Source organism: Ereboglobus sp. PH5-5 (assembly GCF_029504805.1).
Lineage (GTDB): Bacteria > Verrucomicrobiota > Verrucomicrobiia > Opitutales > Opitutaceae > Ereboglobus.
Genome location: NZ_JAQFIT010000010.1, coordinates 57672 through 115102, shown reverse-complemented (window position 1 = coordinate 115102; position 57431 = coordinate 57672). Strand labels below are relative to the sequence as shown.

Annotated in this window: 53 protein-coding genes and 1 tRNA gene (2 of these 54 cut by a window edge); 26 read left to right on the top strand and 28 right to left on the bottom strand. The window is 59.4% G+C overall.

The features are described 5' to 3' along the window. The 8 genes from nifJ to M2103_RS08190 form a co-directional block, all read left to right on the top strand. Positions 1 to 2625: the 3' portion of a pyruvate:ferredoxin (flavodoxin) oxidoreductase gene (gene nifJ, locus M2103_RS08225; protein ID WP_277509884.1), read on the top strand. It extends 1026 nt beyond the left edge of the window; the window shows 2625 of its 3651 coding nt (coding positions 1027-3651); its start codon lies beyond the left edge, outside the window; the stop codon is at positions 2623 to 2625. 250 nt (positions 2626 to 2875) lie between these two features. Then, entirely contained in the window at positions 2876 to 3739 is an 864-nt protein-coding gene (locus tag M2103_RS08220) for a prephenate dehydrogenase/arogenate dehydrogenase family protein (RefSeq protein ID WP_277509883.1), read from the top strand. Next, on the top strand, positions 3736 to 5055 hold the full coding sequence (gene aroA, locus M2103_RS08215; RefSeq protein WP_277509882.1) for a 3-phosphoshikimate 1-carboxyvinyltransferase: 1320 nt from the start codon (positions 3736 to 3738) through the stop codon (positions 5053 to 5055). Before M2103_RS08220 ends, aroA begins: the two co-directional genes overlap by 4 nt. A gap of 167 nt (positions 5056 to 5222) precedes the next feature. Then, complete coding sequence (locus tag M2103_RS08210; protein WP_277509881.1) at positions 5223 to 5873, top strand: (d)CMP kinase; 651 nt, start codon at positions 5223 to 5225, stop codon at positions 5871 to 5873. Positions 5874 to 5988: 115 nt separating this feature from the next. Further along, a complete protein-coding gene (locus M2103_RS08205) occupies positions 5989 to 6648 on the top strand; it encodes a lysophospholipid acyltransferase family protein (protein WP_277509880.1) in 660 nt (219 codons plus the stop codon). A gap of 98 nt (positions 6649 to 6746) precedes the next feature. Next, positions 6747 to 7328, top strand: coding sequence for a hypothetical protein (locus tag M2103_RS08200; protein WP_277509879.1), 582 nt, complete (start codon positions 6747 to 6749; stop codon positions 7326 to 7328). A 151-nt stretch (positions 7329 to 7479) separates the two neighbouring features. After that, on the top strand, positions 7480 to 8058 hold the full coding sequence (locus M2103_RS08195) for a hypothetical protein (protein WP_277509877.1): 579 nt from the start codon (positions 7480 to 7482) through the stop codon (positions 8056 to 8058). Between the two features lie 201 nt (positions 8059 to 8259). Then, entirely contained in the window at positions 8260 to 8856 is a 597-nt protein-coding gene (locus M2103_RS08190) for a hypothetical protein (RefSeq protein ID WP_277509876.1), read from the top strand. Positions 8857 to 8932: 76 nt separating this feature from the next. Here the strand turns inward: M2103_RS08190 and M2103_RS08185 are convergent, their stop codons facing one another. Together M2103_RS08185 and M2103_RS08180 are read right to left on the bottom strand one after the other, a co-directional pair. Beyond that, entirely contained in the window at positions 8933 to 10030 is a 1098-nt protein-coding gene (locus tag M2103_RS08185; RefSeq protein WP_277509875.1) for a Gfo/Idh/MocA family oxidoreductase, read from the bottom strand. An 88-nt stretch (positions 10031 to 10118) separates the two neighbouring features. Beyond that, positions 10119 to 11930: a DUF5696 domain-containing protein gene (locus M2103_RS08180; protein ID WP_277509874.1), complete on the bottom strand. Its 1812-nt coding sequence runs from the start codon at positions 11928 to 11930 to the stop codon at positions 10119 to 10121. Between the two features lie 138 nt (positions 11931 to 12068). Between M2103_RS08180 and M2103_RS08175 the strand changes: the two genes are divergently transcribed. The 3 genes from M2103_RS08175 to M2103_RS08165 all read left to right on the top strand — a co-directional run bounded on the left by M2103_RS08175 (position 12069) and on the right by M2103_RS08165 (position 15090). Further along, positions 12069 to 13595 (top strand): DUF1570 domain-containing protein, encoded by a 1527-nt coding sequence (locus M2103_RS08175; RefSeq protein ID WP_277509873.1) that lies wholly within the window; start codon positions 12069 to 12071, stop codon positions 13593 to 13595. A 90-nt stretch (positions 13596 to 13685) separates the two neighbouring features. Then, positions 13686 to 14393 carry a DUF502 domain-containing protein gene (locus M2103_RS08170; protein WP_277509872.1) on the top strand — a complete coding sequence of 236 codons (708 nt, stop codon included), beginning with the start codon at positions 13686 to 13688 and terminating at the stop codon, positions 14391 to 14393. 70 nt (positions 14394 to 14463) lie between these two features. Continuing rightward, entirely contained in the window at positions 14464 to 15090 is a 627-nt protein-coding gene (locus M2103_RS08165; RefSeq protein WP_277509871.1) for a hypothetical protein, read from the top strand. Positions 15091 to 15161: 71 nt separating this feature from the next. On the opposite strand, the gene M2103_RS08160 is transcribed toward M2103_RS08165, so the two are convergent. The 3 genes from M2103_RS08160 to M2103_RS08150 form a co-directional block, all read right to left on the bottom strand. Continuing rightward, positions 15162 to 16289, bottom strand: a complete 1128-nt coding sequence (locus M2103_RS08160) for a 3-deoxy-7-phosphoheptulonate synthase (protein WP_277509870.1) — start codon at positions 16287 to 16289, stop codon at positions 15162 to 15164. A 147-nt stretch (positions 16290 to 16436) separates the two neighbouring features. After that, positions 16437 to 17822: a DUF1501 domain-containing protein gene (locus M2103_RS08155; RefSeq protein ID WP_277509869.1), complete on the bottom strand. Its 1386-nt coding sequence runs from the start codon at positions 17820 to 17822 to the stop codon at positions 16437 to 16439. A gap of 19 nt (positions 17823 to 17841) precedes the next feature. Beyond that, a complete protein-coding gene (locus M2103_RS08150; protein WP_277509868.1) occupies positions 17842 to 19398 on the bottom strand; it encodes a DUF1553 domain-containing protein in 1557 nt (518 codons plus the stop codon). A 126-nt stretch (positions 19399 to 19524) separates the two neighbouring features. Here M2103_RS08150 and M2103_RS08145 point away from each other — a divergent pair, with 126 nt between their 5' ends. Then, positions 19525 to 20274 carry a four helix bundle suffix domain-containing protein gene (locus M2103_RS08145; protein WP_277509867.1) on the top strand — a complete coding sequence of 250 codons (750 nt, stop codon included), beginning with the start codon at positions 19525 to 19527 and terminating at the stop codon, positions 20272 to 20274. Positions 20275 to 20328: 54 nt separating this feature from the next. Here the strand turns inward: M2103_RS08145 and M2103_RS08140 are convergent, their stop codons facing one another. After that, positions 20329 to 22482 (bottom strand): hypothetical protein, encoded by a 2154-nt coding sequence (locus M2103_RS08140; RefSeq protein ID WP_277509866.1) that lies wholly within the window; start codon positions 22480 to 22482, stop codon positions 20329 to 20331. 38 nt (positions 22483 to 22520) lie between these two features. Then, positions 22521 to 23456 (bottom strand): alpha/beta hydrolase-fold protein, encoded by a 936-nt coding sequence (locus M2103_RS08135; RefSeq protein ID WP_277509865.1) that lies wholly within the window; start codon positions 23454 to 23456, stop codon positions 22521 to 22523. A 157-nt stretch (positions 23457 to 23613) separates the two neighbouring features. On the opposite strand from M2103_RS08135, the gene M2103_RS08130 reads away from it, so the two are divergent. Beyond that, positions 23614 to 24273, top strand: coding sequence for a response regulator transcription factor (locus M2103_RS08130; protein ID WP_277509863.1), 660 nt, complete (start codon positions 23614 to 23616; stop codon positions 24271 to 24273). Beyond that, the gene (locus M2103_RS08125) at positions 24270 to 25649 is read left to right on the top strand and encodes an ATP-binding protein (RefSeq protein WP_277509862.1); all 1380 of its coding nucleotides are present in this window, start codon (positions 24270 to 24272) and stop codon (positions 25647 to 25649) included. The genes M2103_RS08130 and M2103_RS08125 overlap by 4 nt, the downstream gene beginning before the upstream one ends. Positions 25650 to 25660: 11 nt before the next feature. Here the strand turns inward: M2103_RS08125 and M2103_RS08120 are convergent, their stop codons facing one another. From M2103_RS08120 to M2103_RS08085, 8 genes are all read right to left on the bottom strand, one after another. Beyond that, positions 25661 to 26080 (bottom strand): type II toxin-antitoxin system VapC family toxin, encoded by a 420-nt coding sequence (locus M2103_RS08120; protein WP_277509861.1) that lies wholly within the window; start codon positions 26078 to 26080, stop codon positions 25661 to 25663. Next, positions 26080 to 26289, bottom strand: a complete 210-nt coding sequence (locus M2103_RS08115) for an AbrB/MazE/SpoVT family DNA-binding domain-containing protein (RefSeq protein WP_277509860.1) — start codon at positions 26287 to 26289, stop codon at positions 26080 to 26082. The genes M2103_RS08120 and M2103_RS08115 overlap by 1 nt, the downstream gene beginning before the upstream one ends. Before the next feature lie 212 nt (positions 26290 to 26501). Then, the gene (locus M2103_RS08110; RefSeq protein WP_108823882.1) at positions 26502 to 27581 is read right to left on the bottom strand and encodes an ABC transporter ATP-binding protein; all 1080 of its coding nucleotides are present in this window, start codon (positions 27579 to 27581) and stop codon (positions 26502 to 26504) included. A gap of 219 nt (positions 27582 to 27800) precedes the next feature. Next, the gene (locus M2103_RS08105) at positions 27801 to 28688 is read right to left on the bottom strand and encodes an ABC transporter permease (RefSeq protein ID WP_277509858.1); all 888 of its coding nucleotides are present in this window, start codon (positions 28686 to 28688) and stop codon (positions 27801 to 27803) included. A gap of 46 nt (positions 28689 to 28734) precedes the next feature. Beyond that, entirely contained in the window at positions 28735 to 29784 is a 1050-nt protein-coding gene (locus tag M2103_RS08100) for a spermidine/putrescine ABC transporter substrate-binding protein (protein WP_277509857.1), read from the bottom strand. A gap of 60 nt (positions 29785 to 29844) precedes the next feature. Continuing rightward, positions 29845 to 30669 carry an ABC transporter permease gene (locus M2103_RS08095; RefSeq protein WP_277509856.1) on the bottom strand — a complete coding sequence of 275 codons (825 nt, stop codon included), beginning with the start codon at positions 30667 to 30669 and terminating at the stop codon, positions 29845 to 29847. A gap of 313 nt (positions 30670 to 30982) precedes the next feature. Then, a complete protein-coding gene (locus M2103_RS08090) occupies positions 30983 to 31660 on the bottom strand; it encodes an RsmG family class I SAM-dependent methyltransferase (protein WP_277509854.1) in 678 nt (225 codons plus the stop codon). A gap of 155 nt (positions 31661 to 31815) precedes the next feature. After that, the gene (locus M2103_RS08085) at positions 31816 to 32253 is read right to left on the bottom strand and encodes a secondary thiamine-phosphate synthase enzyme YjbQ (RefSeq protein WP_277509853.1); all 438 of its coding nucleotides are present in this window, start codon (positions 32251 to 32253) and stop codon (positions 31816 to 31818) included. A 160-nt stretch (positions 32254 to 32413) separates the two neighbouring features. Between M2103_RS08085 and tig the strand changes: the two genes are divergently transcribed. The 4 genes from tig (at position 32414) to tsf (ending at position 36259) form a co-directional block, all read left to right on the top strand. After that, positions 32414 to 33736 carry a trigger factor gene (tig, locus tag M2103_RS08080; protein ID WP_277509852.1) on the top strand — a complete coding sequence of 441 codons (1323 nt, stop codon included), beginning with the start codon at positions 32414 to 32416 and terminating at the stop codon, positions 33734 to 33736. Positions 33737 to 33855: 119 nt separating this feature from the next. Then, positions 33856 to 34467, top strand: coding sequence for an ATP-dependent Clp protease proteolytic subunit (locus tag M2103_RS08075; protein WP_277509850.1), 612 nt, complete (start codon positions 33856 to 33858; stop codon positions 34465 to 34467). 243 nt (positions 34468 to 34710) lie between these two features. Further along, a complete protein-coding gene (gene rpsB, locus M2103_RS08070; RefSeq protein WP_277509849.1) occupies positions 34711 to 35607 on the top strand; it encodes a 30S ribosomal protein S2 in 897 nt (298 codons plus the stop codon). A gap of 58 nt (positions 35608 to 35665) precedes the next feature. After that, on the top strand, positions 35666 to 36259 hold the full coding sequence (gene tsf, locus M2103_RS08065) for a translation elongation factor Ts (protein WP_277509848.1): 594 nt from the start codon (positions 35666 to 35668) through the stop codon (positions 36257 to 36259). A 68-nt stretch (positions 36260 to 36327) separates the two neighbouring features. Here the strand turns inward: tsf and M2103_RS08060 are convergent, their stop codons facing one another. Next, positions 36328 to 37608 carry a PLP-dependent aminotransferase family protein gene (locus tag M2103_RS08060; RefSeq protein ID WP_277509847.1) on the bottom strand — a complete coding sequence of 427 codons (1281 nt, stop codon included), beginning with the start codon at positions 37606 to 37608 and terminating at the stop codon, positions 36328 to 36330. Positions 37609 to 37930: 322 nt separating this feature from the next. Here M2103_RS08060 and M2103_RS08055 point away from each other — a divergent pair. After that, positions 37931 to 38014: transfer RNA gene (locus M2103_RS08055), tRNA-Leu, on the top strand. A gap of 67 nt (positions 38015 to 38081) precedes the next feature. Here M2103_RS08055 and M2103_RS08050 read toward each other — a convergent pair. From M2103_RS08050 to M2103_RS08025, 6 genes are all read right to left on the bottom strand, one after another. Beyond that, entirely contained in the window at positions 38082 to 38927 is an 846-nt protein-coding gene (locus tag M2103_RS08050) for a TlpA disulfide reductase family protein (RefSeq protein ID WP_277509846.1), read from the bottom strand. Positions 38928 to 39049: 122 nt separating this feature from the next. After that, on the bottom strand, positions 39050 to 39949 hold the full coding sequence (locus tag M2103_RS08045) for a TlpA disulfide reductase family protein (protein WP_277509845.1): 900 nt from the start codon (positions 39947 to 39949) through the stop codon (positions 39050 to 39052). Between the two features lie 55 nt (positions 39950 to 40004). Then, positions 40005 to 40979: a TIM barrel protein gene (locus tag M2103_RS08040; RefSeq protein ID WP_277509844.1), complete on the bottom strand. Its 975-nt coding sequence runs from the start codon at positions 40977 to 40979 to the stop codon at positions 40005 to 40007. A 255-nt stretch (positions 40980 to 41234) separates the two neighbouring features. Beyond that, a complete protein-coding gene (rpsU, locus tag M2103_RS08035) occupies positions 41235 to 41432 on the bottom strand; it encodes a 30S ribosomal protein S21 (protein WP_108823894.1) in 198 nt (65 codons plus the stop codon). A gap of 252 nt (positions 41433 to 41684) precedes the next feature. Then, complete coding sequence (locus M2103_RS08030; RefSeq protein WP_277509841.1) at positions 41685 to 41921, bottom strand: hypothetical protein; 237 nt, start codon at positions 41919 to 41921, stop codon at positions 41685 to 41687. 121 nt (positions 41922 to 42042) lie between these two features. After that, on the bottom strand, positions 42043 to 42294 hold the full coding sequence (locus tag M2103_RS08025) for a hypothetical protein (RefSeq protein ID WP_277509840.1): 252 nt from the start codon (positions 42292 to 42294) through the stop codon (positions 42043 to 42045). A gap of 107 nt (positions 42295 to 42401) precedes the next feature. On the opposite strand from M2103_RS08025, the gene M2103_RS08020 reads away from it, so the two are divergent. Continuing rightward, positions 42402 to 43496 carry a hypothetical protein gene (locus tag M2103_RS08020; RefSeq protein ID WP_277509839.1) on the top strand — a complete coding sequence of 365 codons (1095 nt, stop codon included), beginning with the start codon at positions 42402 to 42404 and terminating at the stop codon, positions 43494 to 43496. Positions 43497 to 43611: 115 nt separating this feature from the next. On the opposite strand, the gene M2103_RS08015 is transcribed toward M2103_RS08020, so the two are convergent. After that, positions 43612 to 44046: a hypothetical protein gene (locus M2103_RS08015; RefSeq protein ID WP_277509838.1), complete on the bottom strand. Its 435-nt coding sequence runs from the start codon at positions 44044 to 44046 to the stop codon at positions 43612 to 43614. 99 nt (positions 44047 to 44145) lie between these two features. Further along, on the bottom strand, positions 44146 to 44610 hold the full coding sequence (locus tag M2103_RS08010; protein WP_277509837.1) for a hypothetical protein: 465 nt from the start codon (positions 44608 to 44610) through the stop codon (positions 44146 to 44148). Between the two features lie 764 nt (positions 44611 to 45374). On the opposite strand from M2103_RS08010, the gene M2103_RS08005 reads away from it, so the two are divergent. The 3 genes from M2103_RS08005 to M2103_RS07995 all read left to right on the top strand — a co-directional run bounded on the left by M2103_RS08005 (position 45375) and on the right by M2103_RS07995 (position 48836). Next, complete coding sequence (locus M2103_RS08005) at positions 45375 to 46529, top strand: AAA family ATPase (RefSeq protein WP_277509836.1); 1155 nt, start codon at positions 45375 to 45377, stop codon at positions 46527 to 46529. Between the two features lie 123 nt (positions 46530 to 46652). Beyond that, positions 46653 to 47933, top strand: coding sequence for an MBL fold metallo-hydrolase (locus tag M2103_RS08000; protein ID WP_277509835.1), 1281 nt, complete (start codon positions 46653 to 46655; stop codon positions 47931 to 47933). Positions 47934 to 47945: 12 nt separating this feature from the next. Then, positions 47946 to 48836: a hypothetical protein gene (locus tag M2103_RS07995; RefSeq protein WP_277509834.1), complete on the top strand. Its 891-nt coding sequence runs from the start codon at positions 47946 to 47948 to the stop codon at positions 48834 to 48836. Positions 48837 to 48985: 149 nt separating this feature from the next. Here M2103_RS07995 and M2103_RS07990 read toward each other — a convergent pair whose 3' ends face one another. Continuing rightward, a complete protein-coding gene (locus tag M2103_RS07990) occupies positions 48986 to 49726 on the bottom strand; it encodes a metallophosphoesterase family protein (RefSeq protein ID WP_277509833.1) in 741 nt (246 codons plus the stop codon). On the opposite strand from M2103_RS07990, the gene M2103_RS07985 reads away from it, so the two are divergent. Further along, on the top strand, positions 49725 to 49850 hold the full coding sequence (locus M2103_RS07985; RefSeq protein ID WP_277509832.1) for a hypothetical protein: 126 nt from the start codon (positions 49725 to 49727) through the stop codon (positions 49848 to 49850). The two genes, M2103_RS07990 and M2103_RS07985, sit on opposite strands and share 2 nt — an antisense overlap. Positions 49851 to 49932: 82 nt before the next feature. Here the strand turns inward: M2103_RS07985 and M2103_RS07980 are convergent, their stop codons facing one another. After that, positions 49933 to 50364, bottom strand: coding sequence for a PIN domain-containing protein (locus M2103_RS07980; RefSeq protein ID WP_277509831.1), 432 nt, complete (start codon positions 50362 to 50364; stop codon positions 49933 to 49935). Then, positions 50364 to 50624, bottom strand: coding sequence for a type II toxin-antitoxin system prevent-host-death family antitoxin (locus M2103_RS07975; protein WP_277509830.1), 261 nt, complete (start codon positions 50622 to 50624; stop codon positions 50364 to 50366). Before M2103_RS07975 ends, M2103_RS07980 begins: the two co-directional genes overlap by 1 nt. A gap of 360 nt (positions 50625 to 50984) precedes the next feature. Between M2103_RS07975 and dnaE the strand changes: the two genes are divergently transcribed. Both dnaE and M2103_RS07965 read left to right on the top strand, forming a co-directional pair. Then, entirely contained in the window at positions 50985 to 54956 is a 3972-nt protein-coding gene (dnaE, locus tag M2103_RS07970; protein WP_277509828.1) for a DNA polymerase III subunit alpha, read from the top strand. A gap of 242 nt (positions 54957 to 55198) precedes the next feature. Next, entirely contained in the window at positions 55199 to 57286 is a 2088-nt protein-coding gene (locus M2103_RS07965; protein WP_277509827.1) for a glycoside hydrolase family 172 protein, read from the top strand. Between the two features lie 111 nt (positions 57287 to 57397). On the opposite strand, the gene M2103_RS07960 is transcribed toward M2103_RS07965, so the two are convergent. Next, positions 57398 to 57431 carry the end of a hypothetical protein gene (locus M2103_RS07960; RefSeq protein ID WP_277509826.1) on the bottom strand. It continues 935 nt past the right edge of the window, so only the last 34 of its 969 coding nucleotides appear in the window; the start codon falls outside the window, past its right edge; its stop codon occupies positions 57398 to 57400.

Below are 57431 nucleotides of genomic sequence, written 5' to 3'. Positions count from 1 at the left end.
CCCGGCGCGTTTGGCGAGCCCCTCTATCTCGACATCGTCGCCGCCGTCCGCCACGGCGAGGAAAACGGCGCGCTCACCGGCCCGCGCATCAAGATCACCGGCGGCCGCTACGGCCTCGGCTCCAAGGAATTCACGCCCCCGATGGTCGCCGCTGTTTACGAGGAAATCGCCAAGGACAAACCGAAACAAACCTTCACCATCGGCATCAACGACGACCTCACCGGCCTCTCGCTCCCCTACGACAACACCCTCGACATCGAAAGCCTCGACGAGACGCTCACCCGCGCCGTCTTCTTCGGCCTCGGCTCCGACGGCACCGTCGGCGCCAACAAAAACTCCATCAAAATCATCGGCGTTGACGCCGGCAAATACGCCCAGGGCTACTTCGTTTACGACTCCAAGAAATCCGGCGGCTTCACCGTCTCGCACCTCCGCTTCGGCGACCGTCCCATCCGCGCGCCCTACCTCATCAAAAACGCCGACTTCGTGGGCTGCCACCAGTTCAACCTCCTCGACCAGCAACCCGTCGTCGATTGCGCCTCCGAGGGCGGCATCCTCCTCATCAACGCCCCCGGCGACACCGAAACCGCCTGGCACCGCCTCTCCGCCGAGACGCAGCGGGAAATCATCGCAAAAAAACTCCGCGTTTACGCGATCGACGCCAGCGCCGTCGCCCGCTCCGCCGGCCTCCCCGCCAACCGCACCAACACCGTCATGCAAGTGTGCTTCTTCAAACTGAGCGAAGTGCTCCCCGTTGACGAAGCCATCGACAACATCAAAAAAGCCGCGATCAAATCCTACTCGAAAAAAGGCCAAGAGATCGTTGACCAAAACCTCCGCGCCATCGACGCCGCCCTCTCCGCGCTCAAGGAAGTCAAGATTCCCGCCGCCGCCGACTCCACCGCGCTCCGCCAGCCCCCCGTGCCCACCGACGCGCCCGACTTCGTGCGCAACGTCACCGGCATGATCCTCGCCGGCCGCGGCGACGACCTGCCCGTCTCCGCCTTCCCTGTTGACGGCACCTGGCCCTCCGCCACCGCCCAATACGAAAAACGCAACATGGCCGCCACGGTTCCCGAATGGGACGCCTCCATCTGCATCCAGTGCAACAAATGCGTGCAAGCCTGCCCGCACGCCGCCATCCGCGCCAAGTTCTTCGACCCCGCGCTCCTCAGCAAGGCGCCCGAGGGCTTCAAGTCCGTGCCCTTCAAATCCACGGAATACAAGGGCAACAACTACGTCCTCCAAGTCGCCGTCGAGGATTGCACCGGCTGCGAACTCTGCGTGCACGTTTGCCCGGTCAAAAACAAGGCCGACCCGAAGAAACGCGCCATCAACATGGTCGAGCAATACCCGATCCGCGAACGCGAACGCGCCAACTTCAAGTTCTTCCTCGACCTGCCCTCGATCGACCGCGCCAGCTTCAAGGCCGACACGCCGAAGAACGTGCAATTCCTCGATCCGCTCTTCGAGTTCTCCGGCGCCTGCGCCGGCTGCGGCGAGACACCCTACATCAAACTCGTCAGCCAGCTCTTCGGTGACCGCGCCGTCATCGCCAACGCCACCGGCTGCTCCTCCATCTACGGCGGCAACCTCCCGACCACGCCCTACACGACAAACAAGGACGGACGCGGCCCCGCATGGGCCAACTCGCTCTTCGAGGACAACGCCGAATTCGGCCTCGGCATGCGCCTCTCGATGGATCGCAGCGCCGACCGCGCCAAGCGCCTCCTCAACGCCCTCGCCGCGCAAGTCGGCCAGCCGCTCGTTGACGCCATCCTCACCGCCGACCAGTCGAACGATCCCGCCATCGCCGCGCTCCGCGCCAAGATTGCGGAACTGAAAACCGCCCTCGCCGGCATCAACGACCCGCAAGCCCGCGAACTCGAAAAAGTCGCCGACTACCTCGTGAAAAAATCCGTCTGGATCTTCGGCGGCGACGGCTGGGCCTACGACATCGGCTACGGCGGCCTCGACCACGTCATCGCCTCGGGCCGCAACGTGAACATCATGGTGCTCGACACAGAAGTCTATTCCAACACGGGAGGCCAGTGCTCGAAATCGACGCCCCTCGGCGCGACCGCGAAGTTCGCCGGCGGCGGCAAGCCCACCGGCAAGAAAGACCTCGCGCTCCTCGCCACCGTTTACGGCAACGTCTACGTGGCCCGCGTGGCCATGGGCGCCCGCGACGCGCAAACGCTCAACGCCATCCGCGAAGCCGAGTCCTACGACGGCCCCTCGCTCATCCTTGCCTACGCGCCCTGCATCTCGCACGGCTTCAAGGCCATGTATGAAGGCTTCGACCGCCAAAAACTCGCCGTGGAAACCGGCTACTGGCCGCTCTTCCGCTACGACCCGCGCCGCGCCGCCGAAGGCAAGAACCCGATGCAACTCGACAGCGCCGCGCCGAAAGGCGAGCTGAGCACGTTTACCCGCGCCGAAAACCGCTACAAACTGGTGGCCCGCTCCGTGTCGCCGGAGCAAGTGGCGGTGTTCGAAGCCGAGGCGCAAAAAGGAGTCAACGACCGCTTCGCCCTCTACCAGCGCCTCGCCGACAACGGCGGCGACGTCAAAGCGGCGGTTGCGCCGACACCCGCCGCGCCATCCGCGCCCGCGCAAAAGTAAGCAAAGGCGCACGATAACGCGTTGCCTGCATCCCGGGAACGCGGGCATCTTGCCCGCAGGATTGGGCGGCGCGTCGCGCCGTCTTGCGGGCAAGATGCCCGCGCTCCCAGGATGTATCCGGCTTGGAAACGAACGTTGCCTTGCTTCCGCCCTTCCGCGATTAAAACCGGTTTCAGCCGTGCCATTAAGAAGTGAAGGAGGTCAGGTTTTCTGACTTCTTAAATCTTAAATCTTAATTCTTAATTCCCCCGTGCTCGACCACCTCGCAATCCTGGCTCCCGGACTCCTCGGCGCATCAGTCGCCAAGGCCGCCCGCGCGCGCAACGCCGCGCGGCACATCACCATCTGGGCGCGCCGCCCCGAAACGCGCGACGCGCTTCGATCCCAACCCTTCGCCGACACCATCGCCGACACGCCCGTCGACGCCGTTCGCGACGCCGACCTCGTCGTCCTCGCCGCGCCCGTTGAAAAAATCATCGAACTCGCCGCGCAAATCGCCCCCGCGCTCAAACCCGGCGCCATCATCACCGATGTTGGCAGCGTCAAGACCCGCATCTGCCGCGAATGCTCCGCCGCCATGCCTCCGCACGCGCTCTTCATCGGCTCGCATCCCATGGCCGGCAGCGCAAAAAGCGGCTGGGAAAACGCCAACGCCAGCCTCTTCGAAAACTGCACCATCTTCGTCATGCAGCCCGAAAACGAGCTGCAAGTCAGCGCGCTCGCCTTCGCACTCAAAGTCGCCTCAGTGTGCGATTTTTGGGACAGCCTCGGCGCCACCCCCGTGATCGTCACGCCCTCGCAGCACGACGAAATTGTCGCGCACATAAGCCACCTTCCTCAAGCGCTCGCCACCACACTCGCCGTGCTCCTCGCGAAAAAAAATCCCGAGTGGCGCGACTACGCCGGCAACGGCCTGCGCGACACCACGCGCATCGCCGCGAGCGACGCCACCATGTGGGTTGAGATCTTTCAACAAAACCGCGACGACATCCTCCGCGCCCTCGACGCCTGCCAGGCCGAGCTCGCCGCCTTCCGCGACGCCCTCGAAAAAGACGACTGGCCGCAACTCCGCGCCCGCCTCGAAGCCGGCAAACAATTCCGCGACGCGTTATGAGCCCGCTTCCCGCGCAACTTCCCGTCGTCCCGATCACGCGCCCCGTCTCCGGCGAAATCACGCTGCCCGGCTCGAAAAGCATCACCAACCGCGCGCTCATACTCTCCGCGCTTTGCGACGCCCCCGTCACGCTCACCGGCGCGCTCTTCAGCGAGGACACCGCGCTCATGATCGCCGCCCTGCGCCAGCTCGGCCTCGAAATTGAAACCGACGAACTCGCCCGCACGATTCGTGTCTCCGGCCAATCCGCGATTCGCAATCCGCAATCCGCATTCACCGACATTCACGTTGGTCTCGCCGGCACCGCCGCCCGCTTCCTCACCGCGCTCTGCGCCGCCGCGCCGCGCGGCGTATATCGCATCGACGGCGTTCCGCAAATGCGCAAGCGCCCCATGCGCGGCCTGCTCGACGCGCTCACCTCGCTCGGCGCCGACATCCGTTTCCTGGGCGAGCCGCACCACTTTCCCGTTGAAATCCACGCGCGCGGCCTGCGCGGCGGCCCGGTCGAAATCGACGCCACGGAAAGCAGCCAGATGCTCTCCGCGCTCCTCATGATTTCGCCGCTCTGCGAAACACCGCCCGACATCCGCCTCTCCGCCCCCGTGCGCCAGCCCTTCGTTGAAATGACGAAAAGAATGATGGCGCAATTCGGATTAAAAAACGCAGCGCAAACCCATGGACTGGAAGCCCGTGCCACCGCCTACGCCATCGAGCCCGACGCCACCGCGGCCAGCTATTTTCTCGCGCTCCCCCTCGTCACCGGCGGCACACTCGCGCTCAATGCCCTTCGCGGCCCCGGCTCCGGCAGTCTGCAAGGCGACACCCGCTTCGCCACCGTCCTCACGGAACTCGGCCTCGGTATCCAAGAAACGGATACAGGCCTGACCGCCACCGCCGCGCGACTGTCCGCCATTCCGCATTCTTACAATTTCAACGAATTTTCCGACACCTTCCTCACCCTCGCCGCGATCGCGCCGCTCCTTCCGCATCCCGTGCGCATCACCGGCATCGCGCACACGCGCAAACAGGAAACAGACCGCGTCGCCGGCATGGCGCGCGAGCTCGCGCGCCTCGGCCAGCACGTCATCGAAACCGAGGACTCGCTCGAAATCCACCCGCGCCCGCTCCTCGCCGGACAAACCATCGACACCTATCACGACCACCGCTTCGCCATGAGCTTCGGCATTCTCGGCTGCCACGACCTCCACGGCGACGGACGCCCCTGGCTCACCATCGACAACCCCGCCTGCTGCGCGAAAACCTTTCCTGATTTTTTCGAGCAACTCGAAAAAATCAGGGAAAAACTGAAAGGCTGAAGGACTGAAGGGCTGAAAGAAAAACAACGCATCAGCAAAAAATCTCAAATCGCGCACACATATCCACATTTTCACACTTCACCTTTCACGCACAAATCCTACAGCCTTGGCAGATTCGCACTTCGTTCGGAACAGCCCTTCAGTTCTTCAGCCTTTCAGTCCTTCACATGTCTCCCTTCATCATTGCCATCGACGGCGGCGCAGCCTCCGGCAAATCGTCCACCGCCCGCGCGCTCAGCGAGCGCTTCAATCTTCTGCATGTTGACACCGGCTCGTTCTACCGCGCCATCGCCGCCGAGCTCCTTCGCCGAAACCTCACCCCCGACGATCTTCCCGCCATCCGCACCGCGCTTCCGGAAATCAGCCTCGACACACAAGTCAACGGACGCACCGCGCACATGAAAATCGGCGGACGCCCCATAGACACCGCCGAAATCCGCACGCCCGAGGTCAACACCACCGTCGCCCGGTTCGCCGCCATTCCCGAAGTCCGCGCCGCGCTTCTCGCCTACCAGCGCGGCCAGGCCGATGTCGCCCGCGCGCACGACCTTCGCGGCCTCGTGATGGAAGGCCGCGACATCGGCTCGGTTATTTTTCCCGACGCGGACCTCCGCTTTTTCCTCGACGCCGACCCGGTCAAACGCGCCGAGCGCCGCCGGAAGGAAGGCCTGATGGACAAAGTCGCCGAGCGCGATGTCCTGGACAACATTCGCCTTCGTGAAAGCGCCAAGGGCGCGATCATGATCGACAGCACAAACCTCGACCTGCCCCAAGTCGTCGGGAAAATCTCCGGCATCGTCGCTGAAAAACTCACATGAACCGCATCAGCCAGCAAGGTAGGGCGAAGCTTCAGGCTGAGCCGCAATCATCCGCAAACCCAAGTCGCTCACGGCTCAGCCGGAGGCTTCGCCCTACCCTCGCAAACGCGCGCGCATGAGCTACGCCTTTCGCCAAATCGAAATGGATCGCTGGTATGGGTTTTTCCTCTACCTCGACGCCGTGTTGATGGACATCGCGTTTCGCGGCGATGTTTACGGCCAGGACAACCTGCCCAAGCGCGGGCCGTATATGATCGCGTGCAACCACGCCAGTTTTCTCGACCCGCCGCTCGTCGGCGCGTTTCTGCCGCACCAAGTGCGCTTCTTCGCGCGCAAGACACTTTGGAAACCCGGCTTCGCGAGCTGGTGGCTCAACGCTGTCGGCACGATTCCCGTTGACCGCGACGGCGGCTCCGACGTGAAGGCGATCAAGGCCGTGCTGCAAACGATGAAGGACAAGAAGGTCGTGATCATGTTTCCCGAGGGCACGCGCTCGCCCGACGGTAGCCTGCAAACCGCCAAGCCCGGCGTCGGCATGTTTGCCTGTCGCACGGGCGTGCCGATCGTGCCCGCGCGCATTTTTGATTCGCACAAAGCCTTCGGCACCGACGGAAAACTCCACCCCTGCACGCCCGTGCCGGTCGTCTATGGCAAACCGCTCGGCCCCGCCGACTACGACGATCCCTCAAAAGGCAAGGAGCGCTACCAGCACGCCAGCGACATCATCATGTCGCGCATCGCCGCGCTCCAGCGCCCCAATCCGCCGGTGATCTGATCCAGACGAAGACATCCGCTTGCCCAACGCAGCGGGTTGCGCCACAAAAACGGATGACCCAACTCCCCTTCCCCGACTAAAAAACAAATTCTCCGAATATGAAAACCGTGAGACAGTTCATGATAATAATGCTGGCGGCCGCGCTCTTCGCCGCGGGCACACTCGATGCGCGGGACATTTCGGATTATATCAAGGAACTCGACGAGTGCCCGTATCCGGGGATGGACAAGGAGTATTATTTGAGGCACTGCATTTGGGTCGAGCGGGGCAAGCACAGGACGACCAATTACGCGCGCGGTGAAATACTGCCCGTGAACACGAAGGTGACGCTTCTTTACTTGTCCAGCAGCGTCATGTCCATTCGGGTGAACGAAACAGGCAAGGTTGTGAAGGTGACCAACGTGATCAATTTTTCGAGGAAACACATGTCGACGATCGCCCGCCTCATGCTGTCACCGACAGAGGTTTCCATCGGCGGGGAATTTGCGAAAAGCATCCGCAGCGGCGAACTGCGCATCGGCATGACAAAGGAGGAAGTCATCATGACGCGCGGCTGGCCCCCGGCGCACAAAACCGAATCGCTCGCCCTGGACAAATGGATGTATTGGAGCAGTAAGCTCGTCGTGCACACGCTGGAGTTTGAGGGCGAAAAGCTCGTCAAGGGACGCGGGATACACTGAGCGGAAAAACCTGATTGAGGCCTGGCGGGGAGAGACCCCGCGGCCCGCGCGCGCCCTGGGTGCAACGCGGGCTTGAATGCGTTTCCGTTTTCATTTTTTCTAGTCTTAGAACAAAAACTTTTCCGTTCAAAAACCTCAAAATCCAAAAAACATGAAAACGCTAAAATGGTTCGCAACATTAACAATGGCGGCTTTGCTCTCATCGGGCGCGCTCAATGCGAGGGATGTTTCCGATTACCTCAAGGAACTCGAAAAATCCCCGGCGCCCGAGCCGGGCAAGGAGTATTACCTGCGCTATTGCATCTGGCATGAAAACGACGCGCACAACACCACCAACTACACGCGCGGCGACCTCGTGCCAGCAAACACCAAGGTGACGCTTCTCGAATTGTCCGGCAGGAGAATGACCATTCGGATAAGCACGACCGGAGCCACCGTGAAAATCGACAACGCGGAAAAGTTCACCCGGAAAAACATGAAAATAATCGCCCGCAACATGCTCTCGCCGACCGAGGTTTCGATCAGCAAGGAATTCGCCGACAGCATTCGCAACGGGGAATTGCGCATCGGCATGACCAAGGAGGAGGCAATCATGGCGCGCGGCTGGCCTCCGGCGCACAAAACCGGCTCGCTTACGCGCGACACATGGACCTATTGGAGCAGCCGCTTTGTCACGCAGGCGGTCGTGTTCAAGGACGGCAAATTGGACGCGGGACGCGGCATCAATTAACCAACTGGCGCGCACCCAAACGCCCGCATGAGGAACCCCGCGAAAAGCCGCGGGGTTCTTTGTTTTCCAGAGGGAAAACAGCCCGCCATTGAAACAAAAAGGGATTTTTCCCGCGCGTCTTTTTTGTAAAAAAACTGAAAACCCAAAAACTTTCGAACTGGAATGAAAACTTTTTAGGCAATTTGAGTCTAATACCAATGTATGAAAACAATAACCCGTTTTGTGGCCGCCGCCCCCCTTGCATTCCTGCTCGCGTTTTGCGGAACGCTTCGCGCCGGAGACATCGCCGATTACGTCAAGGAAATCGAGAAGGCGCCGATCCCAGAGGAAGGGAAAGCGTATTATCTACGCCACGCCATCTGGTGCGAGATGTGGAAATATGACGCGACGAATTATGCCCGTGGCACATTGCTGCCGATCAACACAAAGGTGCGCGTCGAGAAAATGCTCGGCGAAACAATGTCGATTCGCGTGATCTCAAGCTCGCAACTCGTCTGGATTCGCAACCGGACCAAATACACCGACAAGAGCATGTATGAGGTCGCGCGGCGGATGCTTTCGGAAAAGGAAATTTCACTGAAGGGCCACGAGAAGGAAACGGCGGCGGCCATACAAAGCGGGCGAATGATTTTGGGGATGACCAAGGAGGAAGTCATCATGGCCCGCGGCTGGCCGCCCGCGCATCGCACGCCATCGCTCGACCTGAACACATGGGTTTACTGGCCGAGCCGGTTTGTCACGCAGACAATCATCTTCAAGGACGGCAAGCTCGCCGAAGGGCGGGATATCGGCAACTGACGCGCCGGGAGCGCAAAAAAAGCACAGACAGAAATGTCTGTGCTTTTTTTAACGTGTTTTGCGACGATTCGCGTGCTCAGCACTTCGCCGGCCTGCCGGTTTTGGCGCTGGTGTAGAGGGCGTCGATGATGCGCATGAGCGTCACGGCCTCGGTGGCGGTGTTGAGCGGTTTTTCGCGGCCTTCAATCGCGGCGACAAAATTCGCGGCGGCGCTGACGCGCCCCATCGTCTCATCGGGGGGAACGATAATTTCGCGGTTCACGGAATGGCCGTTTTCCTGCGAGTAGAGTTCGCAAGTGTCGGTCGCGGTGGAATCGATGCCATCCTGCCCGAAGAGACGGCGGACGAGTCCGCCGGCCTTGGTGCCCTGAAAGGCGACGGAAACCTCCTCGCGTTTGACGAGCTCGGCCCAGGATGACTGCATGGTGAGCACCTGGCCGGTCTTGAAACGGATGAAGCCATGACAGGCGTTTTCAACGTCGGTGACGCCATTTTTCGCGTCGGGAATGCCCCACGGTCCCTTGAACTGTTTGTCGGTGATGAAGTCGGCGAAGGTTTGCCCGAGCGCCCATTCGGGTTCGGGGTAGCCCATGAAGTGGAGCGCGAGGTCGAGCATGTGGAGGAGGTCGATCACGGGACCGCCGCCGGAGAGCGCCTTGCTGGTGAACCAGCCGCCGAAGCCGGGAATGCCGGTGCGGCGAACCCATTTGGCCTGCGCGGAGTTGACGCGCCCCGCCACCCCCTGGTCGATGTAGGCTTTCATGGCGCGCGATTCGGGACGGGCGCGGTTGTTAAAATCAAACATGAGCGTGCGCCTGGCCTTTGCGGCGGCGGTGGCCATGGCGCGGGCTTCGCGGGCGTTGAGCGCGGGCGGTTTTTCGCAGAAAACGTGCTTGCCGGCCTTGAGCGCCTGAAGCGCGAGCGGCGCGTGAAATTTGTTGGGAACGATGATTGAGACCGCGTTGATTTCGGGGCAGTCGCGGAGCATTTCCTCAACACTGCCGAAAGAGCGGGCTACGTTCTCGCGCGCGGCGGTTTTTGCGGCGGCGGCGGGATTGGTGTCGGCGATGGCGGCTATTTCAGCGCCCGCGGAGCGGAAGCCTTCCGCGTGGTAGCGGGACATGCCGCCCGCGCCAATGATGCCGATGGTGGTTTTCTTCGAGGATTTTTTCATGGGTTCGGTAAAACGTGCGAAACAATGCGGAGGATGCAAGCCAACTCAATTCCTGCCCGGGCGCGGGCGGCGGGCGCGGGAGCGGCGCTTATTTTCCGACAACGATGTAGCTCATCGACTTCACTTTCCTGCCGTTGTAATCGAAGTCCGTGGCGCGATAGTTCGTCACGATGGCCGTGCCGTCGGAAAAACTCGTCTTGAACACGTTCTCGGCAATCTGGTCGTGCCCTTCCATCGTCTCATACTGGAGATGCTTGAGGCGTTCAAATTCGTCGAAACCGCGTTTCACGGCCCTGACCGATTCAGCCAGCTCCTCGTCGGTGTCGCAGCGCAAATCCTCCACGCCCATCCAAGCTCGGTTGCCCTCGCGGTAATTCGAGTAAAAATAATACAGCGGGCGTCCGGCGAACTCGATCATCTTCAATTGTGTGAACGGTTTTTTAATCGTGTAATTCGTGGCGCGGGAAAACGGCGTGCTCAAAATGTAACCGCTGTAGACGAGTTGCCAGAACGGCACATGGCGATCCACGAGGCTGGGCAGCGGTTTGTCCGGATCGTAATGAATGGAAACATACAGGGCGTAATCCAGGTGCGGCAAACAGTGGTCGAAGCCGCCCTCCGAGGCCACGCCGCCGAAAACCGACTGGGCGTCGCCCATGATTTTCCGGGCCCATTCGGCGTAGCCTTCCTTGGTCAGGGGATGCTCCGGCGAATAGCAGGCCATCGGGGTGATGATCGAAAAAACGTCGATGTAATGCGCGCCGCGGAATCCGAGATCGCGGATTTTTCGGTGGTCGTCCCTGGCAAAGCGCTCATACATGCGCTGCGGGCAGGCCAGATACGCCACGCCGCCGCTGAGCGGTGGCTTCTGCCGGGCCATCGAGCCGTCCTTGAGGCGTATCACGTCGCGGCCATCGTCCCAAAGCCCGGCGATCCGGGAGACGCTGTAGATGTCGTAATTGCAAGTGTGGCAGACGATTTGATAACCCTCTTGTTGCGTTTTCTTAATCGCGGCCCGGAGTTTCGCCTCGCCGCCGAGCCGTTCGTCAACGGGAAACAGTTGGGGAAACCGGCCGTCGTGGCCGCCGATGTTCCAGCCGACAAGGCAGAACTCCGCCTTGTCGACGCCCTGCTTTTTGAACTCGGCGACGATTTGCTGGAAGCGGTCGAAGGAAACGGCGACTTTCATCGGCGGCTCGTTTTCGGCGTTCTGTTCCTCGACACTGGTCGGCATCGGTTTCCATCCCATTCGAACCCTCACTTCCATCGCCTCGGCGGCGTATTTTAACCCGGGGTTTTCCTTGACCCGGTCGCGAAGCGGGCGGATGAGTTTTCGTTGAAGCTGGAATTGCCGGTAAGTCCTGGCCATGTCGGCGTAGGTGGCGTCCCTGCCGAGCTGGTGAAACTCGATCTTCAGGTCGTCGCAAGCGTCGTCGCCGTGGAGTTCCAGCCGGGGAAAGACGGTGTATTTGTTATCCGCAACCCTCGCCATCTGGAAGAGATAGTAACGCATGCCGGTGGCGATCACCGTCATGGCCGCCTTCGGGGTTTTGACGCCGAACATCGGCATCGAGATGCGCGAGTTTCGATAATGGCCGTCTATCCGGGCCTTGAACTCACCATACATGCCATCGCTGAAAACGTAAAACCCGCCGTCTCCCGCCGTCGCCGTGGCGAAGGGGTGGTGGATTTCGGCGTATTTCACATTTTTAGGAATATCATTTTTTGGGATGTTGAGATAGTGAACGCTGCCCTCCTGGCGGAGCGGAACGGTGCGCCATTCCGTGCTGTCGTCCATGAAGGTGTAAAAAATCCTCGCCGCCAAATCGGCCGCCCGGGACGTGGCGGAGCCGAGCATGAGAATGCTTAGCGCAAGAAAAACGAAATGCTGTTTTATCATAGTTTTTTGGGAGCGGGTAATAACAGGCGTTGCGCCAAGGGGTGACAAATAGGTGCCGGCCCTTGTTGTGCAAGCTGTTTTGCGGTTGATTTGGCGGGGGCAAAAACGGCATGGTGTTTTCCGAAAACCGCAAACCCCGTGAGCTTCAAAAAAAACAGGTCCCCCCTCTATTATTTCCGCGCATTGCTTCTGGCCGTGGCGTGCATCCTCGGCGCGACGAGGGCGGGCGCGGCGGAACAATGGTTGCGGCTTTCAAGCAAGCATTTCGACATGCTCAGTTGCACGGACGAGAACGACTCGCGCCGCGTGCTCGCCGAAATGGAGCGGTTTCGCATGGCGTTTTTCACCTGGTTCGACGAGCGCAAGATGTATTACCCGCGCCCGTTGATTTTTGTGTTCAACTCCAACGCGCAATTCAAGCCATACAACAAGATGGCCGACGGCACGCATGCGCACCGGGGCGGCGTTTTTATGAGGAGCCAGCTCGGGCCGCGCATCGCGATGCCCCGGGGATCGTCGGGCCGGGGCATGACAACGGTTTTTCACGAGTGCGCGCACTCGCTGGTCGCGGCCTCGGGGCTGCGGCTTCCTCTCTGGCTCAACGAGGGTGTGGCGGAGGTGTTCGAGACGTTCGGCACGCGCGGCGGCGAGCCGGTGCTCGGCATGCGCAGCAACAAGCACATGCGGCTGCTGCTCGTTAAACAACTCATCCCAATGGACGAGTTTTTTAACGTCACCATGCAGTCGCCCCACTACACCGATCCCGCGAGGATGAGGTTGTTTTACGCTCAGGCGTGGCTGGTCACGCACTACATAATGCTCGGGCCGCGGGGCCGGTCGCAGCCGGCCGAAAACCTCCGGAAATACATTGAGCTGTATAAAAAGAAACGGAAACCGTCCGAGGCGGATTTTCGCGAGGCGTTCGGGCTCGGTTACGCGGAGCTGGAGCGAGTGCTGCGCGCTTATGTGATAAGCGACCACAACAGGCATTATTCGCCGAGGCTGCCCGCGGCGTCCACGCACGACGGCGTCACCTGCCGCAAGGCGGAAATGCGCGAGGTCGAGTGCGAACTGGCCGCCTTGAAAATCCGGATGACCCACGATCACAGCGAGCGATCCACGAAGCGTTTTGAGCGGTTGGTGAAAAAATACGGGGATTACCCGCGCGTATGGGAACTGTATGCGGAGATTTCGCCGCGCGACAAAAAAAACGCCCATGTCGAAAAAGCCGTGGCGCTCGGCTCGCGCAATCCGCTGGCGCGCCTGTGGCTTTTGCGCGAGAGGGTAAACGGCATTCGCTGGTCGCTCGTCAACCGCCTGCCGGATGAGGATGCGGCAAAGCTGCGGCAGAACGCGGCGGCGGTGCTCGAGCTGGAGCCGGATTGCATGGAGGCGCACGCATTGCTCGCGACGGTCGAGTCGCAGTGCGAAACGATGAACGATTCCGCTCTGGAGCGCGCGAAAGCGGCGCTGGCCGACATGAACGAGGCCGAGTATCACCAAACACAGCTCGCGATAGCGGTGGCGTGCTGGCGGGGTGACGACAACGAACAGGCGCGCGAGATCGCCGGGCAACTGCTCGAAGAACCCGGCTTAAGCGCGACAATAAAGCTCCGCGCGACGACGCTGCGCAATCGCATCGCGCGCTCTGCGCGGAAGAACTAAGCTAACGCGGTGCCCTCGCCAATTCCGCAAGCACGGAAGCTTGGTGTTGCCGAGGGCGGGGAGTTTGTGTTTCGTTGACGCCTTTCTCAAATGGCACCCGTCAATCTACCAGCTCAGGACTCACCACAGGCAAGGCATCCATTGCTCATGAAATTGAGAAACGGTTTTGTCGCGGGATTGGTGCTGCTGGCGCCGATAGGAATCACGGCATTTGTGTTTTCGTGGGTTTTCAAAAGGTCGGGCGGCATTCTGCGCCCGCTGTTCCAGGGATACCTGCCGGAATGGATCAAGCCGGACAGCATCATCTGGGATGTTTTCTCCACGCTTGTGCTGATTGCGCTGATCACGCTGCTGGGGCTTGTGTCGAGGTATGTCATGAGCCGGTGGTTTTTGAAATTCATCGACCGGCTGATCCGGAGCATCCCCGGAGTGAGCGCGGTCTATGGAGCGGTGAAGCAGATTATCGACACGTTCAGCACCAAAAACAAAAACGTGTTCAGCAAGGTGGTGCTGGTGCAGTTTCCGAGGCAGGGCATGTATTCGGTTGGCTTCCTCACAAACGAGATGGTGGGCGAGGTGCAGGAAAAAACCGCCGAGAAGGTTTCGGCCGTGTTTGTGCCGACGACGCCAAACCCGACGACCGGCTTTCTAATCATGCTGCCGAAGGAAGACATCATCGAACTCGACATGACTGTGGGCGAGGGAATGAAGATGATCGTGTCAGTGGGAGCCGTGACCCCGCCGTGGCCCCCCGACGCCCCGAAGCCGGAGGCTTCGGAGCTAATGAAAAATGAATAATGTGGAATGGGCGGCATGTTACATCAACAATGGCGCGCCCGAGCCGGGCTGAAAAGAAAGGCGGTTCGTCATGGCGAGGCTTACTCTTACGACTGATGCGTTCGTGCTGTTGAGGCGCCCCTCGACCACGGATGCGTTTCAGGTGCTCTCGGTGTTTTCCGGGGCGCAGGGAATGCTGCTGGTGTTGCAGCGTGTTTCGAAATCGAAGCGGAAGGGCGAGGTGGCGATGGCGCTGGATCTTTTCAACGAGGTGTCGCTGGTGCTCGAAAGCTCGAACCAGGGGCAAACATGGTTTGTGCGCGAGGCGCGCGTGCTGCGAAGCGCGGAGGGAATCGGCCGCGACTACGAGGCGCTGCAGCGCGCGTCGGCGTTTGCGTGGCTCGTGGCGCAAAACACAATCCCCGAGGAAACACGGGCGCGGGTGTATGCACTATTGGGACAGGCGTTTGGCGCGTTCGCGGAATCGCCGAGGCCGGATGTGGCGTATGTGAAAGCGTTGTATTGCCTGGCGCGCGACGAGGGATATCCGGTGAAGCAGGAGTGGGTGCGCTCGCTCGCGGCCGCGGATCGCGCACAGGTGGCGGAACTGCTCAACAAACCGCTCGCTGAGCAATCGGCAAACGCGGAAGCCGTGGGAAGATTGCGCGAACGCCTGGAGGCATGGGTGCGCACGCAGACGGACATTATTGTTGGCTAAACCACAAATCACGCCCCCTTAAAAAAGCGTTTTTCGGCGATCCGAATTCGTATTAGAAAAACGAATACAAATTATTTCATCCCGGCAACGGCCTTGCGCCGACTGCGGACGGCTCCGGCGAGTTGCTCCAGGATCGGCTCGGTTTGCTCGAACGAAATGCAGGCGTCGGTGATGCTCACGCCGTATTTGTCCGGCTTGTCCTGCCTGCCTTCGCGCAGGTGGCTTTCGAGCATCACGCCGGCAATCGCCCGCGTGCCGGCGGCGACTTGCCGCGCCAAATCCGCGGCGACCGCAGGCTGCCGGCGATGGTCCTTCTCGCTGTTTCCATGCGAGCAATCCACGACAACAACGCCGGGCTGTCCCGCCTTCGCAAGCATCGCGGTCGCGTCGGCGATGTGCCCGGCTTTGTAATTGACGCCGGTGCGCGCGCCGCCGCGCAGGATGAGATGCGCGTCGGGGTTGCCGGTCGTGTTGAAAATCGCCGCCACGCCGTCGTCCGTCACGGACGGAAACCAGTGCGGGCGCCTGGCCGCGCCGAGCGCGTCGATGGCTATTTGCACGCTGCCGGTGGTGTCGTTTTTGAAGCCGACCGGCATCGGCAGGCCCGACGCCAGCTCGCGGTGAACCTGGCTTTGCGAGGTGCGCGCGCCAATGGCGCCGTAGCAAACCATGTCCGCGATGTATTTCAGGATGATCGTGTCAAGAAATTCGGTCGCCGCCGGCATGCCCGTTTTAACCAAGTCGCGGAGCAGTTGCCTCGCGATGCGCAGGCCGTCGTTAATCCTAAAACTATTGTCGATATACGGGTCGTTGATCAGGCCCTTCCATCCGGCGACGGTGCGCGGCTTTTCGAAATAAGCGCGCATGACGACAAACAAATCCTCCTCGTGTTTTTTCCCGAGCGCCGCCAGCCGCCGGGCGTATTCGAGCGCGGCCTCCGTGTCGTGAATCGAGCACGGGCCGGCAATGACAAGCAGGCGGTCGTCGCGCTGTTTCAAAATATCGCCTATCCGGGCGCGCGCCCCAGCGACGAATCCGGCCTCCGCCGGCGACAGGGCCAGTTCCTCGATTAAAACCGCGGGCGGGAGCAGCGCGCGTGAATACGATATGCGCGGCGCGGGGGCGCGTCTTTCGTCATGGGTGACGCTTATCGTCAAGTCTGCGCAAGGCGTCGGAATGCAGGGGAGTGAGGAAATCATTTGTGTAATATGCCGGGGCGGTGAAAGTGCGGTTACCGAGCTTGAGACGCTTCCTATTCGCCGTGGTAACAACGCTCCGAATTTACAGAGGAAGGTGTGCGCGCGGCGTGCCGTGATGTTGTGGCGAGTGTGATTGTTTAGTTTTTCCTACATGATTTCTTTCAGCAGTCCGCCCGAGGGGACGCCCTCGGCCGCCGTGGGCATGGCGCGCACGTCGAGACCTTGCGGGTTTGGCAGGCGGGCGGCGGGGTCGATTCCGAGCTGGTGGTAAACGCTTCCGATAACATCGCACGGATAGACGGGGCGCTCCTTCACCTCCTCGGCCTTCGCGTCCGACGCACCGACGATCTGGCCGCCCTTGAAACCGCCGCCGGCGATCACGGTGCTGAACACCCTGCCCCAATGTCCGCGACCTCCGTTCCAAGGAGCCTCCCACATGACGCGCGGCGTGCGTCCAAACTCGCCGCCGATCCAGACGATGGTGCTTTCCAACAGCCCGCGCTCCGACAAATCCTGGAGCAGGGTCGCCACGCCTTGGTCGAACTCGGGCAGCATTCGCTTCATTTCAGGGAAGTGGTCTTTGTGCGTGTCCCAGCCGGGATATTTTATGATGACGCAGGGAACGCCGCGCTCAACCAGCCGGCGAGCGACGAGGCATGACTGCCCGAAGGTCGTCCGGCGCGGCGCGGATGCGGGCGCGGCGGAGCCGGAGCTTTGCACCACCGTGGCGCGTCCGTAGCGGTCGCGCAGCGCGTCGTTTTCGCCGGAGAGGTCGAAGGCTTTTGCGCCGTCGCCGATGATCATGTCGTAGGCTTGGTCCTGCGAGCGCGCGAACGCCTCCAGTCCCGGATTGCCCGGATGCGCGCCTTTCATCGCGTCGAGTTTGTGGAGCAGTTCGCGCCGCTTGCGCTGTTGTTCGTCGGTGAGGCCTTCCGCGACGATTCCCTCGACGATGAACCGCTCCTGCGCCGGGTCGCCGCCGGTTGCGAAGGGCCTGTGACGCGTCCCCAAAAATCCCGCCTCGTCGAAACGTCCCAGCGGCTCGGTCAGGGTGATGTAGGGCGGAAGCTGGCCCTGGTAGCCGCCGGCGTAACCTTTGAGCAGCGAGACAACGGCGCCCGCGCACGGATAGACGAGCTGGCCGCCGGGCGTGCGTCCGGTTTGCGTCATGTAGGTCGCGGTTTCGTGGGCGTCGCTGCCGTGCGTCATGCTGCGGATGATGGAATATTTGTCCGCCTGCTTCGCGAGCAGCGGCAGCATTTCGCCGATTCGTATGCCGCTCACATTGGTCTCGATTGCCTTGCGGAGCGGACCGCAAAAATCGGCGCCGCATTCCGGTTTGGGGTCGAAGGTGTCGATGTGCGACGGGCCGCCGTCCATCCAGATTTGAATCATCGCCTTTGCCTTGCCGCCGGCTCCGGGCAGTTGCGGCTCGGCGAGCGCGCGAATCGTCGCGTTGCCGGCGAGGTAGAGTCCCGCCGCGCCCCAAAAGCTGTGTTTGAGCATTTCCCGGCGTGTGATGAGTTTTTTCATGGGTTTGTCCTCTCTTTGGTTAATGGCGGAATTGAAACTCCGCGCTGTTGATGAGCGCCCAGGCCACGTCGAGGCAGAGGGCTTGTTTGTCGGCGGCGGTTTGTTGGTGCGCGTGTATGATCGCGCGCTCGGCGTCCGTCGGCGGACGCGACAGAATCGTCAGGTAAAGTTCATCGACCAAGGCGGCGGTTGTTTTTGCGCGGTTGGCCATGGTGCGAAGCGCGGCGCTTTGCTCCAGCTTGCCGCGAATGTGATTTGAGTTCAGCAGGTGCAATTGCTGGGCGGCGGTCGGCGTGGGATTGCGTTGCTCTGACTCCAGGCCGGTGTCGCGCGGCGAGCGCCCGAACAGTTCGAGAAAAGGACTGCTGATGCTCGCGTCCGCCAGCGCGATCGCGCGCTGCTCCTCGGGCATGTAGGTGAACGGCTCGGGAATGTGGCTGATGTATTTTTCGCGCGCGCCCGTGATTTGATTGATGGCGTCGATCAGCACCTCGGCTTCCAGCCGGCGCACGGGATAAGATGCGAAGTCCGTTTCGCCGCGCGCGTTTTCGTCCGCCGGTTTCGACGAAAGCTGGTAGGTTCGCGAGTTCAGGATGAGCCGGAAAAGGTGTTTCAGGTCGTATCCGCGCGCCACCAGTTCGCGTTCCAAATAATCGAGCAATTCGGGGTTGCGCGGCGGGTTGTCGTCGCGGATGTCGTCGGGCTCGTGGACGATTCCGCGACCGAGCAGCCAATACCAAGCGCGGTTGGCGAGGCTGCGCACGAACCACGGATTTTTGGGATCGACCAGCCACGCGGCAAAAACCGCGCGCGGGTCTTGCATCGGGGAAAGCGTCACGGGCGTGCCGTCCGGGAAGCGCGCGGACGCCGGGCCGGTCGCTTTTGCGAAATCGAAGAACACAATTTCCTCCTTCCATTCCGCGGTGGCCTTGTAGCCCACGCGCGAAAAGAAGACCGCCATGTCCGCCTGTTTTTCAGCGGGCCAGCTCTCGATGCGCGCGCCCATGAACGTGAGCGCCACCGTGCGGGCGATGCCGTCGGGAGTGCGCTCGCGCATGGCGCGGTAAAAGTTGACCGGCGGCTTGCGCATGTTGCTGCCGCTGGCGGTGAGCAGCTCGCGGGCAAAGCGGTCGCACGGCACGTTGTCCCTGATGCTCGCGCGAATCCAGCGGTGATAGGATTGCGCGGCGTTGGGCCAGAGGTTGATGGGGAACTCCGATTTCACGCGCAGCAAATTGCCCCACTTCATCGCCCAGTAGTCAGCGAACTCGTCGCGTTGCAGGAGCCGGTCGATGAGAATGCCGCGCTTGTCCGGGTTTTTGTCGGACAAAAATTGCCGCGCCTCCGCGGCGCTCGGCAGCGTGCCGATGACATCGAGAAAAACACGGCGCACAAACACCTCGTCGGAGCACAACTCCGCCGGCTGGATTTCCCGCGCTTTCAAGTTTTCGAAAACAAGCGCGTCGATTTTGTCGGGAGAGGACGGCACGGGTGTTTCGTTGGAAATTGCATCGGCGCCCGACATCACCGCCGCCAGGAGCGTCGCCGCAAGGAGAAGGCTGTTGTGAGTATTCATGTGATTGCGCGCATCATAGCGGCGGCAACCTTTGCGGAAGATGAGCGCGCAAAAATTCGTTTTGAAAAGAGTTCGCCCGTCGGGACAAGTTGCCGTTGAATCCGGTTTCAACCAAAGGATTCAGCCATGCAACTCACCCCCTCCGGCGGTTATCGCCGCCTTGATTCGTGGACGCTCGCGACCATCGCCCAACTGGCCAATTTGCGATTTTGCAAAAAATTTCTCACGCGGAACATCGACCCCACCGGACGGCATTACGACCAGATGACCCAGGCGGCCCGCTCGGGAAAGGCGAACATCGTCGAAGGCTCGGCGCGCTCCGCGACGTCAAAGGAAACCGAGATGAAGCTCACGGATGTCGCCCGCGCGTCGCTCGGCGAGTTGCACAGCGATTATGAGGACTGGTTGCTTTTTCGAGGGCAGGCGCCCTGGCGCAAAGACTCCCCGGAGTCGCAGGCGATCTACAATGTGCGGCTTTCGCCCGCCAAATACGGAAACGATTATGTGCACGATTCCTGCGTCCGCATTTTGGAGGAGCAAAAGAAATTCGCCCGCTGGCTGGATTCCGACGACTCCTGCGTCGTGGCCAACGCCATGCTGATAATCCTGTCGCGAACGATAAACATGCTCATCCGGCAGACCGAGGCGCAGGGGGAGAAATTCACCGAGACCGGCGGTTTTCGGGAGCAGCTCACGGAGGAGCGCGTGAAGGCGCGCGCCATAAAAGAAAACGCGCCCGCCTGCCCGGAGTGCGGGAAGCCGATGAAAAAACGCGTCGCAAAATCGGGTAAAAACGCCGGCGGGGAATTCTGGGGTTGCACGGGGTATCCCGAATGCAAGGGCACGCGGGAGGTCCAGCGAGAGGGCGACAGGTAGCGACGGGTGACGACCAGTTTCGACGGGTTTCGAGGGAAATTTCAAAAACACTCGCTACCTGTCGGCACCCGTCGATCCCGTCGCCCCCGTCGAAACTTCGCCCCCGACAACCTCAAACGCAATCGCCGGCAAACACCCCAGCGGCACCCGCCGGGGGTTCTTCCTCGGCGCGCCGGGCGGCGTTGTGTCCTTCGCAACAAACTCCGCGATCAAGTTGCCCGCGCCGGGTTTTATTTTTTCGGCGTCCGCCTCGATCTCGAGGACAATGCCGCCGTTTCCCAGGGAGAAATTCTTGAGCGCAATCCCCTCCGGCGGATTGAGCAGGCGCACCTGGCCCGTGTCGAACGGCAGGTAGCGCGGCACGCGGAATCGCGCCTTCACCACGCCGCCGCGCGCGGGAATTTTCAGCGGCCCGCGTCCGAGAAATTTCGCCGGGGCGGCGGGTGCGTGTTTTTCACCGACAAACACAAACCAGTCCGCGCCCGGCACGAGGTGCTGGTAAAAAAACGCCTGTGTCATTTCCTGCGCGGGAACGGCGGCGCGCACAATCTCGCGCCCGTCGATTTTCGCGCGACCCTCCAGTGCGAGTTTGAACAGCGTGTTCCCGCGCGACGCCGGCGCCGTCAGCGTGCATTGCACTTTGTCCTGATTCGCGGGAATGACTCCGCCGCCCAGCGAAAACCCGGTGCTCGCGTCTTTTAATGTCAGCGTGATTTCACCATCAAAACCGTCGCGGCGAAGCGCGTAAACGGTCACGGGCTGCGTCGCGTTGGCGCGCATGTTGAGCGTGGACGGAACGACGCGCAGCGCGAAATCCGGCTGCGGCGGACTGATTCGCAGAAGGTAGCCGTATTCGTCGCCGCCGTTTTGTTGCGTGTCGCCGATGTGCGCATAATAAACGCCGTCCGCCGGAAGCGTGACCGCAAGATAGGAATCGGCATGATGCGTGTTCAGGCCGGAGCCCTTGTCCTCATGGTCGTCGTTGAAGCCGATTCGATTTCCGGCTGAGTCGGAAATGATGAGCAGCGAGTCGAGCAGCGAATCGAGCCGGCGCGCGTAAACCTCGGCCACAACGCGCGCGCCCGCCTTGCCCTCGAAACGAAAAACGTCGATGTCGCCCGGTTCGTCGATGCGCCCCTTGATGACAACCGGCGGCGCAACAGGCTGCGCTTCGTCGGGCGTGTTGTTCGGTTCCTTCTCCGGCGTTTGCGCGGCGAGCGCGTTGTCAGTTGGCGCGGGTTTCGCGAGCAGCGCCGGTTCGCCAACGCGGATGCGATACACAAAATCGCCGCGCCCGCGGTAAAGGTTGTCCCGAATTTCGAGCACATACTCTCCGTCCGCGGGAATCTCATAACGAAGAACCGGGTCGGCGTGAATCTGCACATCGCCGGCGGCGCGCAATTCCTTTCCCGACGAATCAAACATCGAAACCGCCGACTGCATCCAGCCCGGAACCGTGTCGGCGAGATACGGCAAAAGTTCGCGCGCGCTGACATCGACGACGAGCGTTTGTCCGCGCCGCGCCTTGAGGCAAAACCGATCCGCCTCGCCCGGCAAAATCCGCCCGTTGATGGTCGTAGGCAACGTGACGGGCATCGGCGGCGCATCGTTGCGACCCGCCTTCACGCGACTGTCGGGATCGTTCACCGTCTTTTGTATCCGCACCCAATTTTCATCCTGACCCGAGTCCGGCTCGCGGCATTCGGAAAGCGCGCCGACTTGAAAAACCAGCGCGTTGGTCAAGCCCGTCGCGGTGACGAGCCGCAGCTCGCGGTTTCCCGGCCTCGCATCCGGTGCGATGGTAATCTTGACGGCAACTTGTTCGCCGATTGCCGGAGTGATTTTCGATTTTTCATGCAACGCAAGTTTCCGGTTGAGCTTCCGAATCTCCTCGCGCGTCGCGGGGCTTCTTTGTTTGCGCAATTCCTTCAACTTGCCGCGCGCCTCGGCGGCCTGCTTTCCGGAGAGCAGCGGCTCCGCGGGAATCACGACCGCGCGCACGCCGTCGCCGGACACAATGGCGGCGTTGGGCGCGACGAGATATTGTCCGCCGACAGTCACCTCAACGACCGTCCCCTGCCCTCCGCCCGCCGGATAAACGTAGCCGATGTGCGGCGCAAAATCCTGCGCGAGCGCAAGCCCGCCCGCCGCAAGCGACAATGCCAGCAACACCGGCGCGGTCGCCAGGCGCGAGCGTGGCGGTTTCATTTTGGATTGGGTGACGTTCATGGCGCGCATGGTGGTTGTCAGGGTTGGCGGGCGTTGGCGCTTGTGGTGGTTTCATTTTTGAAAAGCAGCGGCGCAAAATGGTAGAGGTCGTTCATCCAAACCTTCGGCTCGTGCCCGCCTGCGTTGATGCGAAAGACGTGAGGGATTTTTCGCTCCGTCAAAAACGTGTCCACCGCCGCCACGCTGCCGGCCATTAGCGTGTCCTTGTTGCCAACCGAGAGCCACAGCAAGCGCAACTGGCGGCCCGGCGAGGCCACGTCGAGTCGCGGGTTTTTCGCAAGCCGCCGCGTGCTGCCTCCGGAAAACGCGCCGATCCAGGCAAACGCATCCGGGTTAGTCAGGCCGGTGTTGAATGCCAGCCCCGCGCCCATCGAGAGGCCCGCCAGCGCGCGATGCTCGCGGTCGGCGATCACGGGATACTTGGATTCGATGAACGGAATCAAGTCGCGCAACAACACGCCGCCAAACACCATGCTCGCCTTCTGCTTCGCGTCGCGGCTTTCGCCCGCCTGTTTGCGCGCCGCGTTCGAGAGGCTCGACGGCATGACGACAATCATCGGCTCGAGCTTTTTGTCGGCGAAAAGATTATCGAGGATCGCGTAGGCCTGGATCTCGTGCGTCCAGGTGTTCTCGTCGCCGCTCGCCCCGTGAAGCAGGTAGAGCGCGGAGTATTTTTTCGAGGGGGAATAGCCCGGCGGCGTGTAAACGGTCGCGCGGAATTTTTCCCCGGTGGATTTCGACTTGAACTCAACGGTCGCGACTTTTCCGCGCGCGACGCCACCGCGTGGAGCGTTGAAGCCGGACGGCGGCTCGGGCTGGTTCGGCGTGAGCGCGACCGGGACGCTCCTCCCGGAAGCCGGAGCCGAATGCAACATGCCGCAAACGGCAAAAACTCCGGCAAGACTGGCACCGCGAATAACGCGGGTGATGATGTGAGTGGTGTGTGTTTTCATGGCGTGTGGTGGATTTCGCCCGCATCCTACTGCCGCCAACCTTTGCGGAAGATGAGCGCTCGGAAAAAATTGCCGCCGCTCCGATTTCCGACGGCCTTTTCTTGATCGGATGCGAAAAATCAAACAGCGTGCGCCTGCCCTTTAACCGTTTTCCGACATGCGACTCCTCATCATCGAAGACGAAGCCGACATGCTGCGCAGGCTCGCAAAAATCATGCGCGCCGAGGGCTACGCCGTGGACACGGCGGCGGACGGCCAAGAGGGATTATACAAGGCGCAAGAAAACGACTACGACCTGATCCTGCTCGACGCGATGCTGCCCGTGTTCGACGGATGGGAATTGCTGGCGCGATTGCGAAAAACAAAAAAGACGCCCGTGCTCATGCTCACCGCGCGCGACGCCAGCGCGGACCGCGTGCGCGGCCTCGACAACGGCGCGGACGACTACGTGGCCAAACCCTTCGACCTGCCGGAACTGCTCGCGCGCGTGCGCGCGCTCATCCGCCGCGGGGCCGAGACTGCGAGCAGCCGGCTCGACTTTGGCGAAATCGTCATCGACACCGCGCAACGCTGCGCGTGGCGGCGCGGCGAGGCCGTGACGCTGCAACCAAACGAATACGCGCTGCTGGAATACCTCGCGCTGCACCGCGGCAAACTCGTCACGCGCACCACGCTCTACGAGCACCTTTTCGACGAAAACGAGGAGACGCTTTCCAACCTGCTCGACGTGCGCGTGTCCAACCTGCGCCGAAAACTCGGGCAGGATTTCATCGTCACAAAACGCGGGCACGGCTACGGCATCGGCATCGAACCATGAAACACCGTCATTCCATCCGTGTGCGTTTGCTGGGCTACATCGGCCTGCTGCTCCTCCTCGTGCTCGCCGGCTTTGGCTACGTGGCATGGCAGCGCGACAGCGCGGCGCGAATCGCCGCGGTTGACCGCGAACTTGAACAAAGGCTGAACCTGCTGATCGGCGGCTACCGGCTCGACACCGGGCAACGCCTGCGCGAAGTCAGCGAACCGCGCCTGACGCCCCGCGCGCTCGAACTTCTCGCCAACGAAGGCGGCGAGCCGTTCCACTACCGTGTGTGGCTCGGCAATGGCCGCGTGCAAGGGCGCTCCGGCGACGCGCATGAAATACCGCGCCCCGCGCAAACGACGCATGGAAAACTGCTGCGAATGCGCGGCGAGTTTCGCGAGCTCGTCCATTTCACGCCCACTGGCCGCTGCTTTTTAGTCGGGCGCAACATTCAAGGCGAACGCGCCGCGATGCGCGCCGACGCCCTCTCGCTTGCCGCCATCGGCGCGGGCGTGCTGTTGCTCGGCCTCGCGCTCGCCTGGTGGATCGCCTCGCGCGTGACGCGCCCGCTCGCGCAAGTCAGCCGCACCGCAAAACAAATCGCCACCGGCGACCTCTCGCGCCGCATCCCCGTCCCCAAACCCGAGGACGAACTCAGCGAAGTCGCCAGCGTGCTCAACGAAACCTTCGCCCGCCTCGAGGACGCGTTCGCGCGACAAAAGCAATTCACCGCCGACGCCTCGCACGAACTTCGCACGCCGGTCTCGCTCATTCTCACGCATGCGCAAGGCGCGCTTTTGCACGAGCAAACCCCCGCCGAATATCGCGAGGCGCTCGCCGACTGCGTGAGTGCCGCGCGGCGGATGAAAACGCTCATCGACGCATTGCTCGACTTCACACGCTTTGACGCCGGGGCCGAGACACTTGCGCGCGAACCTTGCGACCTCGCTGAACTCGCCGGTGATTGCGCAAAGCAACTCCATCCGCTCGCCGATGTAAAAAACCAGCGCCTCGAAATACAACTCGCGCCCGCGCCCTGCCTCGGCGATTCCACGCGGCTGGCGCAAGTGATCACCAACCTGCTCACCAACGCCATTCAACACACACCCGCCGGCGGAATCATCACCCTGCGGACGCATCACGACGACAACGCGCGCGTCTCCATTTCCGACACCGGCGATGGAATCGCGCCGGAGCAACTTCCGCGCCTCTTTGAGCGATTCCACCGCGCCGACGCCTCGCGCGCTCGCGCCACCGGCGGCCTCGGCCTGGGCCTCGCCATCTGCAAAGCCATCATGAAAGCCCACGGCGGCGACATCACCGTCGAAAGCGAAATCGGAAAAGGAACAACATTCACGGCAACCCTGCCGACCGTCATTACACGGGCATAGCTTGCGCCCGTTCAGTCTTCGCCCTGCCAGTCTTCTATTGCGAGACCGGGCACGCGACCAAACTCGCCGACATTATGCGTAACCACGGTTGCACCGAGCGCAAGCGCGTGACCAGCGAGCATCAGGTCGTAAGGTCCGATGGGTTGCGCGTTGGGTTTGAGCGCCTCCAAATAAGCGCGCACACGAGCCGCGTGAAACGCGGCTTCCTCGTCAAATGGCGCAACATCGTCAAAAACCTCGCGTAATGTTTCCAATCGTTTCGCAAAAGCAGGAATGTCGGGGCGGCGATTCACGCCGTATTGCAACTCCATGAGCGGAATGGCGGACAGTTTACAATCCTGAATGTGCGCTAGAGCTTTGGCCTTTAGTGCAAGGTCGCGTCCGCGCAAAAAGCGCGAGAGCACGTTTGTGTCGGGCAGGTAGAGCGGCATCAGGGACGTTCGAGCGGTGGAAGAACCGGGGGGGTTTTATAGAGTTTTTCGATCGCACGGCGGCGGCGCGCCTGATCGGCGGGGTCGATAAGCGTGACCGTCGATCCGTTTTTCACCAGTTGCACAGTCTTGCTTTTGAAGCGGAAGCCCTTCGGCAGACGCACGGCCTGCGAATTGCCCGCCTTGAAAACTTTTGCCGTTGTTGTCATGTGCTCACGGTGTATCTACGCGACGTGGCTGTCAAGTGACGGCATGCCGGATTGCGCTGGATATTTCGAGGAACAGGTTATTGCTTTGCGCGTTGTGTTATTGGGGAGAGAGTGTGTGGGGGCCTTCAAAATCGAGTTTCCCTTCACTCAAACAATTACAGTGAAAATACGGGGCGCCATGCCACAGTTTGATTTTCCATTGCCTGACTATCTCAATCGTCGGGCAGCACGACTACGAGGTCGTCGGCGTGGAGGCCGCACCAGACTCGGTCGCCTTGGTGGAAGGCTTCCTGGAGCGCGCTTTCGTTTGCCACAAGCGCGGTGAGTTGCGTGGTGCCGTTCACACACTGGATGCCGAGGCGGTCGATCGCGCCTTGGAACACTTCCTCGGTGATGTGCGCCTCGAAGACGTTTTCAGCGTCGATGGGGTGTTTTGAAATAAAGACTTTTTCGGGGCGCACGGTGACGATGGCGCACGTCATTTCGGCGGGCCATTGCGAGAGGCTGATAGTGAGCTCGAGGCCGCCCTCGACGCGGACGCGTCCGTTGACGCCGTTGCGCGAGATCATCTCGGCCTCAAGGAGGTTGGCCTCGCCGATGAAGTCGGCGACAAAGGCGGTTTTCGGATGGTGGTAGATTTCGTCGGCGGTGCCGAGTTGCTCGAGTTTGCCCTTGTTAAAAACCGCGATGCGGTCGCTCATCGTAAGCGCCTCCTCCTGGTCGTGCGTGACAAAAACGAAGGTGATGCCGAGGTGCTTTTGGAGGCGCTTGAGCTCGAACTGCATTTGCACGCGCAGCTTGGCGTCGAGCGCGGAGAGGGGTTCGTCGAGGAGAAGCACCGTCGGACGGGGAACAATGGCGCGGGCGAGCGCGACGCGCTGGCGCTGGCCGCCGGAAAGTTGGTGCGGGTAGCGGTCCTCGAAACCTTCGAGCGCGACGAGTTTGACAACGTCGGCGATGCGCTGGCGGGCCTCGGCCTCGGCGACTTTTTTCATGCGCAGCCCGAAGCCGATGTTGTCGCGCACGGTCATGTGCGGGAAGAGCGCGTAGGATTGGAAGACTTGGTTGACGTTGCGGCGGTAGGGCGCGAGGTCGGTGACGTCCTCGCCGTCGATAAAGATTGTGCCTTCAGTGGGGTGCTCAAAACCGGAGAGCATTCGGAGGAGTGTCGTTTTCCCGCAGCCGGAGGGTCCAAGGAGTGTGAGGAATTCTCCCGTCTGCACCTCAAGGGTCACGTCGTTGACCGCGGTGAAGTTTCCGAACCGTTTGGTGACTCCGTTTATCTGGATCATTATACGGCGCTGGATTCAGGCGCGCGCAGCGTTCCGGGGTCGTAGGGCGGCTGTGCGTGGTTTTCGTGCTGAGGATTTGCCTGCATTTCAATGCGTGGGTTGCGGTAATGAAAATCTATGGAGGAACGAAAAAGGATATCGTGCGAAAAAATGCGATGAAAATTACGCGTGTTCGGAAAGTTTTTTGCCGTCGGCGCGCGCGCGCGAACAACCGGGCCGCTACTGGTGCTGGTTTCGTTTCGACGCGCGGTATTGGACAAAGGCGTAGGCGGCGACGAACAGGACGGTGAAGATCACGCCGAGCGCGGCGCCGAAGGGCCAGTTGCGCGCCTTGCCAAATTGGTTTTGAATGACGTTGCCGATGAGCATGTCGCGCCCGCCGCCCATGAGGTCGGTGACGGCAAACATGCCGATGGCGGGCACGAACACGAGCAGGATGCCGGCGGAGATGCCGGGCCAGGTGAGCGGGATGATGACGTCGGAAAACGCGCGCATGGGGCCGGCGCCAAGGTCGTGCGCGGCGTCGACGAGCGACTCGTCCACTTTTTCCGCGCTGCCGTAGATCGGCAGAATCATGAAGGGCAGGTAGGCGTAAACGAGGCCGAGAATGACGGCGGAGGGCGTGTAGAGGATTTCGAGGGGCTGCGGGATTATTCTGGCGGACTCGAGCAGGCCGTTAAGGAGGCCGTTTTGGTTGAGGATGGTAATCCAGGCGTAGGTGCGGATGAGAAAGCTGGTCCAAAAGGGAATCATCACGAGCATGATGAGGCGGTTGCGGATCGTTTCGCTTTGTCGCGCGATGAACCACGCGACGGGATAACCGATGGCGATGCAGAGCACGGTGGTGATCGCCGCGTAGAGCACCGAGCGCCAGAGGATGCGCAGGTAGATGGGGTCGAACGCGCGCTGGTAATTGTCGAGCGTGAAGGTGTAAACGATGCGCCCCATGTCGTCGCGCTGGCAGAAGCTGTAAACGAGCAGGATGAGCAGGGGCGCGACGACAAAGAGGACAAGCCACAACACCATCGGCGTAATGAGCAGCCAGCCAAAGAGCCGGGGGCGCTTGGCATGGCCGGTGTTGTTGTCGGGAAGTGTTACGGCTTGCATGGGTTGGTGTGGCGCGTAGGGGCGTCGCTTGCGACGCCCCTACGTTTTAGCGTCCGGCGGCGTTTTTCAGGTCGGTGTAGAGCTGGTCGGTGAGTTCTCCGCTGCCGGGGATGTCGCGGAAGAGTTGTATGTTGGCCATGTTTGGATAGCTGGCGACATTGTCGAGCTCCTCCTGGGTGAGGAGTTTGCGCGCGGCTCCGTTCGGGTTGGTGTAGGGGAAGACCCTTGAGATTTCGCGGCTGACCTCGGGGCGCATGATGTAGTCGATGAACTTGTGGGCGGCCTCGGTGTTGCGCGCATTGTGCGGAATGGCGAACACGTCCACGTAGAAATGCGCTCCCTCCGCGGGACGGACGTATTGGAATTTTTTGTTTTCAAACCAGAGGCGCGCGGCCTCGCCGTTCCAGACAACGCCGATGTCAACGTCGCCGTTGCTGAGGGAGTTTTTCGGGCTGTCGGAGTCGTAGATTTTGATGTATTTCATCCACTCGGCGATCACGGGGCGGGCACGCTCGAGGTTTTCCTTGGTGATGTTGTTGATGGGAATGCCGAGCGTCTCGAAGGCGCAGGTGACCAGTTCGCGTCCGTCGTCAAGGACGACGATGCGTCCGGCGTATTTCGGCTGGAAGATGTCCTTGTAGCCGCGGATCTGCTCCTTGACTTTCTCGGTGTTCACGACGATGCCGACGCCGCCGACCATGAAGGGCACGGTGAATTTTTGCCCGGGATCATAGGCGAGTCTTTTGAACTCGGGCATGATGTTTTCGAAGTTGGGGAGCTTTGTGTAATCGAGCGGAAGGAGCAGGTTGTTTCTTATCATGCCCTCGGCGATGTAGTCGCAGGGCTGGATGATGTCGTATTTGGTGCCGCCGGCCAGAACCTTGTTGAGCATTTCCTCGCCGGTGGCGAAGGTCTCGTAATTGACCTTGATGCCGGTTTCCTTGGTGAATTCGTCGATCACCGACTGGGGTATGTATTCGGACCAGGCAAACAGGTTGATCTGCTTGTTTGGCTCGGTGGTGCGCGAACAGGACGCGAGCCCGGCTGCAAGGGCAACCAGGGCGGAGAGCATGGCGATGAGGATTGGTTTTTTCATGGTTTTGGCTGGGACAATGGATGAGCGGTTTGCGAGGCGGGTGTTGTTGCTGGCGAGGGGTTACTTGCGCGTGCTGATCTTGCGCAGGTATTCCGAGAAGAAAACAAAAACGACGGTCGTGATCACGAACACAGTGGAGAGGGCGTTGAGGGTGAGGTCGAGGCCGACGCGCGCCTTGCCGTAAACGACGATCGGCAGCGTTTGCGAGCCGGGGCCGCGCGTGAAGAAGGTGACAATCAGCTCGTCGAGCGAAAGCGTGAAGGCCATGAGCGCGCCGGAAAGAATCGCGGGCTTCAGGCACGGAACGATGACGAGCCAGAACGCCTGGAGCGGTTTCGCGCCAAGATCGAGCGCGGCCTCCTCAAGCGCCGGGTCGAGCCCGTGCAGCCGCGCTTGCACGGCCACGAGCACAAAGGGAAAACAGAACGTGATGTGCGCGATGGTCACCGTCGTGAAACCGAGCTCCATGCGCACAACCGTGAACAGGATGAGCAGGCTTATGCCCATGACGATCTCGGGCATGATCATCGGCACGCAGATCAGCGTCTGGAGGGTTTTGGAAAACTTATACTTGTAGCGATGCAGCAGCCACGCGCCGGTTGTCCCGACGATGACGGATGCGATGGTCGTGGCGACGGCGATGACGAGGGAGTTTTTCAGCGACTCCATTATGGGCGTGTTGCTGAACAGCGCCTCATACCATTTCAGCGAAAGCCCGTCCCACGCCTTGCTGTTTTTCCCGCCGTTAAACGAAAAAACGACAAGGATGAGAATCGGCAGGTAAAGAAAAATGAACACGATCACCGTCCATGCGGCGAGGCCTCGATTTAGAATCTTGAGGCCCGACGCCGGCAGCAGGCGCATCAGGAAGGACGGTTTGCTCATCGAACGGGAAACGGAAAAATCGGTGTGAAGAAACGTGAAAAAAGAAGCGCACGTTTCAAAGGCAATTGTTCCGTAATGCAAGGCGGGTTTGCGATTTGGGGCAAAAAAATGCCCCCGCCTCGCCATTTTGAACGGGAGGCGAAGGTGTCGAGCTCTGCGAAATGCAAATAAAGCCTGGCGATGAGGCTACCGATTCCGCGCGGCTGCCGGCAGCACAACGCACAACGATGCATGCGCCTCCCAGCTTTCGGCCTTCCCGTCTTTCCTCCCGAATCAGTGCGGAATCAAATCACCTCAAATTGCGGCGAAAGGCTCAACGCACCCCGTCCGTCGGGACGGGCGGTTTCGCGCGCGCCAGATCCCGCTGGCGATAGTGCACGATGTATTTTTCGTGAAAATAGTCCCCGGCGTCGGCAAGCGTCTCGGCGAGTGAAAGCACGCGCGAAGGGGCGATTCCGAGCGCCTCCTCCTCGGCGGCAAGAGCCCCGCCCTTCCAATAAATCACGCCGTTGCCGGGCGAACTCTTTTCACCGGGGCGCGCATGCGCGCGAATGAGCTGGATGAACGCGGGCAGCGACGTGACCGCGCGCCCCGTTACAAAATCGTATTCGCGCCGGAGCGTTTCGACGCGGATGTTCCTCGCCTCGACATTGCGCAGGTCGAGACGCTGCGCGATGTCGGCGACGACGGTGATTTTTTTGCCGACCGAATCGGCCAGCGTGAACCGCGCCTGCGGATAAAGCGCCGCGAGTATCAATCCGGGAAACCCGCCGCCGGTGCCGACATCAAGCACGGTCGCGCCATTCATGAGCCGCAGAAACTTCACCGCGGCGACGCACGGCGCGTAATGGTGCCACTCGAGGTTGTCGATGTCCTTGCGCGAAACGAGATTGATCTTCGCGTTCCACTCGCGATGCAGCGACGCCATGCGCTCAAGGAGCGCCCATTGCGCGGATGTGATCTCGGGAAAAAGCGGCTTAAGGCGTTGCATGATTTTTTTGTTACAATGAACACACGGCCAGCGCGAAAAATGAGGCAAGTCCGGATTTTTTTACCCCGGAATTTCCAACACCCCGCCAATGCGAAAAATCGCCCCAAACAATGTCATCCATTAGATGACACTCCCCGTGAAAAACAGCGCGTGTTTCAAGCGTTTTGGAGCGACTGCTCGCCCAGCACGGTCAACAGGACCTCGCGCGTGTGGGGCTCGCGGCGATGCTCCCACAAATACACGCCCTGCCATGTGCCGAGCAACAGCCGGCCATTCTTGAGCGGCACGGTTTCGCTCGTGCGGGTGAGCGCCGTTTTTATGTGACTCGGCATGTCATCGGAACCCTCAAACGTATGCGTGAAATGCGGGTCTCGTTCCGGCACGAGGCGGTTCAACCACGCCTCCAAATCCGCGCGCGCCGACGGATCCGCGTTTTCCATGATCACCAAACTCGCGCTCGTGTGACGGCAAAACACCGTCGCGACGCCGCTCGTGATCCCCGAGCGCGCAACCTCGCGCTCAAGTTGGTCGGTGATTTCGTGAAGCCCTTGCGAGCGTGTGTGAATTGTGAACGTGGCGTGATGAACCGGCATAAAATATTCGGAAAAACTATTCGCCTGCGATGCGAGGGCGCAACCCAAAGCAATACCGCAATCAAACATTGACCGCGCGCGCGCGCATCATCACCGTGTTCGGTTTCAAAATTTCAAACATCCAGGCAAACACGCTTCCAACACCTCCCATTTTCTCAACGTGAATATCGATATCAAAGACGTCTCCACCACACGCAAAAGCATGGCTGTTTCGCTCACAAAAGACGAAGTCGCCGCAGAGCACAAGGCCGTGCTTGCCGAATACATGAAGCACGCCCGCCTCCCCGGATTCCGCCCCGGCAAGGCGCCCGCCGCCATGGTCCAGCGCCAGTTTGGCAAACAAATCGACGAGGAGTTCAAGCAACGCGTCGCCTCCAAGGCCTACCGCGACGGCATCAAGGAATCCAAGCTCGACGTCCTCACCATCACCGACATCCAGACCGGCGACATCAAGCCCGACGCCGACGCCACCATCACCGTCACCGTCGATGTGCGCCCCGAGTTCGAGCTGCCCGACTACAATGAGCTGCCCACCGCCATCGCCCCCACCGACCCGACCGACGAGGAGATTGACGCCGCCATCAACGCCCTTCGCTCCGAAAGCGCCAAGTTCGAAGTCAGCCAGGGTCCCGCCAAAAAAGGCGACTACATCAAGCTCTCCTACGAAGGCACGCTCGATGACAAACCGCTCGCTGAAATTGTCGGCGACAAACAAATCTACGCCAAGGCGCCCACCACGTGGGAGGAAGTCGAAGGCGAGCACGAGGGAGTGATCCCCGGCCTCGGCAAACACCTCGCCGACGTGAAACCCGGTGACAAAAAAACCGTGCCCGCCACCTATCCGGAACAATTCGAGGGCGTGCCCGCCCTCGCCGGCAAGACCGTCAACTACGCCATCGAAGTGCAGGAAATCCGCACCCGCGAGCTTCCCGCCCTCGACGAGGAGTTTTTCAAGACCCAAAACGTCGAAAACCTCGACGCCCTCAAAACCCGCGTCCGCGAAGGGCTCAAAAGCCGCAAGGAATACGAAAACCGCCAGTCCCAGCGCCGCCAGATCACCGACACGCTGATCGGCAAAACCGAGTTTGAAGTCCCCGCCTCGCTCCTTGAGGACGAAACGCAAGGCGTTCTCCGCAACATCGTCGAGGACAACATGCGCCGTGGCGTCCCCGAGGAGGAACTCGAGAAAAACAAAAAAGAGCTCTACGAAAGCGCCCAGAAATCCGCGCTCATCCGCGCCAAGACCCGCCTCATCCTCGCCAAGATCGCCGAGAAGGAGGACGTCAAGGTCGATGAAAAAGACATCGACGCCTTCATCTACCGCGAAGCCATGATGACCCGCCAGAGCCCTGACAAACTCGTCAAGGAACTCACCAAGGATCAGAGCCGCCTCCGCGCCGTCCAGCAGGCAATCATCATCGACAAGGCGCTTGATCTGGTCGTCTCCAAGGCCAAAATCTCCCTCGTCACGCCCAAGGCTTGACGCCTCTGGCACAATCTTAATCCAGAACAAAAACCGGCAGGGCGAAGCCTCCGGGTGAGCCGAAAAATAGAACGGCCCGCCCGGAGGCTTCGCCCTGCTCTCCAAACCTAAAAAATTTAATGAGCTACTATCTTCCCTACGTCGTTGAAAACACAGGCCGCGAAGTCCGCCAGTGGGATATTTACAGCCGCCTTCTCAAGGACCGCATCGTTTTTATCGGTTCGCCCATCGACGATGTCGTTTCAAACAACGTCATCGCCCAGCTGCTCTTCCTTCAAATGGAAGACCCCAAGAAAGACATCCACCTCTACATCAACTCCCCCGGCGGCGTTGTCACGGGCGGCATGGCGATCTACGACACGATCAACTTTCTCCAGTGCGACGTCGTCACCTACTGCATCGGCATGGCCGCGAGCATGGCCACCGTGCTCCTCGCCGCCGGCACCAAGGGCAAGCGATTCGCGCTCCCCAACAGCCGCGTCATGATCCACCAGCCCTCCGGAGGCGCGGGCGGCCAGGCGGCCGACATCGCCATCGCCGCGCGTGAAATCATCCGCTGGCGCGCAACACTCAACGAGGTCATCGCCCGCCACACGGGAAAAACCGCCGCCCAAGTCGAAAAAGACTCCGACCGCGACTATTACATGACCGCCCACGAAGCCAAGGACTACGGCCTCGTCGACCAAGTCGTCGAATCCACCCGCCAGGTGCAAACCATCGCCACCGCTTAACCCGTCGCGTGATCCAAGGCGTCAGGCCCCGGTTCCACACCCCGGCCCGTGATCAGTTTTCCATCCCGAAACTGACCTAAACATTTTCTTGCCACACGCACCGCGGCCCTATGTTTTTATCAGCTTTCCTCCGCACAACGCGGTTTGGAAAAACCAACAACACAACAATAACCAAAACATCCAAAACGATCGCAAGGCGGCCCGTAGGCCGGCCTGTGTAGTCGCCAAAGATACATAGATCACATGAACGTCACACCAAAAGACCTCCTCGATGCAGGCGTCCACTTCGGACACCAAACCAAGCGCTGGAACCCGCGCTCCAAGCCCTACGTCTACGACCACCGCCAGGGCATCACCATCATCGACCTCGGCAAAACGCACGAACTGCTCCAAAAAGCCTACACCACAGTCGAGGACACCATCGCCAACGGAGGCACCATCCTCTTCGTCGGCACCAAGCGCCAGGCGCAGGAAATCATCAAGGAAGCCGCGGCCACCACCAACATGCCCTACTGCGTTGATCGCTGGCTCGGCGGCACCCTCACCAATTTCGCCACCGTCAAGAAATCCATCGCCAAATACAAAAAGTATCAGCAAATGGAAACCAGCGGCGAACTCGCCAAGCTCGGCGGCAAGGAAAGCGCCGCCATCAAGCGCGAAATGTCCCGCATGCAACGCAACTTCTCCGGCATCGTCGACATGCTCGACCTCCCCTCGATCATGTTCGTCGTCGACGGCAACCACGAGAAAATCGCCGTCGCCGAAGCCGCCCGCTGCAACATCCCCTGCGTCGGACTCGTTGACACCAACTCCGACCCCACCACCCTCCCCCTTCCCGTCCCCGGCAATGACGACGCGGTGAAATCCATCCGCATCATCGTCGACACCATCGTCGAGGCCGTCCAAAGCGGACTCGCCCAGCGCGAAAGCCGCCGCACAGCGCGCGGCCAGGCCGATCTCCGCGCCGCCACCGCGGCCGTTGCCGAGGCCTCCGGCGCCACCGCCGAAACCACGGAAGCCGGCGCTCCCGCTGCCGACGCCCCCGAAACCACCGCGACCGGGGAAGCCGCCGAGTCGCCCGCCGCCAAAAAGAAACCCGCCGCCCGCAAGAAAATCGCCGCTCCCAAGACCGACGAATAATTCGCGCGCGCAACCGAGCACAAAAACTCAAAACACAAACTTACATATAAAATTAAAAATGAGCACACCCGTTTCCGCACAAACCGTTAAGGAACTCCGCGAAAAGACCGGCGCCGGTCTCCTCGACTGCCAGAAAGCCCTCGCCGAAACCGGCGGCAACATTGAGGAAGCCGTCACCCTCCTCCGCAAAAAAGGAGCCGCCACCGCCGACAAAAAGGCCGGCCGCGCCACCAAGGAAGGCCTCATCTGGAGCTACATTCACAGCAACAACAAAGTCGGCGTCCTCATCGAAGTGAACTGCGAGACCGATTTCGTCGCCCGCAACGAAGACTTCAAGGCCTTCTGCAACGACCTCTGCCTCCAAGTCGCAGCGTCCAGCCCGCTCTACGTCACCCGTGACGAAGTGCCCGAGGCCGCCATCGCCGCCGAGCGCGAAATCGCCGTTGCCCAAGTGCAAGGCAAGCCCCCCGCGGCCATCCAGAAAATTGTCGAAGGCAAGCTCGAGAAATACTACTCGACCATCTGCCTCCTCGACCAGCCCTTCGTGAAGAACCCGGACAAAACCATCAAGGAAATCCTCACCGAGAAAATCGCGACCATCGGCGAGAACATGAGCATCCGCCGCTTCACCCGCTACCAGCTCGGCGCCTAATCCGGCCGCGCGAAAAATTCATCCAACACCACAAACGCTCCGCCCAAAACGCGGGGCGTTTTTTAGGGTCAAAACTGTTTCGCCACCGAGGCGAAGCGGCGCGCGGCTTCCGCCAAGTCCGCGGTGCCAAGCACGCCAAAGCTCAAGCGGATGAAATTCTTTTCCGGCGAATCACCGAAGCACAAATCTCCCGGCACATAAAGCACGCCCGCCTCAATGCATGCGCGGCAAAAGGCCGAGTCCATGCCCGTGTCGAGTCCGCGCGGCGCCTCGAGCCATATGTATAACCCGCCGGCCGGCTCAACCCATTTCCAGCCGCGCTCGCGCAAACCGGCACCGGCAAGCGCGCCGTGCAACGCGAGCATTTTCGCCTGGTATGCCGGCCTCAGGCGCGCGAGCTGGCGTTCGTAATTCTTGCCCGCCAGGGCATGCTCCATGATTGCCTGTCCGAAATTCGCGGAGCCAAAATCATGGTGGCCTTTCACATGGAGCATCCTGCCGCGCCACGCCTCGTCGGTGCATGCGCCGTAACCGACCTTCAAACCCGTCGCGAAGGGTTTTGTGAGCGTGGCGGTGTAAAGTTTCGGGAACGGCTTCCAAGCCGGAAGGGCGAGCACGCTGCGCGCGCTGTATTCATTTTCAAAATACAATTCGCGATACGCGGCGTCCTCGATCACCGGAATGAACATGCCTCGCGCCGCGAGAGTTTCGGCGATGCCGTTCTTTTCCGACTCGTCGAGACAGCGCGCCGACGGGTTGCAGAAATAGCTAACAAAATAAACCGTGCGCACACGGCGCCCCTCCTCGCGCAAGTCATCGAGCAGCTTGCCAAGCGCAACGGTGTCGATGCGGTTTCCCGCGTCGATGGGCAGCGAGCGAGCCTCAATGCCCAGGCCGCGCAGCATTTCCAAAAAAACAAAATAGCTCGGACGATCCACCAGCACGACATCGCCCGGATCGCACAGCACCTGCATCGCCAGATACAGCGCCTGCTGTGAGCCGTTTGTAATGAACACATCCCGCTCGGACAGGCTCCCGTCGCTCCCGAGACGGTCCGCGCGCGAAATCCGTTCCGCAATCAACCGGCGCAAAATCGCGCGCCCTTGGTTTGTGCCGTATTGGAGAAACTCATTGTTGCTCGCCACCGCGTCCGCGCACAACGCCCGCCATGCCTCGCCGACAAAATCCACCGGCAGCGTGGCATTGTCCGTGAACCCCGCCGCAAGCGACAACAGCCCCGGCGTTTCCAGCGCCATCGTCATGAGGCGGGCGATTGTCGGCGGAGCGGCGCGCTCGCCGAGCCGGGAAAACATAGCGGTGTGTTCGTGCGTGTTGTGTGATGCGGACATGAGAGAAACGTCCGCAAAGAAAATACTTCGGTCCCGATTTGGCGACGCTTGTTTTTTTAAACACGGGTGCCGTGCCAAGGTTTGTTTTTTTAACAGCCGGGGCGTGCTCGCCGGGCGCGACAAGAATTACGAGGAGGAAACGCGCCGGTTTCGACGTTTCAAGCGGTGGCAACAATCCACCAACCACCCCACCCCATTAACGCCGCGCCTGAAAAATGGTCTTATTCGGATAATGGTGTCACGGAATGGCGCAAACAGCGCTTGCAAGCCGCGCCGGACATTCGTCTTAATTTGCGCTTCTTGCTGGCAGCAAACCGCTCATGCCCGGGTGGTGGAATGGCAGACACGAGGGTCTTAGAAGCCCTTGCCGAATGGCGTGCAGGTTCAAGTCCTGTCCCGGGCACCATTTTCTCGCGCGTCGCAATGACCGGGAAAGCGATCAGGCGGTCGCATCACCGCCGTTTGATTTCGAATTATTTCGCCAGCAATTTTTCGAGTTGCTGTTCGAGGTCGTTACCGCGCAGGTCGGTGGTGACGATCTTGCCCTCCGCGTCCAGCAGGTATGTGGTGGGAATTGTTTCGACCCCGTATTTTTCGGAAAGCGTATTTTGAGGATTGTCGCCTTCAAAGTATTGCGGCCACGGCATTTTTTGCTGCTCAACGTATTTCAGGAGCGCGTCCTTGTCGCGGTCGAGGCTGATGCCAATTATCTCAAATCCCTTGTCGTGATATTTTTGATACGCGGCGAGGACGTTCGGAATTTCCGCGACACACGGCGGGCACCATGTCGCCCAAAAATCGATGAGCACCACCTTGCCCTTGAATTGCGAAACAGTAAGCGGTTTTCCAGCGATGTCGGTCACGGAAAAATCTGGAAATACCTTGCCGGGTTGCAGCGCGGCCCTTGTCGCCTGTATCTCGCGAAGCTGCTTGAGTTGCTTGAGCATGTCGTCGACATGCGCGGCGGCCTGAGAGGTTGGATAATCCGTCTTGATGCGTTTCACGAGCGCCTCGGCCTTGTCGAAATCGGTGAGCACTTCGGCGTAAAAACGGGACTTCATGACGAGCACTTCGGCGAGCTCATCCGCGGGCGCCTTCGGGTTGGCGGCGATGATTTTATCGAACTCGGCGAGTTCGCCCGCAAACACGGCCTCCGTTGGCTGTCCGGAAAAGTTTTGCAGCTTTTGGCGAAGCGAGGTCACCACCTTGCCCACGGCCGTCCGCACGTCGCCCGTTCCAGTCTGGGCGTTAATGGCCGGCGCGCACACGCCCGCCGCAATTGTCGCTGCAATCAAAATCATCCAGTGCTTCGTTTTCATGAATTGTATAAGCTGTGTTAGAGTCATTGGCGGCGGGTTTGTTCAACCGGCCTTCCGTAAAACGCATGCGAAATTCCAGGGTCCCACGCGGACGCGCGCGTCGCGCAAACCCGCGGGGGCGATTACTTGCCGAGCGCCTTGCGGACTTGTTTGTCGAGTTCGTCGCCGTGAAGATTTTTCGCGATGATGCGACCTTCGCGATCGAGCAGAAATGTCGTCGGAATCGAAAGCACGCCATATTTCTCAACCAGCCCGCCGTCCCACGATTTCCCATCGCAAGCCTGCCTCCAGGGCATGCTGTTTTTCGCGATGAAGGCGCGCAATGTCGCGATGTCCTTGTCGAGACTGATGCCGATCACCTCAAAGCCGTCGGCGCGGTATTTTTGATGCGCGGCAATCACGCCGGGCATTTCTTCGCGGCACGGCGGACACCATGTGGCCCAAAAGTCCACGAGCACGATCTTGCCGCGATACTGCTCCAGTGAAAGCGGTTTGCCGTCAATGTCCGTCAACGCAAACACGGGGAACTGCACGCCGGGCTTGAGCGAGTCGCGGATCGCCATGCGCACTTTGCGCGCCTCGGCCTTGGCAATGTATTCCCCGACCCTGCCCGCCTGCGTGGTCGAGGGAAACTCGGTTTTTATCCGGCGGTAAATTTCAATCGCCTTGTCGGGATTGTCGAGGGAGCGCTGGTAAAGCGATCCTTTCGTGACAAGCACCCGCGCCACGTCGTCGCTCTGCTCGGCCTTGTGGGTGGCGACGATTTCGTCGAGCGCGGCGATCTCCTCCTTAAGCAATTTTTCCGTGGCCTCATCGACCGCGGCCAGTTTTGCGCTGATACGTTTTTCAACCGCCTCCAATTTTGCCGCGACGCCGGTTTCCCCGGATGCGGTTTGCACGGCCGCGAGCCATGCCGCCGAATCCGCAGCGCGGTTGCCGCAGAGCTCGCGCCCGGCAAATATGATCGCAAGCGGCGCGATGATGGCGAGGAGGAGATATGCGTATGGCAGACTTTGTTTCATGGGTGGGTTTGATGGTTGGTGGTCGCAAATTGTGTGGCAGAAATCGCCGTCCGTGTCAGCCGCGCATGAGCGCCTCGATTTTATTTTTCGATTTAATCACGTTTTCCACGGACACGCGCGGGCTGAGCTCAAGCACCAGCTTGTGATGCGGTTTCCAAAAACGGCTGACCATTTCAAAATCGATTTCCCCCGCGCCGATGGGCTGGTGATCGCGGCCGTCGGCGGTCGTGTCGTGCAAATGGAATCCGGCAAGCCGCCCGGCGTTTTTCTCCAAGTGCTCGCGGTGCGAAAGGATGCCCAGCTGCTCCTTCAACCGCGCATGCCCCGTGTCGTGCCAGTAGGCGGCGGTGTTGGGCCGCGCAAGGCCGTCGAGCAATTCCCCGAACTGATCGTCAAGCGGCAGCTCGTCGGGACGCTCGCGGTTTTCAAACCCAAGCGTCACGCCGCGCTCGACCGCGTATTCGCGGATTTCCCCGATGCTCGCGCGCACCTGATTCCAGTTGGGGGGCATGCGCTCGCGAACTTTTCGGAGAACTTTTTCGCGCAACGCCGCAAAGTCCGCCTCGCCCGCAAAACGCGCCGGCGCGTCACTCGCGCTGTAATATTCATCAGCGCGGGCGAGCAGTTTTTTCACGGGATTCCTCCACCAAAAACGCACGCTGCCCAAATGTGTCACCAGCACCCGCGCGCCAACCTGCGCCGCGAAATCCAGCGAGCGCCGTGTCTGCCGCACCCATTGATCGTGATGCGTCGGGTCGTCGACCGACGGCTCATAGGCGTTAGGCGCGGGACGGCTGAACCCCGTCGGAAGCGGGCAAAAATTGTGCGTCGAGCTGATCTTGATCACGCCTTTCTCAAGCGCGCGCAAAATTCCCGGCACCAGCGTGACCTGAACCCCGTGGCTCAACTCCGCATGGGAAAACCCCATATCCGCAATCTCGCGCAACATCGCGTAACCATCCGTGTGCCGGTGCGAACACCAGCACGTGGAAAGCGCGAGCGGCGGAAAACTGGATTCGGCGGGGCGCATTTGGGTCAATGTGACAGCGTCATTTGTCTGAAATTCTCAGGATAACGGAAGGGCGAAGCCTCCGGCTGAACCGTTCATCTTTTAGGCGATTTGGCGCTTTCGGCTCAGCCGGAGACTTCGCCCTACCCACCAAAATGCAAAATGAAACGGTCATGGGCATAACAAGCCTGCCCCTCACCTTCCCCGCAAACACAAAAACCGCCTGCGACATCGAAGTCATCAGGCGGTTCGAAAGTGAAAACAGCGTGTCTACGCTCAGTCCGCGTAACGGCGGCGGAGCATGGCGGTGAAGGCCATGACCTTTTCCTTGCGGCGACGCTTGTCGCAAGGTTTTTCGTAGTAACGCTTTGCGCGAACACCACGGATGATGTTTTCGCGCTCGAGCTTCTTCTTCATGCGGCGGAGCGCACGATCAACGGGCTCGTTTTTGCGGATTTTGATTTCGATGGACATGTGTGTTTCTTAACGGATTGGTCGGAAAAAGACGTGAACTACGCAGGATATCCGCCCCCGCGTCAAACGAAATTTCCTAACATTCTCATCATCCCATAAACGCCATGTCGAGGTGTTCAAAAATGCGAGCATGTGAGGAAAGGAGCCCCTCGTCAAACGTGTCGTAACACACCATAAAAACATCTCGCCAGGCGACCACGGTCGGCATTACGGCCACCGCGCATCCCAAGGTGGGTCAATTCCTCCTGCCTGCTACCGGGTCAGTTCGCAGTGCCTGTTTGCAGCGAGGCTGCCGACGGCGTTGTAACCGTAGATTGTTGTGCTGCCGTCCTGGTCCTCGGCGGCGGCAAGGCGGTTGTCGGTGTCGTAATAATAATCCGTGCCGGTGCCGTGGTTGGTGGAGACTCGCTCAATGTTGCGGTCGCGGGAGTCGTAGATGCGGACAACAGCGGCACGAACATCTGTATGACTTGCAAGAACGCAGGCCAATAACAACAGACAAACTGACAATTTACTTTGTAATCTTCGCTTCACATTTGTATTTAAAAATCAACAAACATCAACCTGACCCTTTCGGTTGCTTTCTTCGCTTCACATTTGTATTTAAAAATCAACAAACATCAACCTGACCCTTTCGGTTGCTTTCTGACCCTTTCGGTTGCTTTTCGGCGGCGGCAAGGCGGTTGTCGGTGTCGTAATAATAATCCGTGCCGGTGCCGTGGTTGGTGGAGACTCGCTCAATGTTGCGGTCGCGGGAGTCGTAGATGCGGACAACAGCGGCACGAACATCTGTATGACTTGCAAGAACGCAGGCCAATAACAACAGACAAACTGACAATTTACTTTGTAATCTTCGCTTCACATTTGTATTTAAAAATCAACAAACATCAACCTGACCCTTTCGGTTGCTTCGTATTTAAAAATCAACAAACATCAACCTGACCCTTTCGGTTGCTTCTTCCCGTTTACATGAGCGGCTATCAAAAGCGCGTGCTCAATGATGTCGCTTGCCATTTTGTGCCGGGATCGGAGCCGTGTTTGCGCGCCACCGTCATCAAGGAGGGGAAATGGTTTGGCGTGGGCAAGAGTTTCCGCGTGCTGCCGATATTGATGGATCATTCCGCGTTTGGTGGATTCTCATTTTTAGTGGAAATAGATCGAAAGAAGCGAGTGCTCTACAGCGGCGATTTTCGCGGACACGGGCGCGCGGATTTGCTCGGGGCATTTTGCAAGAATCCTCCTGAAACCGTGGATGCGCTGCTGATGGAGGGCACCACGCTCAGCCGAAAAACCGGCGATGCCGCCGGCAGCGGACTGGAAATGAGATTCAAGACGGAACGTGAAATCACCGCCGAGTTTAAGTCCGCGTTTGCGGAGGCGGGCAACAGGATTTGCACCGTCATGGTTTCGGGCCAGAACATCAGTCGGCTCGCGGGCATCGCATCGGCGGCAAAGGCCGTCGGCAGAACCTTCGTCGTCGATTTTTACACGGCGCAAGTGATTCTCGCCTCGGACAACGATGCATTCACCGGACAATTCCGAAAGGAGATGGGCGTTTATATTCCCCTGAACCAGCGGGTTAAAATAAAGAAACTCGCCAGCGAGGAAATGTTCGAGTGTGTGGAAAAACTCTCCTGCCAGCGTGTGTATTTGCCATCCAAAACCAAAACCACATCGAGGCCGAGCGCTCCAAAATATGATTTCTCAAAACCTGAAAACCAGTCGAAGTTTGTATTTCTCCTCAACGGAAGCGTCCTTGCCGATTTGAAAAGAGAGCCGGGGCTGGCTTTTGCGCAGCCGGTTTATTCAATGTGGGAAGGATATTGGAAACGCCCGGATAAAATGAAATGGCAGAAGGAATTTGTAAGCAAACACGGATTCGAAAAGCCGCTGTTTATTCACACCTCCGGGCACGCCTGCCCGGCGGATTTGAGACGTTACGTGAAGGCTGCCGCGCCCAAGTTGCTCGTTCCTATCCATACGCAGGTGCCGGAAGATTACGCCCAATTATATCCAAATGGAACGGTGCGCGCGCTCACCGACGACGAGTGGCTAGATTTGTGAACGCTCTGGACATAAGCAAAATTAGCATTTGTGCGTAGGGGCTTCTCTTGCAAAGCCCTGCCAGACGAATGCCCGTCAAACCGGACGTCGCAAGCGACGCCCCTAAAAATATGACTCAGCAGGCGTTGGGATTTGCCGCCATCCAGCCGCGAAATGGATCACCCAGTGGAAAACAAACCGCCATCAGATGGTAAAATTTTCTGTCAACATCGAGCGGTTTATCTAAGCGGCACACAAACGGTTTTTCGATTCGATATACATGGAGCATGCCTCTCAAGTCGAGTGATTCAGATGCCTTGGATATGATGCCGTCCAGCAGTGAATCGGCATGGGCTATCTCACCGTTGTTCGTATAAATGATATCGTGCGAACCAAGGGGAGGATTAAAAAGCAGGATATAAAACGGGAAGTTCTTGATATCCAATTCCCGTATGGCAAAGGCTCGTTTGTTAGTAAGCTTGGACACATATTTTTTTGTTTCCGCTCGCGAACGGAACACGCCCTCAGGCATCTGTTGTTCGTTTTCGACTACTGTAATAATGCTTTTCATTACAATAAATACGAAATTCAGAAACTGTGATCTTATCCTGAGCGAAAATCGCGTCAGTTATTGCTTTTTGACTTTTGCGAATGCGAAGGCACCGGCGGATTATTTATTTTTCACAAAACCCGCTTCCCTTAATTTCTGAAGAACAAACACGTCGCTGACAGGACGCCCGAGTTTTTCCTCCAGGGCAATTTTCATGCGGGCGAACAGTGACGTTTTCCCCTCGCTTAGATATTGGGCGTATTTGGCGCGTTTTGCCGCGAGTTTCGCCTGCTGCTCTTTTCGCGCGCGGCCTTTTTCCGTCTCGATGCCGTGACGGTGTCCGCCGCGTCCGGGGCGATTGGTGAACACCGCCGCGCCATGGCGCAGGAATTGCGAGTGCAGCTTGGCGACATGGGTGGCGGAAAGCCCCGTGATGTCGGCGATTTGCGAGGCTTTCAATTCCGGCGCCACCGCCCGAATCAGAACAGCCTGAATGCGCGAATACTCCGGCCGGCTGGCGGCCTTGGAAAGGAGCAGTTTCAGTTCAACGGCGGCATTGGAGGGAAATTGTTTTCGCGGACGCATAATTGGACGGGAAAGATGGTTGCGATGTGCAGTCAAGACGCGCGCCGACCACGTTCAAGTCAAAAAGACAAAAATAAGTTAATCGTTCGTAGCAAAATTGCGTCTACTTTCTGAATTCCGTATTAATGAATAGGGGATTCGCAATCCAACAAACCACCACAAACAATCCGCAAACATCATCAAAAACTGCTCAAATGCATAAAAACCATAACACCAAAAAGTCGAAACTAAACAGCGACCTACTCGATCACCCTAAAGACGGACTGCGCATTCAAATATTCCACGGGCACTGCGCCACACGCCCCGCACGCCAATCCCAATAACTGCGTCGCCGCGATTCGTTTGAAAGCAATAAACGCACACACTCTGATCCAGCCAATACGTCATAGTGGGGTTTCAAACAATACGGCAGATTTCATTATCTTCCAATCCTCCTCAGGAATTCGGCGCATGATGATAAACCTCCGGACGGCGGTGGCGCAGACCTCTATTTGAGCGCAGCCTCCGCATCCCGCGCGGATGCTTGCCTCCGGTCGCACGTTATGATGCGCCTCCTCTTACTCGTATGGTTCGGTTCTCATGAAAACTATCAACGCAAAGGGCAAGAAAGCGCGCCGCGGCGATATTCGGAGGCGCGAGCCTCGGGAGCGCCAGTCTTCAACCCGCACAGCCTTCACGGCCCTCCATCTTGAATCCGGTGAGTGTTGTTGAGCCCTGCGCGCCCCTGGAGAATCACTCTCATTACTCTGCACATTTTAAATATCATGATACCACCCGCGCCGCCCAACAACCAATTCGTCGCCTTCAACACGCCCGAACTCGATACCTACAATGCCATCATTTGCAGCCTCCACGGCGCCGGCCCGCTGTATAAAATCGCGCTCCAAGCGCTTATACACATCGACAAACTTGCCGCCGACTATGCGCCGCACCTGCTTCGTTGCGATAATACGCTCGGCCCCAAAAAAGGCACGGGCCACAGGCGCATCTCCACTCTTACGCAGTGTTATTTATATAAGATGCCCGACTCGACCTATATTATCGCCGAGAGCAACGGCTGCTTCATTGGCGACACCATCCAGGTCTTCGCCACATCAAAGGAAACCGCCGAGCATTGGGCGCGCGAAATTCAAAAGCGCTACCAAAAACGCATCCGTAAAAAATGTCCGCGCCCGTCGTTTTCCGTGCTTTGTTTTAATGATGGAAAACCGCAAACAACAACCGTCGAAATCACCCGCGCCTTCGCAATGAAGGACGAGCAGCTAAATCTCTACTACGGCGACGATGCCGCGACATGGGAGCGCCAGCTCATCGCAACGATGAAAACCAAGGACACCGGCACGATGATATTCCAAGGGCCGCCCGGCACGGGCAAAACGACCTTTATCCGGCACCTCGCCGACAAGCTCAAGCGCACGCACCGTTTTTACTATCTGCCCGTCACGCACGAACGCCTCCTCACCTCGCCCGAAATGGTCGGCTTCTGGGTAAAGGAAAACAACCGATATGAAAAACTCAAAAAAGTAATCATATTGGAGGACGCCGAAACGCTGCTCGAACGCACGCCGCACGGACGCAGTGGAGCCGTTGCCAATTTGCTAAACATAGCCGACGGCCTGCTGGGCGAATTATTAAAAGTTCAAATCCTCTGCACGGTGAATTGTGAAATCACCGAACTCGACTCCGCGATCATCCGCCCCGGACGCCTGATCGCCTTCCGCGAATTCCCGCGCATCCCGCCCGAACGCGCGCGGCACATCGCCCAAAAGCACAACCTCGGCGCCGCGCTTCCCGATCTCCCCGATTATGGACTCTCCGACATCTTTGGCAAAAAACTGGACCTCGCACCCGTCGCGCAACCGTCCCGCCGCATTCTCGGATTCGCGGCGGGGTTTCATCAGGAGGCACAAACCAACTGATCAAAATATGGAACCGAAACACGGCTGTTTCACAAATCTTCTTGATTCACGCCAACCCAATGTGTGCATTTGGCGACACCCCTTCCGCGGCGAAACTTCAACTCCGCTGCATTTATGCGCACCATGAGCACGTTCCCAAAACTTTGCATCCACCGTGGAGCCGACGATATCGGCGGTTCGTGCGTCGAAATTCAATCCGCCAATGGCAAGCGCCTCATCCTCGATGTCGGCATGCCGCTTAATGACGAAAAGCCGACCCCAAACCACATGCCTCCCGTCCCCGGCCTGCAAGGCGGCGATTCCTCAATCGAAGGCATTCTCATCTCGCACATGCACGCCGACCACTACGGCCTGCTGCACTACGCGCATGAGTCGATCCCCGTTTATATGAGCCGCTTCAACCGCAACGGCCTCGCGTTCGCCGCGAATTTCGTGGACGGAACCAAACCGTGCCCGCGCGCCCGCATCATTTATGCGAATAAAACATTTCGCGTGGGCAAAAGTTTTACCGTCACGCCGCTGCCAATGAATCACTCCGCATATGGAGTTTTTTCCTTCCTCGTGGAAACAGACGGCAAACGGGTTCTCTACAGCGGCGATTTCCGAGGGCACGGGCGCAAGGATTCCCTCGGCGATTTTTGCAAAAACCCGCCAAAAGGCATCTCTGCGGTTCTCCTCGAAGGCACCACACTCTCCCGCAACAGCAATGGACGCTTCCGCACCGAGCATGAAATAGAAGCCGATTTTGAAAACCACTTCCGCGAAAGCGACGGGCTGGCCACCGTGATGTGCTCGGGCCAGAACATCGACCGCCTCGTGACCATCGCCAAGGCCGCGCGCAAAGCGGGCAAACGCCTTGTATTGGATTTCTACACAGCCGAGATAATCAAAATCACAGGACACCGCGGCATCGTCCCCTATTTTGAAAAAAACACCGACGTATATCTGCCGTGGCATCAGAAACAAATACTCATCGAAAAACAGGATCCCAAACTATTCGCCCGGATAGGCTCCTGCAAGCCGCGCCGCATCTATGACCTGAATGAAATTCCAAAATACAAGCTGTCCGCATATGTGTTTCAATTGAGCGGTAGTGTCCGGAAGGATATGGACAAGTTGAAAACCCTCAAGCTCGCGCGCCCGATCTACTCGATGTGGGAAGGTTATTGGGAACGCCTGGACAAAATGATCCGGGAAAAGAAATTTCTCAAAAAACATGGTTATGACGAACCTGTCTTTCTGCACACCTCGGGCCATGCAAGCCGGGAGGATCTGGAACGCTACGCGAAAGCTGCAAACGCCAAACAAATAATCCCGATCCACACGAAAGTCCCCCAATTATACAAATCAATCTTCCCGACCGCCAAAATCCTCAACAACGGGGAATGGCTTGATATAAAATAACCTAATAATAAAATGAACAATAGCATGATATTAGAAAATGGATCACTGAAAATACATCTTCCAAAGGATGAGGTGACATGGTTTGCTTTCTTGCAATTATCCAGGCTGGTAAATTCCACACAAGGTGGCTGGGACTCAAAAACTAATTGGATAAATAGAGGATTGCATATACTGGCCTCAGATCATTATATAGAATTTATTAAAAAGTGGACAAAAAATTCGCTGAAATTATCTAATAAAAATTCCCCTAAAATAAGAACTTCTGATTTCAAAATTGAAGATCGTAACAAGGCACTGAAGGAAGGCAAAAGAGGATCAGAAGGCATGCCTAAAGCAGGAACTGAGAATCAATTGAACTGGAACTTGTGCACCTATCTCTTTGAAAAAAATAAAGAACAGAGATATACATTCACCTACGAACTGCCATTGGCAGAAGAGCAAGAAGGTCAGTTAAAATCTGACATTGTTGCGTTTATACCTGATAGTAATCTTGTAGAAATCATCGAACTGAAGAGAGGAAACTCATCCAATTCGCCACTGATGGCCTTGGTGGAATCTATATGTTATACATTACAATTGCTTCGTTGCTGGGAGCATATATCTAAGGATGAGTCGATTAAATGGGGACAACCGGAAAAGCCCAAGACAATAAATATTATTTTGGCGGCACCCAAAGAATATTGGGAAAAATGCAAAGACGAGGAAAGCACACCGGAAAATTTCAATCAATTAAATAAAATCGTTAGTGCGGTAGAAACTGCAATTCGGAAATGGATGGATAATTCAGATTTCAAGCTCAATCTTATCATTGCTGATTGTATTGATTTTGGAAAAGGTGGACTCCGCGCCCATAAAGACTCAATGGGGGCTGATGTTCATAGTCCGGTTTTGCTATCGAGATAAGCGAAAACAATTTCCGAATAACGTCACAGGAACGTCTCGGCTGTTTTGCCGAGGCGCATTGAAATTTCAGTTGAATCGCCCTGTGCCGATGGGGTATCCGCATCCCCAGTCGCTGGCGCGTTTCCCCTACGCGCCAAGTGCTGTTTGGGTCAAAATTCCGAGTCCACCTTACCACCGGCAAGTCCGGCCTCCCTGAGTGCGTCGATGTATGCTTGCTCGTCATATGGGACGCGGTGGAGCGTGATACGGCGGATGGAGGTGTCGAATATCAGATATTGCGCGCGATTGTCGGACTTGTCATTCGACGAGCGCGGATTTCCAACACTGCCTGGATTTATCAAATATCTGGTGTCGGGTTTCAATTTGTAGGGGCGTCCGCATTGCGGCTGAAACCATCGCGGCATTTTTCCGGACACCCAAAGGCCGGCCTCGTGCGTGTGACCGAAAAAGCCCAGCTGCCCCGGTAGTTTCTCAAAAGAAAGCCGGGCCGATTCCGTGTCGCAGATGCAATCCCAGGAGCCGAGCGCATGATAGGATGCGTGCGTGATGGCGTGGGTGTAAGTTTTGATAATCAGAGGCAGCTTGCGCAGCCAGCTCAAGCTCGCGATGCCGAGTTGCCTGCGCGCCAGATCGATGCCGGGAATGGTCGATGGAGCCGTTGGGGCTGCGCCAAAATCGACTCCGCGGCGCGCCCATGCGTCGTGATTCCCCAAAACGGTCGGGATTTCAAGTTCGCGAAGTTTTTCCACACAAGCCTCCGGGCACGGGCCGTAGCCGACCACATCGCCAAGGCAGAGAAATTGTTCGACGCCACGGCGCGCGGCATCCTCGAACACGGCGTTCAAAGCGTGCAGGTTTGCGTGTATGTCCGAGAGAATTCCTATTTTCATGCGTTTCGTGAAGGTGCAGGGCTATATTGATTGGCCGGGTGGCGCGAACTACCATGTCTGCTTTTCTGTTAATTTCAAATGGGGTGGGTTTGAGCGTCCACGCTACGTTGATTTTGTTTTGTGACCGGTCTCCATCGAACAGAACAGTGAAGCCTCTCAGAGATGACGAATGGCCGGAATTGCAAAGGTGCGTTCGGGTGTTGCGCTCAACGCCCCGTCTCCACCGGTGGCGTATCGACAACCAGCCCGGGCATGCGATGAAAATCCCTAGTGTTAAAGGTCGCCACGCCATAACCGTGATGCAACGCGGTGGCAGCGATCATCAGGTCCGCAATTCCGACAATGATTCCATTTCCATGAAGAATCGCTGTCATATCAGCGCACTGCCGCGCGCATGGCAGCGAAAAGTCCAGCACGGGAAACTGCAAAATGACCTGCTCCACAAACGCAGAACGACGGCGTCGGCGCGCGGCAGTGTCGACCCGCGCAACGCCGGTTAACAATTCGGTGGCCGTTACCGACGACATTGCAAAAAACACCCCGGGCGTCCCGCCGACGTAGGCGGCAAGATCAAAAACACCCTTTTCCGCGCGAATGAACACGCTGGTGTCGACAAGAAAACCCGGGGCGTCGCGCATTACCATTTGATTGCCGGCGGCGTGTTGGCGATCTTGCGGATTTCCTCAAGATCGGCGGCAAAGGACTCCGCCTCGCCGGGAGGCAGGACAGGCAGGGGGGCGCGTTTGAGGGCGCGCGCGATTTCCGCCCCGGTGCGCGGCGCGCGTATGGGACACACCACCGCGTAGGGTTTCCCATTTTTCTCAATGATCACATCGCCACTGTAATGGGCGGAATGGAGCAATTCGGAGAAATTCTTGCTCGCATCGGTGGCTGACATGATGTTTGGCATGCGAAACAAAATCCGGATTTTCCGCATTTTGTCAAATCTCAAGCCCCCGCTGGCAAAATCCCTGCCAACGCACCTCAAAACAATCCGAAAGCACTCCGCTCGCGCCGGCCCCGCGACACAAATTCAGGCATCACATGCGACGCCCCTGCGCGGGTCGGCGACATGCGAGGAAAAGCAGTTTTTTTTGCCGTTGTCCTCCTCCCCAACCTCCTGTCCCGCAACAGCAACCATTCGATTCAATTTTTTCTCCCGCATTCCGCAATTTTGCCCGTTGAAAAACCGCCCCGCTTCCCTTCCCCTTCCCTTTCCAAAACCGTTCCAACCTTTTCAATTTTTCCCATCTCCACCGTGTCCGCTCCCATCGTCACCAACGTCACGCCCTCCGCGCCCGCGAAGGATTTTGTCCACCTCCACGTCCACTCCGATCGCTCGCTGCTCGACGGGTGCTGCCAGGTTGACAAACTTTGCAAACACGCCGCGTCGCTCGGCATGACCGCGCTCGCCCTCACCGACCACGGAAATCTCTTCGGCGCGATCGACTTTTACAACGCCGCAAAAAAGCAAAACCTCAAGCCCATCATCGGTTGCGAAATCTACCTCGTCGAGGGCTCGCGCCTCGAAAAACAGGGCCGCGCCGAGGACGGCAAATCCTACTACCACCTCGGGCTTCTCGCCAAAAATCTCACCGGCTACCAAAACCTCCTCAAGCTCGTCTCCGACGCGCACCTGCACGGCTTTTATTACAAACCGCGCGCCGACTGGGAAACGCTCGCAAAATACTCCGAGGGCCTCATCGCGTTCTCCGGCTGCCTCGCCGCGATCATCCCGCAACACCTCATGCACGATCGCGAGCGGGAGGCCCGCGCCGCATGCGCCCGTTTTGTTGAAATTTTCGGCAGGGAAAACTTCGTCATCGAAATCCAGGACCACGGCATCCCCGAGCAAATCAAAATCATCCCCGGACTGCTCAAGCTCGGCGAGGAATTCGGCCTGCGCGTCATCGCCTCCAACGACGTCCACTACATCCGCGACACCGACGCCGACCCGCACGACGCCATGCTCTGCATCCAGACCGGCGCCAAGCTCGACGAGCCCAACCGCATGCGTTTCGACACGAAGGAATTTTACCTCAAGTCGCACGACGAAATGGCGCGCCTCTTCGCCGAGGTTCCCGAGTCGATCACCAACACCCGCGCCATCGCCGAGATGTGCGACCTCGAAATCCCGTTCCCGAAAGGCTCCGAGCGCTACCCGAAATACCCCCTGCCCGTCGAAATCAAAAGCGTGTATTCACCTTCTGAATACCTCCACAAGCTCTGCGTTGACGGCCTCAAGCAACGCTACGGCGTTGACCACGACGAAGTCGCCGCGCGCCCCGCCGTCGCCGAACGCCTCGAAAAACTCGCCACCGCCCTCGTCGCCGGGCAAAAGGCCGTCGAGGAGCGCGGCATCACGATCGACAAGCTCGCCCCCGACGAAAAACCCCAGCCGCCCGACAACAACGGCCTCGCGCCCGAGGAGATACTCGTCGTGCGCACCGCCTACGAACTCGCCATCATCAACCTCACCACCTACGTCGATTATTTTCTCGTCGTCTGGGATTTCATCCGCTGGGCCAAGGATCACGACATCCCCGTCGGCCCGGGCCGCGGCTCCGGCGCAGGCAGCCTTGTCGCCTACCTCCTTTCAATCACCAACATCGACCCCATCCGCTTCGGCCTGCTATTCGAACGCTTCCTCAATCCCGAGCGCGTTTCCGCGCCCGACTTCGACATCGACTTTTGCATGCGACGCCGCGGCGAGGTCATCGACTACGTCCGCGAAAAATACGGGCGCGACTGCGTCGCCAACATCATCACCTACGGCACCATGGGCGCGAAAATGGCCATCCGCGACATCGCCCGCGTCAACAGCCTCCCCTTCGCCGACTCCGACCGCATCGCGAAGATGATTCCCGACGAGCTCAACATCTCGCTCACCGACTCGATCAAAAAATCCGCCGAACTCCGCCTCGAAATCGACCGCAACCCCGGCACCAAGCGCATCATCGACACCGCCCTCGTCGTCGAAGGCATGGTGCGCAACACCGGCAAGCACGCCGCCGGCATCATCATCACCGACAAGCCGCTCGACGAGTTCGTGCCGCTCACGCTCCAGGAAGGCGACGTCACCGTGCAATACGACATGAGCGCCGTGGGCAAACTCGGCCTCCTGAAAATGGATTTTCTCGGCCTCAAAACCCTCACCATTATTTCCGACGCCGTTGAAAACATCCGCCGCACCGCCGCGCCCGATTTCGACATCGAAAAAATCCCGCTCGACGATCCCGTCACCTACAAACTCCTCAACGCGGGCAAAACCGTCGGCGTCTTCCAGCTCGAATCCGAAGGCATGCAAAACGCCGCGCGCCAAGTCGGCATCTCGTCGATCGACGACATCAACGCCATCTCTGCGCTCTACCGCCCCGGCCCGATGCAATTCATCCCCACCTACGCCGCCGGCAAAAAAAATCCCGCGTCAATCGTCTATCCGCACCCGCTCCTCAAGCCCGTCCTCAAGGAAACCTTCGGCGTCATCGTCTATCAGGAGCAGGTCATGGAATGCGCGCGCGTCATCGCCGGCTTCACCCTCGGCGGCGCCGACATGCTCCGTCGCGCAATGGGAAAAAAGGACGAGGCCGAGATGAACCGCCAGCGCGGCATCTTCGTTGAAGGCGCGAAAAAGACCCTCAACCTCGACGCGAAGAAAGCCAACGAAATCTTCGACTTGCTCCACAAGTTCGCGCAATACGGCTTCAACAAATCGCACTCCGCCGCCTACGCCATGATCGCGTATCAAACCGCGTATATGAAGGCCAACTACCCCGTGCAATTCATGGCCGCCGTGCTCACCGCCGAACTCGGCAACGCCGAAAAAGTCTCGCACTTCATCGCCGAGGCCGAGGCGATGGGCATCACCGTCCTCGGCCCCGACATCAACGAATCCGGCCCCAACTTCACCCCCGTCATCGCACGCCCCGCCGGGTCGGGTGGCACGGGCGACTCGCCCGTGGGATCGGGTGGCACGGACGACTCGCCCGTGCCCTCGGGCAAAATCCGCTTCGGCCTCGCCGGCATCAAGGGCGTCGGCGAGCAAGCCGCCGTCAAATCGCGCGACGAACGCGACGCCCACGGCCCCTACACCAGTTTCGAAAACTACATCCTCCGCTCCGACCCGCGCGCTATCAACAAACGCGTGCTCGAAAACCTCGTCGCCACCGGCGCGTTCGATTTCAGCGGCGTGGAACGCGAAACCCTCTTCCCCCGCATCGACCTCGCCCTCGGCGCGCTCTCCGAGCTTCAGCGCAAATACCCCGCGCTCAAAAAAGACGCCGGCAAACCCAAGGAGGAAGCCCCCGCCGGCACGATGCTCTTCGACCTCGGCGCGATCGACAGCGCCCCGCCCCTTCCGCCCATGGGCGAACTCGAAAAAGAATTCGCCCAAATCCTGAAACACTCGCGCAAAGTCACCCCCGCCGCGCCCGCCGCCGCAATCGACGACGACAACGACACACTCGCCCTCGGCGCGGTCGCCAAGGGCAAAAAGAAAACCGCGTCCACAGGCGCCGCCGAACGCATCCTCACCAAGGAAAACCGCCTCCAGTTTGAAAAGGAACTGCTCGGCTTCTACGTCAGCGGACACCCGCTCAACGAATACGCCGGACTCGTCGAGGCGCTTGACACCTACGCGATCGGCGACCTCATCACGCTGCCCGACCGCACCGAGTTTCGCCTCTGCGGCATTTGCGGCAACATCGCCAAACGCCTCTCGAAAAAAGACAACCGCCCCTGGGCCTCGTTTGGCCTCTCCAACAAAAACGGCGCGATCACGCTCAACATGTTTGCGACCACCTACGAGGAATACGGCGCGGTGCTCGCGGAAAACGCGCTCGTGGCCGTGCAAGGCATGGTGCAAGTCAACAAGGAAGGCGAAAAGCGCATCCAGATCAACGAGTGTTATCCGCTGGTGCCGTTCATCGCGCAAAATATCCGGCGCATCACCTGGCTGCTAAAACCCGATCATCCCGAATTGCCCGAATTCCTAAAAGCGTTGCGCAAAACCCTCGACCAAACTCCCGGAAAAACCGAAACCTCCTTCGCGTTTCTTTTCGAGGACCGCGTCGCGCCCATCGCCGAGGCCGCCGATTCACTGGCCTGGACTTTCACGACCGAGTGCTTCAACCAAATCCGCAACCACCCCGCGGTCCTTGGCGCGCAAATCCATGCCGGGCCGCTCATCCTCAAGCGCCAGGAACGCCGCTGGGCGCCGAAACGGGATTAGTTTTTTGGTTCGCCCCGCCAAAAGACATTTCCCCACGACAGTTTAAGCCGAAACCGCTCTGGATCAAACGACGCCCTTGCGGCGAGGCACATGGTTCCTTCCTCAAGCCCGGCTGTTATTTGTTTCAAAAATTCCCCCGCCTCTTTTCGGAAATCCACCTTGTGCACGGACGCCGATGAGGGCAGTTTACCAGTGCTGCGAAACAGGCGCGAATGGTTCGCGCGCGTTTCTTCTTTCCCATCATGAAACCCAAAACACTTCTGCTCGCCACCCTCCTTTTCGCCATTTTTGCGGGCGCGGCAAACGCCGGCACCATCACCATCAAGTCGCTGCTTGATGAAATGACCGACCGCGACGAACGCGCGCGCTTCCCCGAGCCCGCCTTCACCTGCGCGCAATTCAGCAGCTACGATCGCGCCTCAGTCGCGCCGGACAAACCCGGCTGGTTCGCCAACTCCGACCGCTCCATGTTTCTCCGCGTCGAACGCAACAACGGACGCCGCGAGTTCGTCATGTTCGACGCCGGCGGCCCCGGCGCAATCGTCCGCTTCTGGATGACGTTCGCCGGCAAGGATTGCGGGCGCGGCACCATGCGCATCTACATCGACGGCGCCGGCACGCCCGCCGTCGAGGGCACGGCGTTCGACATCCTCAGCGGCAGCATCATCGCCGGCCCGCCGCTCGCCGCGTCCGTCTCCGAGGAGACGCCCTACGAGCGGCGCGGGCACAATCTCTACTTCCCCATTCCCTATGCGAAGCATTGCAAAATCACCTACGAAAGCGGGAACCTGCGCGAGGACGATCCCGGCGCGAAAAAAGGCGACACCGAGCGCGTTTATTACAACATAAACTATCGCTCGTATCCCGCCGGCACGTCCGTCGAGTCCTTCTCAAAATCCGTCGCGCAACGCCACGCCGCCGCCATCTCCAGCGCGCAGGAGAAACTCGCATCCGGAGCCGCCGGGCTCGCCCCCGCCGGCAATTTCACCGGCCTCGTCGCCAATCTCGCGCCCGGCGCGAGCCACGCAGTCACCCTGCGCGGCCCCGCCGCCGTCGCCAGCATCGCGTTGCGGCTGCGCGCGCAAAACCAGGAGCAGGCGCTCCGCTCCACCATGCTCGAAATCACGTTCGACGGCGAACAAACCGTCCGCGTGCCCGCCGGCGACTTCTTCGGCATCGGTTACAAGCAGCTTCGAACAAACACCTATTACACTACGACTGACGAATCCGGCCTCATGCGCGCCGCGTGGGTCATGCCGTTTGAGAAAAACTGCGTCGTCACGCTGCGCAATCTCGGCGCGCAGACCGTCCGCGTAACCGACGCCGCCGTCGCCACCAAGCCGTGGAAATGGGATGCGCGCTCCATGCACTTCGGCGCGGGCTGGCGCCAATACACCAAGGTCCTCGCCGGCCCCCATGACAAAGCCGTCGACCTCAACTACGCCGAACTTCGCGGCAAGGGCGTTTATGTCGGCGACAATCTCGCCATCTTCAACACCACCTACCGTTGGTGGGGCGAGGGCGACGAAAAGGTCTATGTTGACGGCGAAAAGTTCCCCTCGCACATCGGCACCGGCACCGAGGATTATTACGGCTACGCATGGTGCCGCCCCGAGGTTTTCACCGGGCATCCGTTCATCGCGCAGCCCTTGGGCGAAGGCAGTTTCGCGCCAAAACTTTCCGTCAACACCCGGTATCGCGGCCTCGACGCCATCCCCTTCGGCAAATCGCTCCGCTTCGACATGGAACTGTGGCACTGGTCGCCCACGCGGGTAAACTACGCGCCCGCCGCCTTCTGGTATATGCTCCCCGGCGGACGCAGCCTCGCGCCCGACAACACCGCCGACGCCCGCGAACCCGTCGCGCTCGACCGCTCCGATATCATCCCAAGCGACCTCCAAAGGGACAAGGCCGGCGCGCTCTTCATCGAGGACGAGGATTTGCTCGTTGAAAAAACCACCTCCGGAAAAGCCGCCGCGCAATCAATCAAGCGACCCATGCCGTGGAGCGGCGGCGCGCAACTCTGGTGGCGTGATCTCAAGCCCGAAGCCCGCGCCACCTTTGCCTTTTATTCCGACGTCTCCGGCCGCTTCGACATGACCGCATTCCTGACCACCGCGAACGACTACGGCACATTTGATGTCCGGTTGAACGGAAAAACCGTTTTCAAAAATCTCAACCTCAACACGCCCGAGCTCTACACCACCACCGCGCAAGCCGGCGTCGAACTCGTCAAGGGCAAGAACACCCTCGAGGTCGAACTCGTCGCGCCGTCCAAGCATCCCGGCGGCAAAACTCACTTCGGCCTCGACAGGCTGCTGTTCAAGTGAACGGGGCTGCGGTTTCGGCGGTTCGCGCGATCGCGACCATCCGACAACCGCCCCGCCCAAAACGATCCTGCGATTTCCAAAACCGCGCCCGGCCCGGTCAATCAAGCCGGCCTATCGCATCGGCCCTAGCATCCAGAGTTGATAC

Excerpts from the sequence above, each read along its gene's own strand:
- M2103_RS07980 (WP_277509831.1), bottom strand. The coding sequence starts at position 50,364 with ATGCGCGACGCCCCGGGTTTTCTTGTCGACACCAGCGTGTTCATTCGC.
- rpsB (WP_277509849.1), top strand. The coding sequence starts at position 34,711 with ATGAACGTCACACCAAAAGACCTCCTCGATGCAGGCGTCCACTTCGGA.
- tsf (WP_277509848.1), top strand. The coding sequence starts at position 35,666 with ATGAGCACACCCGTTTCCGCACAAACCGTTAAGGAACTCCGCGAAAAG.
- M2103_RS08085 (WP_277509853.1), bottom strand. The coding sequence starts at position 32,253 with ATGCCGGTTCATCACGCCACGTTCACAATTCACACACGCTCGCAAGGG.
- M2103_RS08160 (WP_277509870.1), bottom strand. The coding sequence starts at position 16,289 with ATGATTTCCTCACTCCCCTGCATTCCGACGCCTTGCGCAGACTTGACG.
- M2103_RS07990 (WP_277509833.1), bottom strand. The coding sequence starts at position 49,726 with ATGAAAATAGGAATTCTCTCGGACATACACGCAAACCTGCACGCTTTG.
- M2103_RS08090 (WP_277509854.1), bottom strand. The coding sequence starts at position 31,660 with ATGCAACGCCTTAAGCCGCTTTTTCCCGAGATCACATCCGCGCAATGG.
- M2103_RS08075 (WP_277509850.1), top strand. The coding sequence starts at position 33,856 with ATGAGCTACTATCTTCCCTACGTCGTTGAAAACACAGGCCGCGAAGTC.
- M2103_RS08110 (WP_108823882.1), bottom strand. The coding sequence starts at position 27,581 with ATGATCCAGATAAACGGAGTCACCAAACGGTTCGGAAACTTCACCGCG.
- M2103_RS07965 (WP_277509827.1), top strand. The coding sequence starts at position 55,199 with ATGAAACCCAAAACACTTCTGCTCGCCACCCTCCTTTTCGCCATTTTT.
- M2103_RS07995 (WP_277509834.1), top strand. The coding sequence starts at position 47,946 with ATGAACAATAGCATGATATTAGAAAATGGATCACTGAAAATACATCTT.
- M2103_RS08125 (WP_277509862.1), top strand. The coding sequence starts at position 24,270 with ATGAAACACCGTCATTCCATCCGTGTGCGTTTGCTGGGCTACATCGGC.
- M2103_RS08015 (WP_277509838.1), bottom strand. The coding sequence starts at position 44,046 with ATGAAAAGCATTATTACAGTAGTCGAAAACGAACAACAGATGCCTGAG.
- M2103_RS08010 (WP_277509837.1), bottom strand. The coding sequence starts at position 44,610 with ATGCGTCCGCGAAAACAATTTCCCTCCAATGCCGCCGTTGAACTGAAA.
- M2103_RS08120 (WP_277509861.1), bottom strand. The coding sequence starts at position 26,080 with ATGCCGCTCTACCTGCCCGACACAAACGTGCTCTCGCGCTTTTTGCGC.
- M2103_RS08020 (WP_277509839.1), top strand. The coding sequence starts at position 42,402 with ATGAGCGGCTATCAAAAGCGCGTGCTCAATGATGTCGCTTGCCATTTT.
- M2103_RS08150 (WP_277509868.1), bottom strand. The coding sequence starts at position 19,398 with ATGAATACTCACAACAGCCTTCTCCTTGCGGCGACGCTCCTGGCGGCG.
- M2103_RS08115 (WP_277509860.1), bottom strand. The coding sequence starts at position 26,289 with ATGACAACAACGGCAAAAGTTTTCAAGGCGGGCAATTCGCAGGCCGTG.
- M2103_RS08045 (WP_277509845.1), bottom strand. The coding sequence starts at position 39,949 with ATGAAACAAAGTCTGCCATACGCATATCTCCTCCTCGCCATCATCGCG.
- M2103_RS08200 (WP_277509879.1), top strand. The coding sequence starts at position 6,747 with ATGAAAACCGTGAGACAGTTCATGATAATAATGCTGGCGGCCGCGCTC.
- M2103_RS08100 (WP_277509857.1), bottom strand. The coding sequence starts at position 29,784 with ATGAAAAAACCAATCCTCATCGCCATGCTCTCCGCCCTGGTTGCCCTT.
- M2103_RS08165 (WP_277509871.1), top strand. The coding sequence starts at position 14,464 with ATGGCGAGGCTTACTCTTACGACTGATGCGTTCGTGCTGTTGAGGCGC.
- M2103_RS08205 (WP_277509880.1), top strand. The coding sequence starts at position 5,989 with ATGAGCTACGCCTTTCGCCAAATCGAAATGGATCGCTGGTATGGGTTT.
- M2103_RS08185 (WP_277509875.1), bottom strand. The coding sequence starts at position 10,030 with ATGAAAAAATCCTCGAAGAAAACCACCATCGGCATCATTGGCGCGGGC.
- M2103_RS08190 (WP_277509876.1), top strand. The coding sequence starts at position 8,260 with ATGAAAACAATAACCCGTTTTGTGGCCGCCGCCCCCCTTGCATTCCTG.
- M2103_RS08130 (WP_277509863.1), top strand. The coding sequence starts at position 23,614 with ATGCGACTCCTCATCATCGAAGACGAAGCCGACATGCTGCGCAGGCTC.
- M2103_RS08095 (WP_277509856.1), bottom strand. The coding sequence starts at position 30,669 with ATGAGCAAACCGTCCTTCCTGATGCGCCTGCTGCCGGCGTCGGGCCTC.
- M2103_RS08180 (WP_277509874.1), bottom strand. The coding sequence starts at position 11,930 with ATGATAAAACAGCATTTCGTTTTTCTTGCGCTAAGCATTCTCATGCTC.
- M2103_RS08135 (WP_277509865.1), bottom strand. The coding sequence starts at position 23,456 with ATGAAAACACACACCACTCACATCATCACCCGCGTTATTCGCGGTGCC.
- M2103_RS08000 (WP_277509835.1), top strand. The coding sequence starts at position 46,653 with ATGAGCACGTTCCCAAAACTTTGCATCCACCGTGGAGCCGACGATATC.
- M2103_RS08195 (WP_277509877.1), top strand. The coding sequence starts at position 7,480 with ATGAAAACGCTAAAATGGTTCGCAACATTAACAATGGCGGCTTTGCTC.
- M2103_RS08040 (WP_277509844.1), bottom strand. The coding sequence starts at position 40,979 with ATGCGCCCCGCCGAATCCAGTTTTCCGCCGCTCGCGCTTTCCACGTGC.
- M2103_RS08170 (WP_277509872.1), top strand. The coding sequence starts at position 13,686 with ATGGCACCCGTCAATCTACCAGCTCAGGACTCACCACAGGCAAGGCAT.
- M2103_RS08140 (WP_277509866.1), bottom strand. The coding sequence starts at position 22,482 with ATGAAACCGCCACGCTCGCGCCTGGCGACCGCGCCGGTGTTGCTGGCA.
- aroA (WP_277509882.1), top strand. The coding sequence starts at position 3,736 with ATGAGCCCGCTTCCCGCGCAACTTCCCGTCGTCCCGATCACGCGCCCC.
- M2103_RS08060 (WP_277509847.1), bottom strand. The coding sequence starts at position 37,608 with ATGTCCGCATCACACAACACGCACGAACACACCGCTATGTTTTCCCGG.
- M2103_RS08105 (WP_277509858.1), bottom strand. The coding sequence starts at position 28,688 with ATGCAAGCCGTAACACTTCCCGACAACAACACCGGCCATGCCAAGCGC.
- M2103_RS08145 (WP_277509867.1), top strand. The coding sequence starts at position 19,525 with ATGCAACTCACCCCCTCCGGCGGTTATCGCCGCCTTGATTCGTGGACG.
- M2103_RS07975 (WP_277509830.1), bottom strand. The coding sequence starts at position 50,624 with ATGTCAGCCACCGATGCGAGCAAGAATTTCTCCGAATTGCTCCATTCC.
- rpsU (WP_108823894.1), bottom strand. The coding sequence starts at position 41,432 with ATGTCCATCGAAATCAAAATCCGCAAAAACGAGCCCGTTGATCGTGCG.
- M2103_RS08155 (WP_277509869.1), bottom strand. The coding sequence starts at position 17,822 with ATGAAAAAACTCATCACACGCCGGGAAATGCTCAAACACAGCTTTTGG.
- M2103_RS08050 (WP_277509846.1), bottom strand. The coding sequence starts at position 38,927 with ATGAAAACGAAGCACTGGATGATTTTGATTGCAGCGACAATTGCGGCG.
- M2103_RS07985 (WP_277509832.1), top strand. The coding sequence starts at position 49,725 with ATGCGTTTCGTGAAGGTGCAGGGCTATATTGATTGGCCGGGTGGCGCG.
- M2103_RS08210 (WP_277509881.1), top strand. The coding sequence starts at position 5,223 with ATGTCTCCCTTCATCATTGCCATCGACGGCGGCGCAGCCTCCGGCAAA.
- M2103_RS08005 (WP_277509836.1), top strand. The coding sequence starts at position 45,375 with ATGATACCACCCGCGCCGCCCAACAACCAATTCGTCGCCTTCAACACG.